Origin of the sequence: Acidovorax sp. 106 (assembly GCF_003663825.1) — a bacterium.
In the GTDB taxonomy this organism is placed as follows: domain Bacteria; phylum Pseudomonadota; class Gammaproteobacteria; order Burkholderiales; family Burkholderiaceae_C; genus Acidovorax.
In genome coordinates this window covers 1,751,311-1,808,141 of sequence record NZ_RCCC01000001.1, presented here as the reverse complement: position 1 = coordinate 1,808,141, position 56,831 = coordinate 1,751,311, and the positions used below count along the sequence as shown (strand labels likewise).

General features: G+C 64.2%; 51 protein-coding genes and 1 riboswitch (2 of these 52 only partly in view). Of the genes, 19 read left to right on the top strand and 32 right to left on the bottom strand.

Going from position 1 to position 56,831, the window contains the following annotated elements; genetic code table 11:
* From mmuM to C8C98_RS07995, 4 genes are all read left to right on the top strand, one after another.
* On the top strand, positions 1-101 hold the final stretch of the coding sequence (mmuM, locus tag C8C98_RS08010; protein ID WP_121456130.1) for a homocysteine S-methyltransferase. The gene continues 916 nt to the left of window position 1, outside the view; the window shows 101 of its 1,017 coding nt (coding positions 917-1,017); its start codon lies off the left edge, out of view; the stop codon is at positions 99-101.
* Positions 102-163: 62 nt separating this feature from the next.
* A complete protein-coding gene (locus C8C98_RS08005; protein ID WP_121453828.1) occupies positions 164-610 on the top strand; it encodes a DoxX family protein in 447 nt (148 codons plus the stop codon).
* A gap of 282 nt (positions 611-892) precedes the next feature.
* Positions 893-1,918, top strand: a complete 1,026-nt coding sequence (locus tag C8C98_RS08000) for an IS110 family transposase (protein WP_121453827.1) — start codon at positions 893-895, stop codon at positions 1,916-1,918.
* A gap of 363 nt (positions 1,919-2,281) precedes the next feature.
* A complete protein-coding gene (locus C8C98_RS07995; protein ID WP_121453826.1) occupies positions 2,282-3,031 on the top strand; it encodes an ABC transporter substrate-binding protein in 750 nt (249 codons plus the stop codon).
* A 229-nt stretch (positions 3,032-3,260) separates the two neighbouring features.
* Here the strand turns inward: C8C98_RS07995 and C8C98_RS07990 are convergent, their stop codons facing one another.
* The 25 genes from C8C98_RS07990 to mnmG form a co-directional block, all read right to left on the bottom strand.
* Positions 3,261-3,647 carry a ferredoxin gene (locus C8C98_RS07990; protein WP_121453825.1) on the bottom strand — a complete coding sequence of 129 codons (387 nt, stop codon included), beginning with the start codon at positions 3,645-3,647 and terminating at the stop codon, positions 3,261-3,263.
* Positions 3,644-4,651 (bottom strand): precorrin-3B C(17)-methyltransferase, encoded by a 1,008-nt coding sequence (cobJ, locus tag C8C98_RS07985; protein ID WP_121453824.1) that lies wholly within the window; start codon positions 4,649-4,651, stop codon positions 3,644-3,646. The genes C8C98_RS07990 and cobJ overlap by 4 nt, the downstream gene beginning before the upstream one ends.
* Before the next feature lie 19 nt (positions 4,652-4,670).
* A complete protein-coding gene (locus C8C98_RS07980; RefSeq protein WP_121453823.1) occupies positions 4,671-5,336 on the bottom strand; it encodes an energy-coupling factor ABC transporter permease in 666 nt (221 codons plus the stop codon).
* A 13-nt stretch (positions 5,337-5,349) separates the two neighbouring features.
* Complete coding sequence (locus tag C8C98_RS07975; protein WP_121453822.1) at positions 5,350-5,862, bottom strand: cobalamin biosynthesis protein; 513 nt, start codon at positions 5,860-5,862, stop codon at positions 5,350-5,352.
* Between the two features lie 12 nt (positions 5,863-5,874).
* The gene (locus C8C98_RS07970; protein WP_121453821.1) at positions 5,875-6,684 is read right to left on the bottom strand and encodes a cobalamin biosynthesis central domain-containing protein; all 810 of its coding nucleotides are present in this window, start codon (positions 6,682-6,684) and stop codon (positions 5,875-5,877) included.
* The gene (gene cobI, locus C8C98_RS07965) at positions 6,681-7,535 is read right to left on the bottom strand and encodes a precorrin-2 C(20)-methyltransferase (RefSeq protein ID WP_121453820.1); all 855 of its coding nucleotides are present in this window, start codon (positions 7,533-7,535) and stop codon (positions 6,681-6,683) included. Before cobI ends, C8C98_RS07970 begins: the two co-directional genes overlap by 4 nt.
* Entirely contained in the window at positions 7,532-8,854 is a 1,323-nt protein-coding gene (gene cbiE, locus C8C98_RS07960; RefSeq protein WP_121453819.1) for a precorrin-6y C5,15-methyltransferase (decarboxylating) subunit CbiE, read from the bottom strand. Before cbiE ends, cobI begins: the two co-directional genes overlap by 4 nt.
* Positions 8,851-9,987 carry a cobalt-precorrin-5B (C(1))-methyltransferase gene (locus tag C8C98_RS07955; protein ID WP_121453818.1) on the bottom strand — a complete coding sequence of 379 codons (1,137 nt, stop codon included), beginning with the start codon at positions 9,985-9,987 and terminating at the stop codon, positions 8,851-8,853. Before C8C98_RS07955 ends, cbiE begins: the two co-directional genes overlap by 4 nt.
* Before the next feature lie 7 nt (positions 9,988-9,994).
* Positions 9,995-10,681, bottom strand: a complete 687-nt coding sequence (locus C8C98_RS07950; RefSeq protein ID WP_121453817.1) for a precorrin-8X methylmutase — start codon at positions 10,679-10,681, stop codon at positions 9,995-9,997.
* Positions 10,678-11,742, bottom strand: coding sequence for a sirohydrochlorin chelatase (locus C8C98_RS07945; RefSeq protein WP_121453816.1), 1,065 nt, complete (start codon positions 11,740-11,742; stop codon positions 10,678-10,680). The genes C8C98_RS07950 and C8C98_RS07945 overlap by 4 nt, the downstream gene beginning before the upstream one ends.
* Positions 11,742-12,548: a precorrin-4 C(11)-methyltransferase gene (gene cobM / locus C8C98_RS07940; protein ID WP_121456129.1), complete on the bottom strand. Its 807-nt coding sequence runs from the start codon at positions 12,546-12,548 to the stop codon at positions 11,742-11,744. Before cobM ends, C8C98_RS07945 begins: the two co-directional genes overlap by 1 nt.
* 155 nt (positions 12,549-12,703) lie before the next feature.
* Positions 12,704-12,939, bottom strand: a riboswitch (cobalamin riboswitch).
* 34 nt (positions 12,940-12,973) lie between these two features.
* The gene (locus tag C8C98_RS07935) at positions 12,974-13,993 is read right to left on the bottom strand and encodes an alpha/beta hydrolase (RefSeq protein WP_121453815.1); all 1,020 of its coding nucleotides are present in this window, start codon (positions 13,991-13,993) and stop codon (positions 12,974-12,976) included.
* Positions 13,994-14,012: 19 nt separating this feature from the next.
* Positions 14,013-14,978, bottom strand: a complete 966-nt coding sequence (locus C8C98_RS07930) for a hypothetical protein (protein WP_121453814.1) — start codon at positions 14,976-14,978, stop codon at positions 14,013-14,015.
* A 198-nt stretch (positions 14,979-15,176) separates the two neighbouring features.
* Entirely contained in the window at positions 15,177-15,788 is a 612-nt protein-coding gene (lpoB, locus tag C8C98_RS07925; RefSeq protein ID WP_199726569.1) for a penicillin-binding protein activator LpoB, read from the bottom strand.
* A 49-nt stretch (positions 15,789-15,837) separates the two neighbouring features.
* A complete protein-coding gene (locus C8C98_RS07920; protein ID WP_121453813.1) occupies positions 15,838-16,233 on the bottom strand; it encodes a YcfL family protein in 396 nt (131 codons plus the stop codon).
* A gap of 57 nt (positions 16,234-16,290) precedes the next feature.
* On the bottom strand, positions 16,291-17,811 hold the full coding sequence (locus C8C98_RS07915) for a COG3014 family protein (RefSeq protein WP_121453812.1): 1,521 nt from the start codon (positions 17,809-17,811) through the stop codon (positions 16,291-16,293).
* A gap of 340 nt (positions 17,812-18,151) precedes the next feature.
* The gene (locus C8C98_RS07905) at positions 18,152-18,895 is read right to left on the bottom strand and encodes a class I SAM-dependent methyltransferase (protein ID WP_121456128.1); all 744 of its coding nucleotides are present in this window, start codon (positions 18,893-18,895) and stop codon (positions 18,152-18,154) included.
* A gap of 346 nt (positions 18,896-19,241) precedes the next feature.
* Positions 19,242-20,159 carry a ParB/RepB/Spo0J family partition protein gene (locus C8C98_RS07900; protein WP_121453810.1) on the bottom strand — a complete coding sequence of 306 codons (918 nt, stop codon included), beginning with the start codon at positions 20,157-20,159 and terminating at the stop codon, positions 19,242-19,244.
* A 57-nt stretch (positions 20,160-20,216) separates the two neighbouring features.
* Positions 20,217-20,513, bottom strand: a complete 297-nt coding sequence (locus C8C98_RS07895) for a cupin domain-containing protein (RefSeq protein WP_121453809.1) — start codon at positions 20,511-20,513, stop codon at positions 20,217-20,219.
* Positions 20,514-20,531: 18 nt separating this feature from the next.
* The gene (locus C8C98_RS07890; RefSeq protein ID WP_121453808.1) at positions 20,532-20,807 is read right to left on the bottom strand and encodes a hypothetical protein; all 276 of its coding nucleotides are present in this window, start codon (positions 20,805-20,807) and stop codon (positions 20,532-20,534) included.
* Positions 20,804-21,346, bottom strand: a complete 543-nt coding sequence (locus C8C98_RS07885; RefSeq protein WP_121456127.1) for an alpha/beta hydrolase — start codon at positions 21,344-21,346, stop codon at positions 20,804-20,806. Before C8C98_RS07885 ends, C8C98_RS07890 begins: the two co-directional genes overlap by 4 nt.
* A 28-nt stretch (positions 21,347-21,374) precedes the next feature.
* Complete coding sequence (locus C8C98_RS07880; RefSeq protein WP_121453807.1) at positions 21,375-22,181, bottom strand: ParA family protein; 807 nt, start codon at positions 22,179-22,181, stop codon at positions 21,375-21,377.
* A 15-nt stretch (positions 22,182-22,196) separates the two neighbouring features.
* Positions 22,197-22,811, bottom strand: coding sequence for a LysE family transporter (locus tag C8C98_RS07875; RefSeq protein WP_121453806.1), 615 nt, complete (start codon positions 22,809-22,811; stop codon positions 22,197-22,199).
* Positions 22,812-22,955: 144 nt separating this feature from the next.
* The gene (gene rsmG / locus C8C98_RS07870) at positions 22,956-23,627 is read right to left on the bottom strand and encodes a 16S rRNA (guanine(527)-N(7))-methyltransferase RsmG (protein ID WP_121453805.1); all 672 of its coding nucleotides are present in this window, start codon (positions 23,625-23,627) and stop codon (positions 22,956-22,958) included.
* The gene (mnmG, locus tag C8C98_RS07865; RefSeq protein ID WP_121453804.1) at positions 23,624-25,612 is read right to left on the bottom strand and encodes a tRNA uridine-5-carboxymethylaminomethyl(34) synthesis enzyme MnmG; all 1,989 of its coding nucleotides are present in this window, start codon (positions 25,610-25,612) and stop codon (positions 23,624-23,626) included. Before mnmG ends, rsmG begins: the two co-directional genes overlap by 4 nt.
* A gap of 254 nt (positions 25,613-25,866) precedes the next feature.
* Between mnmG and C8C98_RS07860 the strand changes: the two genes are divergently transcribed.
* Both C8C98_RS07860 and C8C98_RS07855 read left to right on the top strand, forming a co-directional pair.
* Positions 25,867-26,472: an NADPH-dependent FMN reductase gene (locus C8C98_RS07860; protein WP_121456126.1), complete on the top strand. Its 606-nt coding sequence runs from the start codon at positions 25,867-25,869 to the stop codon at positions 26,470-26,472.
* Positions 26,473-26,545: 73 nt separating this feature from the next.
* Complete coding sequence (locus tag C8C98_RS07855) at positions 26,546-26,818, top strand: YkgJ family cysteine cluster protein (protein ID WP_121453803.1); 273 nt, start codon at positions 26,546-26,548, stop codon at positions 26,816-26,818.
* A 136-nt stretch (positions 26,819-26,954) separates the two neighbouring features.
* On the opposite strand, the gene C8C98_RS07850 is transcribed toward C8C98_RS07855, so the two are convergent.
* Complete coding sequence (locus tag C8C98_RS07850) at positions 26,955-28,751, bottom strand: methyl-accepting chemotaxis protein (RefSeq protein ID WP_121453802.1); 1,797 nt, start codon at positions 28,749-28,751, stop codon at positions 26,955-26,957.
* Positions 28,752-29,254: 503 nt separating this feature from the next.
* On the opposite strand from C8C98_RS07850, the gene C8C98_RS07845 reads away from it, so the two are divergent.
* The 4 genes from C8C98_RS07845 to gstA all read left to right on the top strand — a co-directional run bounded on the left by C8C98_RS07845 (position 29,255) and on the right by gstA (position 32,408).
* Complete coding sequence (locus C8C98_RS07845; protein ID WP_121453801.1) at positions 29,255-30,157, top strand: RNA polymerase sigma-70 factor; 903 nt, start codon at positions 29,255-29,257, stop codon at positions 30,155-30,157.
* A gap of 141 nt (positions 30,158-30,298) precedes the next feature.
* Entirely contained in the window at positions 30,299-30,769 is a 471-nt protein-coding gene (locus tag C8C98_RS07840; protein WP_121453800.1) for a carboxymuconolactone decarboxylase family protein, read from the top strand.
* A 163-nt stretch (positions 30,770-30,932) separates the two neighbouring features.
* Entirely contained in the window at positions 30,933-31,703 is a 771-nt protein-coding gene (locus tag C8C98_RS07835) for a class II aldolase/adducin family protein (protein WP_121453799.1), read from the top strand.
* A 99-nt stretch (positions 31,704-31,802) separates the two neighbouring features.
* Complete coding sequence (gene gstA, locus C8C98_RS07830) at positions 31,803-32,408, top strand: glutathione transferase GstA (protein ID WP_121453798.1); 606 nt, start codon at positions 31,803-31,805, stop codon at positions 32,406-32,408.
* A gap of 27 nt (positions 32,409-32,435) precedes the next feature.
* Here the strand turns inward: gstA and C8C98_RS21515 are convergent, their stop codons facing one another.
* Complete coding sequence (locus C8C98_RS21515; protein WP_147436341.1) at positions 32,436-32,666, bottom strand: hypothetical protein; 231 nt, start codon at positions 32,664-32,666, stop codon at positions 32,436-32,438.
* Positions 32,667-32,680: 14 nt separating this feature from the next.
* Between C8C98_RS21515 and C8C98_RS07825 the strand changes: the two genes are divergently transcribed.
* Positions 32,681-33,787: an alkene reductase gene (locus tag C8C98_RS07825; RefSeq protein ID WP_121453797.1), complete on the top strand. Its 1,107-nt coding sequence runs from the start codon at positions 32,681-32,683 to the stop codon at positions 33,785-33,787.
* Positions 33,788-34,000: 213 nt separating this feature from the next.
* Here the strand turns inward: C8C98_RS07825 and C8C98_RS07820 are convergent, their stop codons facing one another.
* The 3 genes from C8C98_RS07820 to C8C98_RS07810 all read right to left on the bottom strand — a co-directional run bounded on the left by C8C98_RS07820 (position 34,001) and on the right by C8C98_RS07810 (position 38,972).
* Positions 34,001-34,579: a hemerythrin domain-containing protein gene (locus C8C98_RS07820; protein WP_121453796.1), complete on the bottom strand. Its 579-nt coding sequence runs from the start codon at positions 34,577-34,579 to the stop codon at positions 34,001-34,003.
* 209 nt (positions 34,580-34,788) lie between these two features.
* Positions 34,789-36,438 (bottom strand): methyl-accepting chemotaxis protein, encoded by a 1,650-nt coding sequence (locus C8C98_RS07815; RefSeq protein WP_121453795.1) that lies wholly within the window; start codon positions 36,436-36,438, stop codon positions 34,789-34,791.
* Positions 36,439-36,557: 119 nt separating this feature from the next.
* The gene (locus C8C98_RS07810) at positions 36,558-38,972 is read right to left on the bottom strand and encodes a cation-translocating P-type ATPase (protein ID WP_121453794.1); all 2,415 of its coding nucleotides are present in this window, start codon (positions 38,970-38,972) and stop codon (positions 36,558-36,560) included.
* A 197-nt stretch (positions 38,973-39,169) separates the two neighbouring features.
* Between C8C98_RS07810 and C8C98_RS07805 the strand changes: the two genes are divergently transcribed.
* The 7 genes from C8C98_RS07805 (at position 39,170) to C8C98_RS07775 (ending at position 49,228) form a co-directional block, all read left to right on the top strand.
* Positions 39,170-39,373: a heavy-metal-associated domain-containing protein gene (locus C8C98_RS07805; protein WP_121456125.1), complete on the top strand. Its 204-nt coding sequence runs from the start codon at positions 39,170-39,172 to the stop codon at positions 39,371-39,373.
* Positions 39,370-39,864, top strand: coding sequence for a Cu(I)-responsive transcriptional regulator (cueR, locus tag C8C98_RS07800; RefSeq protein ID WP_121453793.1), 495 nt, complete (start codon positions 39,370-39,372; stop codon positions 39,862-39,864). Before C8C98_RS07805 ends, cueR begins: the two co-directional genes overlap by 4 nt.
* Before the next feature lie 155 nt (positions 39,865-40,019).
* On the top strand, positions 40,020-41,582 hold the full coding sequence (locus C8C98_RS07795) for a class I SAM-dependent DNA methyltransferase (RefSeq protein ID WP_121453792.1): 1,563 nt from the start codon (positions 40,020-40,022) through the stop codon (positions 41,580-41,582).
* Positions 41,583-41,590: 8 nt separating this feature from the next.
* Positions 41,591-42,724 (top strand): restriction endonuclease subunit S, encoded by a 1,134-nt coding sequence (locus C8C98_RS07790; protein WP_121453791.1) that lies wholly within the window; start codon positions 41,591-41,593, stop codon positions 42,722-42,724.
* 20 nt (positions 42,725-42,744) lie between these two features.
* Positions 42,745-44,382 (top strand): ATP-binding protein, encoded by a 1,638-nt coding sequence (locus C8C98_RS07785; protein WP_121453790.1) that lies wholly within the window; start codon positions 42,745-42,747, stop codon positions 44,380-44,382.
* Positions 44,383-44,535: 153 nt separating this feature from the next.
* Positions 44,536-48,015 (top strand): DEAD/DEAH box helicase family protein, encoded by a 3,480-nt coding sequence (locus C8C98_RS07780; RefSeq protein WP_121453789.1) that lies wholly within the window; start codon positions 44,536-44,538, stop codon positions 48,013-48,015.
* Between the two features lie 94 nt (positions 48,016-48,109).
* Positions 48,110-49,228, top strand: a complete 1,119-nt coding sequence (locus C8C98_RS07775) for a glycerophosphodiester phosphodiesterase (protein WP_121456124.1) — start codon at positions 48,110-48,112, stop codon at positions 49,226-49,228.
* Positions 49,229-49,301: 73 nt separating this feature from the next.
* Here the strand turns inward: C8C98_RS07775 and C8C98_RS07770 are convergent, their stop codons facing one another.
* Positions 49,302-50,378, bottom strand: a complete 1,077-nt coding sequence (locus C8C98_RS07770; RefSeq protein ID WP_121453788.1) for a recombination-associated protein RdgC — start codon at positions 50,376-50,378, stop codon at positions 49,302-49,304.
* Positions 50,379-50,745: 367 nt separating this feature from the next.
* Here C8C98_RS07770 and C8C98_RS07765 point away from each other — a divergent pair, with 367 nt between their 5' ends.
* A complete protein-coding gene (locus tag C8C98_RS07765; RefSeq protein WP_233574487.1) occupies positions 50,746-51,339 on the top strand; it encodes a Spy/CpxP family protein refolding chaperone in 594 nt (197 codons plus the stop codon).
* A 1,690-nt stretch (positions 51,340-53,029) separates the two neighbouring features.
* Here the strand turns inward: C8C98_RS07765 and C8C98_RS07760 are convergent.
* Positions 53,030-56,831, bottom strand: partial view of an EAL domain-containing protein gene (locus C8C98_RS07760; protein ID WP_121453787.1) — the 3' portion only. It continues 707 nt past the right edge of the window; only the last 3,802 of its 4,509 coding nucleotides appear in the window; the start codon falls outside the window, past its right edge; its stop codon occupies positions 53,030-53,032.

Genomic DNA, 56,831 nt, shown 5'->3' with positions numbered 1-56,831 from the left:
GGCTGATTGGCGGATGCTGCCGTACCGGCCCGCAAGACATCGCGGCCCTCAAGCAACTGGCGGTTGCCCAAGGCGTGTTACGCAACGGTACAGCACCTTGATTTGCATCAACTGCCGAAGGACGGCAGCTACCTAACATGAAACTTACTAAGGAGTGAATTTCATGCAACTGCTGACCCTCGACGACTTCCGGATCAAGGCATCCAACTTCAACATCACCCGCGCGGAAAACCTGCTTCGCATCATCTGCGGAGCTTTCATGTTTCCACACGCCATGAGCAAGTTCGCCTCTTTTGGCGTGCTGTCGGCAGGCACCATCGGCTTCTTTGGCAAGGCGGGCTTCCAGCCGCCAGAGCTGTGGGTATGGCTGGCCTTCTTCACCGAAGCGGCTTGTGGCATTGCCCTGGTGCTGGGCCTGTGCACCCGCTACGCCGCCTTGGGTGCTGCAGGCGCACTGGCCATTGCGGTGTATGCGCTGCACACCGTCAAGGGCTTTGGCTGGCTGTGGAACACCGGCGGGTACGAGTACCCCATCTTCTGGGGCCTGGCCTGCGTGACCGTAGCCCTGTGGGAATTCCGCCGGGTGTATGGCCCATCGGCACAGCGGTAAACCACGGCCTGCGCTATCAGCCCTTGCGCAAAGCCATGGCGGGTGGTGCGAAGGCAGCAGTGGCGGCGTTTGGGCAACGCCACACTGAGAGCGGCTCACACAACCCAGCGAAGCGGCCTTGGCTGGGCGTTCCGTCGTAGGCAGTACAAGCTGTACGCCGCGACGGAACAACGACGCCAGGGGGTTGTGTGAGATGGTATGGACACCGCCCTCTTGACCCGCTTGCACTGATATCTCGCCAGGATCAAAGTACCAAGCATCTCAGCAACCAAGGAGATCATCATGGACCGCACTGTCATTGCCATCGATATCGCGAAGAAGGTGTTCCAACTGCACTGGGTTGATCTGGAGACGGGCTGTATTGAACGTCAGCAACTTAAACGCAGCGGCCTGCTGCAATGGTTCGCCAATCGTCCGTGTGCACTGGTCGTGATGGAGGCCTGTGGCGGCGCACACGAGTGGGCGCGCTCATTGCAACGATTCGGGCATGAGGTGCGACTCATTTCCCCGCGCAAAGTCCGCCCCTTTGTGCAACGTAACAAAACAGACGCGGCTGACGCGCAAGCCATTTGGACTGCATGCCAACAACCAGGGATGCGTTTCGTGCCCGTGAAGACCGAGGCACAACAGGTCATTTTGTCGCTGCATCGCATCCGAGTTCAACTCATGAAGTCGCGCATCATGCAGACCAACGAACTGAGGGGAATCCTGTACGAGTTCGGCCTTGTCCTGCCTGAGGGGCACCGGCAATTGCTGCTGGCCCTGCCAAATACCTTGAACGAAGCAAGGCAGCGTTTGCCGGCCATGCTGATAGACAGCTTGGACGAGCAGGTGCGACGCATCAAACAAATTGCAGAGGACATTGATCGAATTGAGCGCAGGTTGGCCCTGCAACTGCGCGAATCTCCTTCGTGCCAAGCCATCGCACAGATTCCAGGCGTGGGCCTGCTCACAGCAACGGCGGTTGTGGCCAGCATGGGTGATCCACAAACGTTCAAAGATGCCAGAGAGTTCTCGGCCTGGATTGGCCTTGTGCCTCGGCAAACAGGCACTGGAGGTCGCATCAGGCAGTTGGGAATCAGCAAGCGAGGCGATGCTTACCTAAGAACACTGCTGATGCATGCCGCTCGATCTGTGGCACTCAAATGCAAAGAAGGCAGCACATGGCCGTGGTTGACGGAGCTGATCAAGCGCCGGCCGCACAACGTTGTGGTTGCCGCAGTCGCCAACAAACTGGCGCGCACCATTTGGGCCGTGCTCATCAAGGGCCAGCCCTGGAACCCCAAGGCATGGCATGGCACCGTATGAAGGGGCCTTGAGCGGAAATTAGAAACCCACTGTTTGAAGGAGAGCAAGCGACGTCACGTGTGTGATGGAGCAGACAGGTCGGACCGTGATGAGGACACTCCGATTAGAGCCAAGAGCACAAAGCTCGAGTGTTAGATGGGAACCTCGTCAGCGAATGCCATCAGGGCCAGCAGGCACCGCCTGCACAACAGGCCGGATATAAGACTGCAGCCCTGCCTCCCGTTCCCTCACGCATCCCAGTCACTTGTAATCCGGGCGGTGTCCATATAAGCCGCTCTAAGATGGATGGCAAACGCACCAACGGCCACCGCACTGGCCACGGCACCGCGCCCGCTAGCGCGCCACCTTTCATCCATCACTGCCATGACTGTGCCTGCTGAAACCCTCCGCGCCCTGGCCCCCCAAGGCGTGTTGCGCGCCTCCATCAACCTGGGCAACCCCATCTTGGCGGGCGTGGACGCGCAAGGTGCGCCCAAGGGCGTGTCCGTCGACTTGGCCCACGCCTTCGCCCAACGCCTGGGCGTGGGGTTGGAGCTGGTGGTGTTTGACACCGCAAGCAAGTCGGTAGAGGCCGTTCGCGCCGAACAGGCAGACATCGGCTTCTTCGCCATCGACCCACTGCGCGGCGAAGGCATTGCGTTCACCGCGCCCTATGTACTCATCGAAGGCAGCTACCTGGTGCGCGCCGATTCGCCCCTGCAAGCCAATGAAGCCGTGGACCAACCCGGCCGCACCGTGACCGTGGGCCAAGGCAGCGCCTACGACCTGTTTCTGAGCCGCGAACTGAAGCACGCCACCATCGAGCGGGCGCCCACATCCCCCGCCGTGGTCGATACCTTCATCACCCACGGCCACGATGTGGCAGCGGGCGTGAAGCAGCAGCTGGAAGCCGACGCCCAGCGCCTGGGCGGCCTGCGCCTGCTGCCAGGCCGCTTCATGGTGATCCAGCAGGCCATGGGTACACCCAAAGGCCGGGGGCACGGCGCACAGGCCGCCCTGGCCCAGTTTGTGGAAGACATGAAGGCCAGCGGCTTTGTGTCCGAGGCCTTGGCGCGCCATGGCATCCAGGGCGCCTCGGTGGCGCCAGCGCAGGCCTTGTCGAACGGACGCTAGCGCAGCGAGGGAGTGCCTGTGTGGCCGCCGCGCCAAGCGCGCTGGCCCTGCGCATGGCGATGGACAGCATCACCCCCGTTCGCGATCGCCCCAGCTTGGCCGACGATCGAAAACCGGTTCCAAGCTCCGGGCCAACGGAGGTGACAAAGGCCAGCACCTCTTCAAAGAAAATCAGCCTCTAGGGCTTGCACTGCTAGCGCAGGCAGCTATTAAATACATAGCAAAACTTTTACCCAGCCGTCGGCCCCTGGTGAAACACCAGCTCCTGCACCGCCTGCCCGCCCACCAGGTGTTCTTCGATGATGCGGTCCATGTTCGCAGGCGTGACGTTGTAGTACCAGGTGCCGTCGGGCTGCACGCACATCACCGGGCCGCCTTTGCAGGCGGCAAAGCAGCTGACGCGGCTGCGTTTGACGCGCAGCTCGCCATCGTTCAAACCGGCGGCCTTGAACTTGGCGCCCAGGCTGTCGAACAGGTCTTGCGCTTGGCCATCTTGCGTGCAGCGCGGGCCGGTGCAGATCAGCAGGTGGCGGCGGTAGTCGCCGATCTTGGGGCGCACGACCTCGGGGGGCGTTGCATCGGCGGTCACCCCGGGGTTCGTGGTGTCGGCGCTCATGCTTCGGCCTCTTCGGGGGCGTCCTGCGCTGCGGCTTCCAGCGGGTTCTCCAAGGTGTCGCGGATGTAGTCCACCGGCAGGCGGTGGCGCTGGGCCAGGGCTTCGATGCTGTCGCCCGCAGCGTGGTCGGCAAACAAATTCTCCAGCCAGCCATTGAGCCCGGTGGAGAGCGACCGGCCGGGTCGCTCGCCCGCCAGCGTGGTGCCACCGGCCTGCACGTCGTACTTGTTGGCGTAGCCACGGGGCGTGACCATGAGGCCGTTTTGCACCACGGTGTTGCTGTTGCCGATGAGCACGGTGCTGAGCATGCCGATGTCGGCATCGCTCATGTGCGCCAGCGTGGTGAACTCGATGCGCTCGCGGCGGCGGTAGGCGCTCTTGACGATGGCCACGGGCGTATCGGGGCTGCGGTGGCGCAGGAACAGGCGCTGCGCTTCCACAATTTGCCGCGTGCGACGGCCGCTCTTGGGGTTGTAGAGGGCCACCACAAAGTCGGAGTACGCCACGGCATCGAGCCTGCGCGCAATGGTGGGCCAGGGCGTGAGCAAATCCGACAGCGAGATGGCGCAAAAGTCGTGCGTGAGCGGCGCGCCCACGCGGGCTGCGCAGCTGTTGAGGGCCGAGGCGCCGGGCACCACTTCGACCACGATGCCGCCTGCTTCTGGCTCACCGTTTTCGTCGATGGCGGGGGGCGTCCAGCCGGCCTGAAACAGCACCTCGAACGTGGGGCCGGCCATGCCGTACACCCCCGCGTCGCCCGAAGAGATGAGTGCCACCTTTTTGCCCTCGCGGGCGCGGGCCAGCGCTTCGATGGCGCGGTCCAGCTCCTCGGTCATGGACTTGCGGATGATTTCCTTGCCCTCAATCAGGTCGGCCACCAGCTTGATGTAAGTGACGTAGCCAATGATGGTGTCGGCCTCGGCAATGGCGGCGCGGGCGCGCGCCGTCATGTGCTCGGTGCTGCCGGGGCCGATGCCCACGAGCATGATTTTTCCTGCGGTCATGGACTCAGCCCTTTGCAGATCAAGCCGACGCTGCAGCGGAGACTGCGGGTGCTGCGCGACGCAGCAGGCCTTCGTCGATGCAAGCTGTCAGCCAACGGTTGCCTTGCATGCGGCCTGCCAGGGCCACGAGGCCGATGGTCAGCAGCGGCTCGATGGCGACCAGGCTGGCGTACGAGGCGGCAAACAGTGCCCAGTCGGCAACGGGGGCGGCATCGTTGCTGATGGACAGCCAGAAGCCCACCATCAGCGTCACGCCTGCGTAGTACACGGCGTCGAGCTTGAGCACGTTGGCCACGGTGATGCCCTTGATCTTTTGGCCCAGGGTGTGGTGCACGGTGACCAGTGGCACGGCCAGGCTCAGGAAGTTGACGGCCAGGTGGGCCATGTCTTGCGGCTCGAACACCACGGCTTGCACCAGCAGGCCCAGGCCAAAGCCGAACAGCGTGGGAATGAAGCCAAACAGCAGGTAGATGGGCATAGCGCCCACCAAGTGCAGCTCTGACGGGCCCACGGGCAAATGCCAGGCCTGCATCAGCACACTGAAGAAGAACGCGGCCAGCGCAGTGCGCAGCCAGGCGGTGGGGCTTTTGAGCAGGCCCATGGTGTGGGCACCTAAAAGGGCCGTGGCCGCCACGCCAGCGTAGGCCAGCTTTTCGGGGGAGATGATGCCGATTTCGATGTGCATGGGAGGTTTCCTTTCAAGAAACGGACGGGGGTGAAAAAGGGGTGGAGGGCGCAGCGGCCATGCGGGCGATGGACACGGTGGCGTTCTTGCCATCGGGCCCACGCAGCTTGTGCTTTTCAACCACCAGCGCGCGCAGATCGGCCCGCGCGGCCAGCAAGGCGGCGGCTTCGCTGACCGAGGGCGTTCCCATGTAGCGCTGCACGGTGGCTGAGGGGTTGGGCACTGGCACGGCGGCGAGCTGGGCAGCGGTGAACCACTGCAGCGGCCAGCCGTGCTGCTGCGCCAGTTGCAAAAAGGCGGCTTCGTCGGCCTTGGCCTCGATGCTGGCGAGCACCGCCACATCGGCCAGCGTGCCCCCCGCCAGCGCCAGCGCTTGCTGCAGGCACTGCTGCACCGTCGCCAGCGGCGTGCCCCGGTCGCAGCCCAGACCCACGGCCAGAGGCTGTGCGGCAGCGGGCGGCGCCGATCCGCGTGCATGTGCTGACGCGAGTGCATCTGCAAGTGGGCTGGACGGTGTGCGAGTCATGGCAGGCAGGGTTCAGGCGGCGGTGGCGTCTGCGGCCTGACCGGCAGGCGGGCGGTACACCACCAGGCGTTCGGCCCAGTCGGCCCACAGGGTGTCGGGCACCTCCGCATCGGTCACCCACAGCACGGCCTTGTGGTGGTCGGGCCGCACTTGCGCAAAGGCGGTGAGGCATTCCACATTGGCGGGCAACGGCGTGGGCCGGGTCCACCAGCGGGTGCTACCGGCCTCTTGCACCACGGCAATGGGCTCGCCATTGACCACGTGGGCCGAGACGCGGGTGATGTTGATCTTAGAGGCCTGCACGCGCCAGCCCAGGTGGCGGCCCAAGATGTCTACGGGAATGGTCTTGCCCACATCGGATGCGGTGGTGAGCACGGGCGTGGCGCCCAGCAGGTCGGCAATGCGCTCGCTCATGGCGTTGGCGCCGCCCACATGGCCCGAGAGCACGGGGATGACGAACTGACCCGCATCGTCCACCACCGTCACGCCGGGGTCTTCGTCCTTGGACTTCAGCACCGGTGCAATCAAGCGCACCACGGCACCCAGCGAGACAAAGAACACGAGCTGGTCGTAGCCCGCAAACAGCGGCGCCATCTCGTCGCGCAGGGCACCTTCGTAGGCGCGCACGGTGTTGGGCAGGCCGTCAAACGCCTGCGCAAACTTGGCGGCAGTGCAGATGTGGGCGTCGGGCAAGTCACGCGCCAGCTGGGCGGCCTGCGCCGCGCCGTGCCGGGTGATGGCGACGATGCAGACGCGCGCCTCTTGCTCAGGGTTCACGGGGGCAGAGAGCACCACGGCGGGTGATACAGAAGATGCTGTCATTCAGTAGTTTCCAATTCGGCAAAGAGGCCGCTGCCATCCAATGCAGGCAACGGCGCGGGCGAGGTCTTTTTGAGGCAACCCTTGATGCGCTCGCCGCGAATGCGGTGGGGGTTCTTCACCACCATGAGCGAGAGGTAGCTGACCTTGGTGCCACGCAGGGCGGGCAGGTCCACGCCCGCCACACTGCGCTCGTCGGGCGCGCCCACGCGCTCGATGAACTGGGTGTGGGGCAGCAAGCCGCGCTGGGTGAGCCAGTCGATGAGGTCGTCCATCAGCGGCTTGACCTTCATGAGCACCAGGGTGTCGAAGTCGGTGAGCAAACGGTCCACCGCGCTCACGCCATAAGCGGCGGGCACGATGGCAATGGTGTCGTCCTGCTCGGCCAGCGGCATGCCACGGGCGGCACAGGCCGCCGCGAAGGCGTTGACGCCAGCAATCACCGGCACGTCAATGCGCGCATCCAGCGCCTGCACCGTGCGCGCCAGGTGGCCAAAGGTGGCGTAGGTGCTGGCGTCGCCCTCTACCAAAAACAGCACGTCTTGCCCCGCCAGCAGCCAGGGCAGCACCGTCTCTGCGGCGCGCATCCAGGCGCGGGCGAGCTTGTCGCCGTCGTGCGTCATAGGAAACAGCAGCGTCCGGTGCTGTGCGGGCGGTGTGAGCCCGGCGCGCTGCACGATGTCAAACGCGTAGCTGGGCGTTTTGGTGCTGCGGGCGGGGTAGGTCCACACCGCATCGGTGCGCTGCAGTTGGGCCCACGCGGCGCGGGTGATGAGGCCGGGGTCGCCGGGGCCGAGGGAGACGCCAATGAGGCGGCCCAGCGTGGGAGCGACTTGAATGTCCGTTTCGCTCATGCGCCCTCCCCTTGCTCGGCTGCTACCGTTGCGCCCTCACCCGGCTGCGCGCAAACGATCCACACCGGGTTCTCTGCCGCCATGCGGTGCATGTGCAAGATGGGCTTGCTGCGGGCGGCCTGCAGTTGCAGCACATCCCACACCGCGCCTTGGGCTTGCAGGGCTTGCGTGGCGCTGGCCAGGTTTTCGAGCGTGACAAAGTTCATGACCAGCCAGCCGCCCGTGCGCAAGCGGCGCAGGCACAGGGCAATCAGCTCTTGCAGCTCACCACCGGAGCCGCCGATGAACACGGCGTCCGGGTCCGGCCACGCATCCAGCCCCTCGGGGGCCTTGCCATGCACCAGCGTGTGGTTGCTCAGGCCAAAGGCGCGGGCGTTTTGGCCCGCGATGGCGAAGTCAGCCTCGTTCTTCTCGATGGCCCAGACATGGCCTTGCGGGCACAGGCGGGCGGCTTCGAGCCCCACCGAGCCGCTGCCCGCGCCAATGTCCCACACGCGGCTGTCGGCACGCAGTTGCATGCGGGCCAGCGACACGGCGCGCACCTCTTGCTTGGTGATGAGGCCTTTGTCGGGCTGGCGCTGGTGGTAGGCGCTGTCGGCCAGGCCCATGCGCACGGGCTGCGGGCGCACCTGGCTGCGCACCAGCACCACTACGTTGGGGTCGGCAAAGGTCTGCTGCGCAGCGTCGTGCGGTGACAGCTCGGCCACCACGCGCTCGTCGGGCGTGCACAGGCGCTCGGCCACGGCCATCTGAAAGTCGTCGCCCAGGCCTTCTGCCACCATCAGCCGCGCAATGCGATCGGGCGAGTTGTCGGGGCTGGTGAGCACCAGCAGGCGGTCGTGCTGGCGCAGGCTTTGCGCCAGGGCATACAGGCCGTGCCCGGGCGCAGCACCCACATGCCACTCGCCCGCATCTTTGCTGTGCACGGACACAATGCGCGCGTCCTGCCAGGCCAGGCCCAGGCGGGCACTGGCGAGCTGCACGGTCGATAGATTGGGCAGCACCTCCACCGCCTCGATGCACAGACGCGATGCGAGATAGCTGGCAATGCCGTGGCACAGCGGGTCGCCCGTGGCCAGCACCACGCTGGTCTGGCCTGCCTCGCGTGCCGCAGCAATCCAGCCGGGCACGGCGCTGAGCTGGCCCGTCAGATCACGGCGCTGGGCTTGGGGGGCGATGTCGTCTTCGAGCAGCGCCAGCGTGCGGGTGCCGCCAATGACCCAGTCGGCCCGGCGCAGCAGCGCCAAGGCAGTGGGGCTGAGGCTGGCAGCCCCGTCGTCGAGCACGCCGATCACTCGGCAAGGTTGGGGATCGGTCATGTCGTCTTTGGAATAGAAGAAGCGGCTTCGGCCATCTTCAGGCCGTCAAAGTCGCACACCAGCACCTGCAGGCGGAACTTACCGCCGTAGCGGTCGGGCGCCATGAGCGTGCGCACCACGGCCTGGGCCAGTGCTTCATGGAAAGGCGTGGCCAGGCCCAGGGCCTGCATGCGCTCGGCGGCAAAGCGGGCGGTTTCGGCGGCGGCAATCTCGGCGCACACCTCGGGCGGCGCGCTAATGCCTGCGGCCAGTTGGGCCAGCAGCTCGGTGTCTACCTCGGCGCGGTTGGCGTGGGTGATGGTTTCGCCCTGGGCTATTTTTGTCAGCTTGCCCACCATGCCGCCAATGACGACTTCGGTGAGGCCCTGGGCCACGGCTTCGTCGAGGGCATAGCGCAAAAAGTCGCCCATCTGCACAAAGCAGGCGGGGGGCAGCGCGGCGTGCTCTTTCATCGCAAACTGCTCGGTGCGCCCGCCGGTGGTGAGCACCACCACGCCGTGGCCCAGCGTGGCCGCCACCTGCACGCCCTGCACCACGCTGGCACGGTAGGCCGAGGTGGAATACGGCTTGACGATGCCAGTGGTGCCGAGGATGGAGATGCCGCCCAAAATGCCCAGACGGGCGTTGAGCGTCTTCTTGGCCATCTCCACGCCCTGCGGCACGGAGATGGTGACCTCCAGCCCGGCATGGGCCAGCAGCGGGCCGCCAGCGGCGCGCACGTTGTCTTCAATGTTGCGGCGGGGCACGGGGTTGATGGCCGGGCCGCCCACTTCCAGACCCAGCCCGGCCATGGTGACGGTGCCTACACCAAAGCCGCCACACAGGCGCACCACACCGGCCTCGCCGGGCAGCACGCGCACATCGGCGGTGAGGTGGGCCTTGTCGGTGCAGTCGGGGTCGTCGCCTGCGTCCTTGATGACCATGGCATGGGCGGTGGCATCAGGGGTGCTCACATCGCAGCGCCCGTCGTTCACCACAAAACGCACCGTGTCGCCGTTGGGCAGCAGGCAGTCCACCGCATCGGGCACCGCGCCGTGCACCAGGCCCTGCACGGCAGCGGCAGCGGCGGCGGCAGAGCAAGCCCCGGTGGTGAACCCGGTGCGGGTGCCCCGGTGAACGGTTTTTTCCATCATGGCGTTGTCAGCCCTGGGCGGTCGTCAGCTTTTGCTGCGCCTCGGCCAACGACAGCAAAGCGTGCACAGCGGCCACCACCAGCGTGGAGCCCCCTTTGCGCCCGCGAATCACCAGCCAAGGCACCTCGTGCTGGCTGGCGATCAGGTCTTTGGACTCGGCCGCCGACACAAAGCCCACGGGCATGCCCACCACCAGCGCGGGGCGCACGCCCTCCTCTGCAATCAGCCGGGCCAGCTCGATCAGCGCTGTGGGCGCATTGCCAATGCCCACAATGGCGCCTTGCAGCAAGCCCAGGCGGTGGGCCTTGCGCATGGCCTGTACGGCGCGGGTGGTGTCCTCTTGCTGGGCCTGTGCAATCACATCGGCATCTGAAATGAACTGGTGCGTGCGCATGCCAAAGTGCGCCAGGCGGGGCTGCGACAGGCCCGAGCAAATCATCTCCACATCGGCCACCACGGGCGTGCCCCCGCGCAGCATGGCGGCCACGCCCGCCTGCACGGCCTGCGGGTGAAAGTCGGTCAGGCCGTTGAACTCAAAATCCGCATTCGCATGGATCATGCGGCGCACGATGGGCCATTGCTCGGCGGTGTAGCTGTGGCTTTGCACCTCGGCATCGATGATGGCAAAGCTGTCGTGCTCAATGGCCTGCCCGGCGCGGGTGAGCTGCTCGGTGACGGTGTTGACGGTGCTCATGCGGGCTGGGCCTCGTGGGTGTGCCCGTGGGAATGCGCATGAGGGTGTGGATGGACGTGATCGCCATGACCGTGGTCGTGACGGTGTTCGTGGCTGTGGTCATGCCCGTGTTCATGCGCAGGGTCATGTACCCCGTGCGGGGCATGCAGGTGCACTACGGCCTCAGCGGCCGGGGCATGGGTGTGCTCATGGCTGTGGCCGTGGCCCATGTCGTGCGCCAGTTCGCGGTATTTGCAGCCGTCGCACGGCAGCTTGCTGTCGGGCACGCCCGCGCGCAGGTCGGCCACACGCTGCTCCAGCAGGGCAAAGATTTCTTTCTCAAACCCAAAGTACGAGGCTTGTGCAAACCGCACCTGCGGGTACTGCTGGCGCAGGTGCTCCACCTGGCGGGCAATGCGCTGCATGAGCGTGCCGGTGAACAGGTAATACGGCAGCACCACCACCTGCTTCATGCCCACCAGCACCTGGCGCTGCACCGCGCGCTCCAGGCGCGGCCAGGTGATGCCGGTGAAGGCCAGGTCCACCAGCTCGTGGTCGGTCTCTTCCATCAACCAGCGGGCCATCTTGGCCACGTCGCCATTGGCTTGGCGGTCGGACGAACCCCGCCCCAGCAGCACCACGCCGGTGGTGGTGGGGTCGGGCATGTCCAGCGCGTTCATGCACTTGCGCAGGTTGCGGCGCAGCACATCGAGGATGGGATCGCACGCGGTGAGGTGCGGGCCATACAGAAATTCAGTGCCGGGGCAGTGCTCGCGGGCGTGTTCGATGGCTTCTGGAATCTCCATCTTCACGTGGCCTGCCGCGTTCAAGATGAGCGGCAGCACCAGCACGCGGCGGGCGTTGCGCCCGGCTTGCTGCAGGCCGTCATGCAGGCTAGGGGCGGCAAATTCGATGAAGCACACCTCGATGTTCCAGCCGGGCTGGCGCTCGCGCCACTGGGCTACGAAGCGGTGAATTTCGTCATTGCCCTCGGCCTCGCGTGAGCCGTGGCCGATGAGCAAAATGGTGTCGTCGTGGCGTGCGCCGTGGTGTGTACCGAGGGGCGTGGCTGTGGGTTGCATCAGGAAGTCTCCGTGGACGTTGCAGGCGCACTGGCCTTGCGAAAGCGGTGGGTAAAGCTGGCGTCGTACAACTTGGACTTGGCCAGCGTGGGCCAGTGGCGTGCGCCCAGATTGGGGCTGGCAATCACCATGGCCTGGCTGACCACCTTGGCGTCGCGGCAGCGCTGGCGAATGTCGGCCAACGTACCGCGAATGATGAGTTCCTCGCCCGGCCAGCTGGCCTTGTGCACCACCAACATGGGGGCGTCATCGGCCCAGCCAGCGGCGCGCAGTTGCTCCTGCACTTTGTGCAGCAGGGTGATCGACAAGAAGATGCACAGCGTGCAGTGGTGGCGCGCCAGCTCGGCCAGCGATTCGCCTTCGGGCATGGGGGTGCGGCCTTCCACGCGGGTGAAGATCACGGTCTGCGTGACCTCGGGCAGCGTGAAGCTTTCCACCGCTGCAGCGGCAGACGCCATGGCCGAAGACACTCCCGGCACCACGCGCACGGGCACTCCGGCGGCGTCGAGCGGCTGCACCACTTCAATCAGCGCGCCATACAAGGCCGGGTCGCCCGTTTGCAGGCGAATCACCACCGCGTGCTGCTGCGCCTGCGCAATCAACCACGCAGCCATCTGCTCCAGCGTCATGTCTTTGCTGTCGGCAATGGCGCAGCCGGGCGGCGCCCAGCGGGTCACGGCCTCGTTGACCAGCGAGCCTGCAAAAAGAATGGCGCCTGCGCGCTCTATGAGCGCGCGGCCTTTGACGGTGATGAGCTCCGGATCCCCCGGGCCCGCGCCCACAAACCAAACGGTACCGACCGTCATGGCTGGCGCCAGCCCAGGCAGCACATGGGGGTGCCATGGCTCACCAAATGCTGCGCCACTGGCCATGGGGCCAGTAAAAATAAAGTCTGCATGAAAACCACCCGGACGGACCCAGACCCCTGCCTCCCCGCAGGTTCTGTGAGATAGGCGAGCACGTGGCTCACCCGCTTGTCGGCCGGTCTCCGGGCTGGCGAAATGTTCCTGTGAATCCTTCCCAGGCCGAGGGGCCCAGTGGACATGTGACGCAGGATGAACGCGCGTGCGTTCTTTCGCTTACCGTTGCGGGGGCAGCTCAGGTTGATTGCGACTCGTGGTGGGCCGCGCTCTCCTGATTCCCGTTTAACTGTACCATCGCAATGACAGCACGAGCACCAACGGGGGCGAGTATAGGGCAGCGGGTATCACGCATGGCACAACGCATGGGATCAGTGCAGCGCAAGCGATGCACACAGACCTGCGCCAGGGGATCGTCCCCATTGCTGCACCCACTGCAACACCTGCTGTACGCCATCTGCGCCCGGCGCTTGCAGGCCGTGGTCTGCCCCGGGCAGGCTGCGCGCGCAGTAGGGCGCTGCGCGCCGCTGGGCCGCCTGGGCAAATTGCCCGTAGGCCGCGGCGGGCACCAGTTCGTCACGCTCCCCCCACACTTGCAGCAGAGGCCAGGGGCCGTCGATGAGGGGCTGCTGCACGGGCCACCGCCACAGGTCTCGCCAGTAACGCAGGCTGCGGCCTTGGTGCACACTGGAGTCTGAGGCTGTGCTGGCCTGCATGCGGCCCAAGGCGTCCCAATCGGCACCGTGGCCCGTGCGCAGTGCCTGAAGCCGCCCGGCTTCGCGCGGGTCCAGACCGCTGCTGGAAATCATCACCACGCCGGCCAGATCTGGCCCAGCCACTGCGGCCAGCGCGGGAAGAAGTTCTGCCCCTTCAGAAATACCGACCAGCAACAGCGGTGGTGGCGCTGCACCCACACTGGCGGGCGGCTGTATGGCGACGATCTGGTCCAGCGCAACGCGCGCGTGGGCGGCCCAGTGGGAGAGGCTGTCGCTCTGCACAAAATGGGACGGGCAGTCAGCGGGCGCGGAAGTGTCCTGGGGGTGCACGCCGGGCTTGTGCAGCACCGTGACCTGGGCGTGCAGCAGGCCGCGAAAGTAGCGGTCTGCCAGCGGCCCCATGCCCGCGCAGCCCGAGCCCGGAATCACCACCACGCGGTAGCGCAAGGGCAGCGCCAGCGGGCCGCGCTGCAGCGCCCACAGCGCTTGCGTTGGGTCCTCACCCACACTCAGCCGCAGGGGCGTAAATCGCACGGCGCCCTGCCCTTCAACGGTCTCTGCAGGCGACTGCGGGGCTGCGCAACCGTGCAACCCCGTGACAGCGCACGCAAAAAAGGCCAGCACAAGGCTGGCCTTCACGGTGCGCTGGCGCAGCGAGAGCGCCATAGCGTTCATCGCCACGCGATAACCCACATCACTTCAGGATGATGACCTGCTCAGGCTGCTGCTGCGGCACAGGCATGGGCTGGGGTTGGCCGTCTGCGGGGTAAGCCATCGGTTGTGGAGGTCGCACGCCACGGGACAGGTGTGCATCGGTGTAGCCCAACTGGGTAGCGAGCTGCACGTACACGTCTTGCGCGAGGCTTTGCGAGGTCTCGCGGATCACCTTGGCACGGTTGGGCGGGGCGATGTCGCCGCGCGTGGACAAAATCTTGGTGTCGTTGCCCTGGCCCTGGGCCGAGAACGCCGCCTTGATTTCATAGGTGCGGGTGTTGATGAGCGAGAAGTCGGCCAGCAACTGCAGGCCGTACTGGCGCGTGGCACTGCTGCTGCCCTGCAGGGGAGACAGCGCGTCGGTGAAGTCGATGCTGGAGACCACGCCAAACAGCACGTAGTCGGCGCCGTTGAATTCACCCTTCTTGATGCGGGCGATCACGTCGGTGACCTGGGGCTGCGCCTTGGGCGTGGCCATCTTGCCGCCCTGCACCTGGTTGAGCACCTGCTCGGCCTTGGAGGCCTGGGGCGCACCGGCGTCAAAGCCCTTGCCCTGCACCAGGCGGAAGTAGGTGCCCTGCAGCAAAGCGCCCTTGATGTCGTTGGTGTAGCCGCCCAGCTCGCGCTGCTCGATGTAGCTGTAGCTGCCCGCCACATAGGTGCCACTGGCCTGCTCAGAAGCTTGCACCGACTGGCTGCCGGAGTACGAGCCACCACCGCCGTATGCCCCATGGCTGTGGCTGCCGCCCTGGCTGCTGCGCGCACTCATCTGGGCGCTGCGCTGGTAAGCACCGGCCACGAAATATTCGGACACGCGCTGGGCATAGGCCAAGTCGGTCACGGCAATCTTGGGGGCCGCATTTTGCGCCTGGGCGCTGCTGCCCCAGGCCAGCGTGGTGGCGGCGATCACGGCCAGTGCCGTGTGCAAAGTGGTTCTGCGTTGCATGGTGTGCTCCTTGTGAGCTGACGGGAATTCAGGGATGAATCAGACGCGGCGCAATCCAACACGCACATCGTCCGATACTGGCGCGGTCGATACCAGTGGCCGCCGCGCAAGGGCCGCCCCGCCGCGCTGGCGGCGTCCCCCTTCCCGCGCCAAGCGCGAGAGAAAGGGGGAAGCGGCAAAGCCGCTCAGGGGGTTCCTTTACTTCTTGCTCGTTTTGCGAATCTCTTTTTCGTCCTGCCATTCGATCGTGCCTTCCTGCACATCGAACATCTTCAGCGTGAACTTGTAGAACACGTCCTTGGTGTTGTTGTTCTGCTTGACGATGCTGGTCAGCTCGCCTTCGAGCTGGTACTTGGCCGCTGTCATCTGGCCGACCTTGGCCGTGGTGTTCTGCTTGTACAGGCCGCTCTGGTTTTGGCGCTGCAGCTCGTCCACGCCCTGCTGCATTTCATTGATGGAGCGCGTGAAGCGCACCTTGCCCGACTTGACCAACGCGGTCTGGATCGAGTTCATCACGTTGGTGGTGTCGATGTACTCGCTGGTCTTGTTCTTGACGGTGGAAATGGTCACCGTGGGACGACCCTGGAAGATGCCGGTTTCGAGCAGACTGCCGGTCATCTTCTCGGCAATCATCTGCAGGTCGGACGAGCCGAATTCGTTGGTCACCAGTTCCACGCCCTTGGCGTCGCCGTAGTTGACCTGGCGGTCAAAACGCACGGTGGGGGAGGACAGGTTTTGGCAGGCCGACAGGGCCAGCGTGCTGGCCGCAAAGGCCACGATGAGCGCCGTGCGCTGGAAGTTGCGTTGCATGGTGTTTATCTCTCTGAACAAAACAGAAGGTGCTTGAAGTGGGGGTGGCTCAGCGCGGCTCCACATTCATTTCCAGGCGCAGGTCCACGGCTGCGCCGGTGGGGGCTACGCTTTTGATGGTTTGCTGGCCCAGGCCCAGCACGGTGAGCTGCTTCCACGACTCACCATCACCGACTTGGTTGCCCACGTTGTCGAGCCACTTGAAGCGGTAGAACAGTGTGCGGTCGCTGCGCACAGAGCTGGACAGGTCGGCCTGCACCGCCAGGATGTCGTTCTTGCGCACCAGGCGCATCTCGCGCACAGCGATGCCGTTGGCTTCACCGCGCAGGGCCACTTTGGAAGCCACAGCAAGGGGGGTGGCAGGATCGTGTTGTTGGGCGCTGGCAGCGCCAGCCAAACCCACGCAGGCGGCGCAAATGGCGCTCAGGATGATGCGGTTGGTCATTCAAAAGACTCCTTCAGGCAAATCATGAAATGGGCCAATGGACTGGGCGGATTTCGCTCAGTTTTTGGCGGTAGGTGTCGGTGCAGCCGCAGGGGACTTGGCTGCGGGCTTGGTGGTTGCAGTGCGTGTGGCGGTGCGCGCGGCAGGCTTGGCGGCAGGGGCGGCGGCTTCCACAGGCACAGAGCCGGCAGGAGCGAGCTTGCCCAGGCTGGCAATGTCACCCATCAGCACCGTGTTTTCGTACAAGCGCAGGGGCACTAGTGCGTACTGACCGTCGATCTTGACCGGGTCAGGCAAGGCGCGGCCATTGACGCTGACCACGTGCTCACCTGGGGGCAGGTAGCCACGGGCAATGTAGACGCGGCCGGGCAGCATGCGCCACAGGCGGTCATCGGCCACTTCGGTGGCTGCCGAGGCTACGGCACCAATCAGGCCGCCCACCAGGCCACCGCGCTTTTGCAGCTCGTTTTGCACCACGCCCTTGGCCACAGCGCGGGTCACGCCACGAAACACCATGCCGGGCATTTCGTCCTTGAGGGCGCGGCGGGCCATCACGTTCACGTCCACCACTTTTTCCAGCTTCAGGTTGGTGCCAGCGGCCGACAGCGTGGTGAGCAGCGGATCCGTGGAGGGCTCAATGATGGGGTAAGAGATGCTGGCAGTGACCAAGCCACGGCCCGTGGGCACGGGGATGGTGAAGGCCTTGGGCTTGCGCGCAGGCGCGTCGCCAGCTTCGACCACAAACAATACGTCCGTCATGCGCTGGCGGCGCTTCCAGGTGAAGCTGGTGCGGTTGTCCAGGCCGCGCAGGCCCTCTTCCAGCACCCCAGTTTCAGGCTTGAGTTCAATGGCTTTGCGGTAGCCAGGGGCGGCCAGGCCAGACTCGCCCAGCACTTCGTACATGAAGCCCGCCAGGTAGTGGCTCAGGGCGTTCTGGTAGCCGTTCTTCAGTGCCAGCACTTCGGGGTCGTTGAGGGTTTCAACGGGGTAGCCGTTGAGCTCCTTGCCGCCTGCGGTGGCGCCCTTGGACTTGGCTTCTTCTTCCGCCGCCAGGGTTTCCTTGGAGCGGAACTCGGCAATGATGGCCTCGCGCTCGTGCGTGCGCTTAATGTCAACGCGGGCGTTTTCAAAATCGCCCACGGCCACGCGGTTCAGGGCCAGGCGGGTGGTAAGCCACACCTTTTCGTAATCCTGGCCTTCGTAGTTCTTGAGGCGTTCACTGATCAGCGCCGCGCCCACGGTGCCCATCAATTTGGTGGGGTTGGTCTTGGCGGTTTCTTCCCATTCCTTGACCTTGATGTCTGCCAGCAAGAAAGCGTTGGTGCTGTCCTGGTAGCGGCGGTCCATGCGCAGCAATTCGCCGCGTTCCAGGTTGTAGAGCAGCGCGGTCTTGTCGTCCTCGCTCTTGGCAGATGCCTCCAGTTGCTGCAAAGCGGCCGGAATGCCGCCGGTGCGGCCTGCCGACTGCACGTCGGTGGCCAGCTTGTCATGGCTTTGCATGCTGGCGCAGCCGGTCAGGGCCGCGCTCAGCGTCAGCACCCACAGCAGACGGGGACGAAAGTGCGCAAGAGTTTTCATTTTTTTCCTAGGAGAACGGTAAACGGGATCTCAGAAAGCCCTGCAGGACCCATCGCCTCCAGCCCGGTAGGCCAACGCGCGCAAAGGCTGTACCGCCGCAACGGCGGGCGAAGTGCGCATTGAAACCAGGCAATCAATGGGATGGATCGGGTGTCACGGTGCGCCCCCTCCCGGCGCGCAAACGTGTCAGGCAGCTCCCTCAAGCTGTGAGTTTTCTGGAAATTCTGTTGGCAGATGTAGCCAGCCGGGAATGTAGCAAAACGTTGTATCTTTTCTGTAACCAAGCGGGCCTGCAGCGGCACCAGCAGGTGGGAGTGGACAAGCGGCTCGGCCATGGCGATCACCGGCGCTGGTCCTGCAATGGCACGCGGTAAATCCACACCACCCGCCCACCCGGGGCTCGCAGCTGGGCGCGGGGCAGCACGCCAGGCACCGCAAACTCCAGGCTCACCAGCCAGGCGCCGGGGGCCATCTCGGCCTGGGCCTTGGCCGCAGCGCGGGCCATGCTTTCGGGCCGCTGAAACAGGTACACCATCTGGTAGCCGCTCCAGTCGGCCTTCCACATGTCGGCCCGGCGCACCCGGGCCCAGGGACAGCGCAGCGCGCAGGCCACCCGCAGCAGCCAACTCCACTCAATACCGTGCAGCACCGCATCGGGGTAGGCGTGGCGCAGGGCCAGCAGGCCATCGCCCAGGCCGCAGCCTGCGTCCAGCACCTTCGCGTTTGCGGGCAAGGGGGCCTGCACAGCCAGGGCCTGCAGGGCATGGCGGGGGGTAGGGAACAAGGGGGCATCGCGCCAGGCGTTGAGCGGGTACACCAGCAGCAGCAGTGCCAAGGGCACCAACCAGGCCCAGGCGGGCAAGGTGACCATGCCTGTCAATGCCAGGGACAAGGGAAAGCCCGCCGCAATCAGCCCGCGCCGCCACCAGCTTTCACCCAGCAAGCTGGCCACTGTGCCCAGCAGGCAGGGCAGCAGCATGGCCCACAGCATGGGCACCACGGGCCGGAGCGTGATGAACAGCAGCCAAGCAGCCGCCCAGGCCAGCAAGGCAGGCAAGGGCCAGGGCAGGCGCAGGGACACCATCATCATGCGCACCCATCCGCCCCAGGCAGCGCACGGCAGCGCACCGCAGCGCCACAGCGTGGCTGCGGGCAAGGCAAGGCAATGCAATCAAGACAAGGGTGGTTCATGGCGAGGGCAGGCGGAAGCACGGCGCGCTCCAGGCGCCGGTCTGCAGCGGGCAGTGTAGGCCGGTTGGGTGTGTTTTCTGGGGCCCTCAGGCCCTCGCCAATGCCAGGGTTGTGCCAAAGTTCACATTCGCGCCCGCCGGGCTGTCAACGCGCCCCGGCCAAAGACCATTGCAGCCAGGGCTCTCTGGGGCGCCCCATGGCGCAATCGGCACCCGCCACGGGGCTGCGCTGTGAACTACTCAGCCGCGCAGTCGCTCGATGAGGCCGTTGAGTTCTTCGATGGAGCCGAACTGGATGGCCAACTCGCCCATGTCCTCCAGGCGCCCTGCCCGCTTCACGCGCTTTTTGACGCGCACTTCCACAGCGGCCATCAGCAGGTCCGACAACTCTTCCTCCACGCGTTTCATGTCGCGGGACTTTTCTTTCTTGGGCTTTTGCGGCACCAGGCTGAACTCGGCCCCAATCTTCTTGACCAGGCTCTCGGCCTCGCGCACCGACAGTTTCTTGGCCGCAATCTGGTTGCCCGCAGTGATCTGAGCGGCGCGATCGAGCGAGAGCAACGCCCGCGCGTGGCCCATGTCGATATCGCCCGCCATCAGCATCGTCTGCACGGGCTCGGCCAGGTTCAGCAGCCGCAGCAGGTTGCTGGCGGCGCTGCGCGAGCGGCCCACGGCTTGGGCGGCCAGCTCGTGCGTCAGGCCAAATTCTTTGACCAGGCGCTGCAAGCCCTGGGCTTCTTCCAGGGGGTTCAGGTCTTCGCGCTGGATGTTTTCAATCAGCGCCATGGCGGCGGCCGACTCGTCGGGCACATCGCGCACCAGCACCGGCACCTCGGCCAGGCCCGCCAGGCGCGAGGCGCGAAAGCGCCGCTCGCCCGCAATGATTTCGTACTTGCCTGCGTTGTCGCCGCCCGTCAGGCGCCGCACCAGAATCGGTTGCATGATGCCCTGCGCCTTGATGGACTCGGCCAGCTCGTACAGCGCGCCCTCGTCCATGCGCGTGCGCGGCTGGTACACACCGGGCACCAGCTCAGTCAGCGGCAACGTGCTGGGCAGGCCCGCTTCGGCCGCCTGGGCCTGCTCTACTTTTTCTTCGACCTTGGGGCCCAGCAGGGCTTCCAGGCCGCGTCCCAGGCCCTTGGGTTTCTTGGTAACCATGTGATGGCTTTCTATGATTCGGAATCAGTAACAGCGAAAAGGTCTGGCCGCCAGGGCTTATCGATCAATGATCACCAGCGTGCCGTGGCTGCCGGGCGCCACCGCGTGGGGGACGCCCGCAGGGACAATGAACACCTCGCCCGCCCCCACTTCGGTGACCTGCCCTTGCAGGTCCAGGCGCATGCAGCCTTCAAGCACCAGCAGCGCTTCATCAAAGTCGTGCGACTCGTTGGGGTAGGCGGCATCGTCCATGCGCAGCACCTTCACCTTGGCGCCAGCGGCTTGGCCCACGATGCTGGAGCTCCAGGCGCGGGGTAATTGGTCTGCCGTCGAAATCAGATGGGTTTTGGACATAAATCGGAGATTCAGGTTTCAATGCGTGGCCTGTTGCGCGGCACGGCGCTTTTTGCGGCTGCGCCACAAGCGCAGCCACACGCCCCAGGCCACGGCCAGCAGCACCAGGGCCAGCGCAAATTGACCCAACGCAGCCACCACCACAGCGCCACTGGGCAGTAACCAGGCCAGCACCACTTGCAGCGCATCCAGCGGCACATACAGCTGCACAGGGCGGCGCGGGCGCGGGGCTACCGAGGGCTGTGCGCCGTCAGCCGCTGGCGGGCGCTTGCGCCACAGGGCCCAGCGGCTCATGCCGCCTGGGCCAACTGGGTCAACCAGCCGTGCCCCTCTTCCCAGTCGCCCAGCCCGGATTCCGCATTGATATGGCCACGCTCGCCGTAGTCCACAAACCGCGCACCCCAGGCCTCGCCCAGGCCCTGCACGCGCTCGTAGCTGCAGTACGGGTCGCTCTGGCTGCCCACCAGCAGGGCCGGGAACGGCAGAGGCTGGCGCGCAATGGGCGCCCAGCCGTGGATCATGGCCGCGACGTCAGGCCGCTCCACATCGCCCGGGGCGACCAGCAGCGCGCCGCGCACCTTGGCGGCGTGGCGGGTGTGGCTGGCCCACCAGGCGGTGAGCACGCAGCCCAGGCTGTGCGCCACCAGCAGCACGGGGCCATCGGCATCGGCCACGGTCTCTTCCAGGCGGGCCGACCAATCGCCACGCAGCGGGCGCATCCAGTCGTGCTGCTCCACGCGCTGGTAGCCGTGCAGACGCACCCAGCGACTTTGCCAGTGGTCGGGGCCCGAGTTTTGCCAGCCGGGCAACAGGAGCACATTGGAGGGCTTAATTGCTATCATTTTTATAGCTTGTAGCGCTTTATGGTTGCGCCTTGGAGGTCTTTTTATCTCCAATCCCCATGCGCTTAACGCGATCGACCATCTCCTTGGCAAAGTCCACAAACGCGTGGCTGCCCTTGGCCGAGGGGTCAAACACCACGCCCGGCACGCCGTAGCTGGGGGCCTCGGCCAAGCGCACGTTGCGGGGGATGACGGTGTTGAACACCTTGTCGCCAAAGTGGTCCTTGAGCTGCTCACTCACCTGCTGCTGCAGCGTGATGCGCGGGTCAAACATCACGCGCAGCAGGCCAATCACCTGCAAATCGGCATTGAGATTGGCGTGCACCTGCTTGATGGTGTTGACCAGATCGGTCAGGCCCTCGAGCGCAAAGTATTCGCACTGCATGGGCACGATGACGCCGTGGGCGCTGCACAGGCCGTTGAGGGTGAGCATGCTCAAGGACGGAGGGCAGTCGATGAGCACGAAGTCATAGTCTGCATCGGCCTCGGCCAGCGCGGCCTTCAGGCGCTTTTCGCGGTGCTCCAGGGCCACCAGTTCGACCTCGGCACCGGCCAGTTCGCGGTTGGCGCCCAGCACCCAGTAACCGCATTTGTCCGACAGCACCGCCGCCTCTTGGACCGAGGCGGATTCCAGCAGCACGTCGTACACCGACAGCTCCAGCTGGCGCTTGTCTACGCCCGAGCCCATGGTGGCATTGCCTTGGGGATCCAGGTCCACCATCAGCACACGTTGGCCAATTTTGGCCAGACCTGCGGCCAGGTTGACGGTGGTGGTGGTTTTGCCCACGCCGCCCTTTTGGTTGGCAATACAGAAAATTTTGGCCATGTGGAGGTGTTCGAGTTACTTGGAGATGGCCAGCTTGATGCCGAAACCGATGAGGAAGACGCCGGCCAGCTTTTCCAGCACGCGGCCAATGCGGGGGTTGGCGCGCATGCGCTCAGCCAGGTGGTGGGTCAGCAATACGGCCCCCAGGCCGTACACAAAGGTCAAGGCGGCCACGGTGGCCGCCATCACCCCAAAGGTGAGCAGGCCCTGGTGGTGGGCTGGGTCCACAAACAGCGGGAAGAACGCCATGTAAAACACAATCGCCTTGGGGTTGAGCAGCGTGATCAACCCAGCCTGCTTGAAGTAGTGGCGCGGCTCGATGTTCAGCACCGGCTTGGCACCGGGCTTGGCCGTGAGCATCTTGAACCCCAGCCACCCCAGGTAGGCAGCGCCCAGCCACTGCACCGCCACAAACGCTGTGGGGTAGGTGGCCAGCAATGCGGCCACGCCCGCCACCGCCGCCCACATCAGCACTTGGTCGCCCGCAATCACCCCCATCGTGGCCGCCAGGCCGCCGCGAATGCCACCCTTGCTGGTCGAGGTGATGAGCGCCAAATTGCCGGGGCCTGGAATGGCCAGGAACAACACAATGGCGGCGACAAAAGCGCCGTAGTCAGCAATGCCAAACATGATTTCTCCCGGTGCCGTGACGATGGGGAATGCAGCGAAAACTGCGCAATAACAAGGCCGAGTTTAAGCGACGCTTTTTCGGAAGCAGCGCCTCCAACGCAGCACGGCCCAAGCACCAGCCCCGAAGAGCGCGCCCCGACCAGCTTATGCGGGCTTCATCCAGACAATACAGCGCTCTGCATCCAGCCCGGGCACCGTGAGTTGTTCCACGTGAAACACCGCGACGTCAGCAGGCAATGCAGCGATTTCATCCTCAGGGTGCTTGCCCTTCATGGCCAGCCACACGCCATGCGGCGCGGCCAGGGCCGAGCGCGACCAAGTCACAAAATCAGGCAGCGAGGCAAACGCCCGGCAGCTGACGATGTCAAACGGCGTGGTCAGCGTCTCCACCCGTGCGTGCACGCCATGCAGGTTGGGCAGCTTGAGTGCTACCGCCGCTTGCTGGATGAAGGCGGCCTTTTTGCCCACCGTGTCCACGCAACTCACATCCACATCCGGGCAGCAGATGGCAAACACCACACCGGGCAGGCCACCGCCCGAACCCACATCCAGCAGTCTCACGCCCGCCCCGCCCCGCCCCAAGGTCGTTACATGGCGGCGCAGTGGCGCCACGGCAGCCAGGCTGTCGAGCAGGTGGTGCGTCAGCATCTCTTGCGGGTCGCGCACCGCCGTCAGGTTGTAGACCTTGTTCCACTTTTGCAGCAGGGACAGGAACTCCATCAACTGCGCAAGCTGCGCATCGGTCAGGGCCAAACCCAGGGCCTGGGCACCCTCTTGCAGGCGCGCTTGCAAAGCGTCGTGGGTCACGGCGCTCATGCAGCCACCTCGCCCTCGGCCTTGGCCGTCACCTTGTCCGTAGGCAAGGCAAAGTCCTTGAAGCCGCCTTTTTTCAAATGCACCATCAGCAGCGAAATCGCGGCGGGGGTGATGCCCGTGATGCGCGAGGCCTGGCCCAGGGTTTCAGGGCGGTGGCGCGTCAGTGCCTGGCGGGCCTCAATGCTGAGTGCCGTCACCTGCATGTAGTCCAGCTCGGCGGGCAGGCGCAATTTTTCGTAATGGGCAGCACGCTCCACCTCACCCTTCTGGCGGTCAATGTAGCCCGCGTACTTGGCCGCAATCTCCACTTGTTCAATGACCGACTCACTCAGGTCACCCAGCGTTTCACGTGAAACACCGGGGCTGGTGTATTTGCCGCCATCCATACTGGCCAGCGCCTGGTACGACACATCTGGGCGGCGCAGCAGTTCAAACAGGTTGTACTCGTGCTCAATGCTCTTGCCCAGCACGCGCTCAGACTCGGCTGCGGGAAGGTTGCGCGGGTTCACCCAGGTGGCTTTGAGGCGCTCTGTTTCACGTGAAACAGCGTCGCGCTTGCGGCTGAAGGCGTCCCAGCGCGCATCGTCCACCAGGCCCATCTTGCGGCCAGCCTCGGTCAGGCGCATGTCGGCGTTGTCCTCGCGCAGCTGCAGGCGAAACTCGGCGCGGCTGGTGAACATGCGGTAGGGCTCGGTCACGCCCTTGGTGATGAGGTCGTCCACCAATACACCCAGGTAGGCCTCATCCCGGCCGGGCAGCCAGGCGGCCTCGCCACGGCATTGCAGCGCGGCATTGATGCCCGCAAACAAGCCTTGCGCTGCCGCCTCTTCATAGCCCGTGGTGCCGTTGATCTGCCCGGCAAAGAACAGACCCTGGATCTGGCGCGTCTCAAAGCTGCTCTTGAGCGAGCGCGGGTCAAAGTAGTCGTACTCAATGGCGTAGCCGGGGCGCAGGATGTGCGCGTTTTCCAGTCCCTTCATGCTGCGCACCAGGTCGTACTGGATGTCGAACGGCAAACTGGTGCTGATGCCGTTGGGGTAGTACTCGTGCGTAGTCAGGCCTTCGGGCTCCAGGAAAATCTGGTGGCTGTCCTTGTCGGCAAAGCGGTTGATCTTGTCTTCGACACTCGGGCAATAGCGCGGGCCCACGCCTTCGATCTTGCCGGTGAACATGGGGCTGCGGTCAAAGCCACTGCGGATGATCTCGTGCGTGCGCTCGTTGGTGTGGGTGATCCAGCACGGCATTTGCTGCGGGTGCATCTGCGCATTGCCCATAAAGCTGAACACAGGCACGGTGCCTTCGTTCACCCCACCGGGCATGCCATCGCCGGGCTGCTCCTCGCACTGGCTGAAGTCGATGCTGCGGCCGTCAATGCGCGGAGGCGTACCCGTTTTGAGGCGCCCTTGCGGTAGCTTCAGCTCCTTGAGGCGTGCCGACAGCGACACGGCGGGTGGGTCCCCTGCCCGGCCTGCGGCGTAGTTATTCAGGCCTACGTGGATCTTGCCGTCGAGGAAGGTTCCTGCCGTCAGCACTACCGTGCGCGAGCGGAACCGAATGCCCACCTGCGTCACCGCTCCCACCACGCGGTCGCCCTCCACCATCAGGTCGTCCACCGCCTGCTGGAACAGCCACAGATTGGGCTGGTTCTCCAGCATGCGGCGGATGGCGGCCTTGTACAAAATGCGGTCGGCCTGCGCCCGTGTGGCACGCACCGCAGGGCCTTTGGAGCTGTTGAGAATGCGAAACTGGATGCCGCCCTCGTCCGTCGCCAGCGCCATCGCGCCGCCCAAGGCATCCACCTCTTTGACCAAGTGGCCCTTGCCAATGCCGCCAATGCTGGGGTTGCAACTCATCTGCCCCAGGGTCTCGATGTTGTGGGACAGCAGCAAGGTTTTGCTGCCCATGCGGGCAGCGGCCAGCGCGGCCTCGGTGCCAGCATGGCCACCGCCGACGACGATCACATCAAATTCCTGGGGGTACAACATGGGAGCGCTCCGGGGCCCTGGCGGGCCCGATAAAAAAACACCAGCAGCAAGATCGCGCTGCCGGGCCGGGCACAGGGTGCTGTCGGCGCAGGCCAGGGCGATTGCGGGTAACCCCTGATTTTCCCACTTTGCGCGCTTTGTGTCTGCGCATGGCCCTTGGAGCAGGTGGTAACGCGCCCCGGCAAGCCCCCTTGTTTCACGTGAAACACCCCTGCGCAGGAATCCTGTCCACCCGGTGTGATTCAATGGCACCCATGCCTAACGCCCAACTCCTCATCTTCGCAGGCAGCACCCGCCAGCAGTCGTTCAACCGCAAATTGGCCCACGCCACCGCTGCCATCGCGCGCGATGCGGGTGCCAGCGTTACGCTGCTGGAGCTGTCTGACTTTGACATTCCGCTCTACAACGCAGACCTCGAAGCCCAAGGCACCCCGGCCGATGTGGCGCGGCTCAAACAGGTGCTGCTCGACCACCCTGCCTGGATCATCTGCTCGCCCGAATACAACGGCAGCTACACCGCCCTGCTCAAGAACACCCTCGACTGGGCCTCCAGCCCCATCAAGGGCGACCCGGTCTGGCAAGACGGCACGCGCTCCTTCCGGGGCAAGGTGGTGGGCATGCTCAGCGCATCGCCTGGGGCTCTGGGCGGCCTGCGTTCGCAAAGCCATTTGGGCCCCTTGCTCACCAACCTCGAATGCTGGCTGGCCCCTAAGGCGTTTGCCCTGGGCTCGGCAGGCAGTGCATTCGATGACAGCGGCGCCCTGCTCCAGCCCGCCCACCGCGACCGCGTGCGTGCCGTGGTGGACCAGGTGCTATGGGCCGCAGGCCGCCTGCACGGCGACGCTGCAGGCCAATCCTAAACATATTTGAGTCAAAACAAGCCCTAGCGCTTATTTAGCAAGCGCTAGCAGCTATATAAACCATAGCAAACCCATGGATTGCCGCCCTGGCTGCGGCGCCTGCTGCACCGCCCCTTCCATCAGCTCTCCCATCCCCGGCATGCCGCACGGCAAGCCCGCGGGGGTGCGCTGCGTGCAGCTGGATGAGTACGCACGGTGCCGCATCTTTGGCCAACCCGATCGGCCAGCGGTGTGTGGCGGGTTGATGCCCTCCGCTGAGATGTGCGGTGCCAGCAACGCACAGGCCATGGCGTATCTGACGCAACTGGAACAACTGACCCAGCCAGCCCACCCAACGCAGCGTTGACCTGCTGCGGCTTGGGGCGGGCACAGGCATAAAAAAGCACGCCCTTGGGCGTGCTTTGCTAGCGGCTGGCGTAATGGCAGCAGAAAGGCAATGCCCTCCCCCAGGCCCTTTCACGTCCAACTCCGGTCAGCTCAACTCAGAAGCTCTCCCACTCATCGTCATTGCCCCCTGCCTTCGCTGCCTTGGGTGCTGGCGTTGCCTTGGGTGCAGGCGCCGTCGCTTGAGGCGCTGCCAAGCTCGCTGCTGGCTTGCTTTGGGCTGGCGCTTTTGCCGTTGTCGCCTTGGGCTTGCTCAGCGCAGGCCGGGCGCTGGGGCTTTTGCCCAAGGTGCTGGCGCTGCTGGCGCGGGGGCTGTAGCTGGCGCCAGGGGCACTGGGGGCGCTGTAGCTGGCATCGTGCGCCAGCTTGAACACCGCCACGGCGTTCACCAATTCGCCCGCTTGGCTGTTCAAGCTGCTGGCCGCTGCCGCCATTTCTTCCACCAAGGCCGCGTTTTGCTGTGTGGCCTGGTCCATTTGCGTGACGGCTTCGCCCACTTGGCCTACGCCTGCGCTTTGCTCGCTGCTGGCCGCGCTGATTTCTCCCATGATGTCGGTCACGCGCCGGATGGCGGTGACGACTTCGGTCATGGTGCTACCTGCTTTGTCTACCAGCAGGGTGCCTTGCTCTACCCGCTCTACGCTGGCCATGATCAGGCTTTTGATTTCTTTGGCCGCTTCTGCGCTGCGCCCTGCCAGGTTGCGTACTTCAGAGGCCACCACGGCAAAGCCTCGGCCTTGTTCGCCTGCTCGCGCGGCTTCCACCGCGGCGTTCAGCGCCAGGATGTTGGTCTGGAACGCAATGCCGTCGATCACGCTGATGATGTCTGCAATCTTGTTGCTGCTGGCGTTGATGCCTTTCATGGTCTCCACCACTTCGGCCACGACTTCTCCGCCTTGCGTAGCCACCGTGGAGGCGCTCATGGCCAGTTGGTTGGCCGTGCGGGCGTTGTCTGCGTTTTGGCGCACGGTAGAGCCGAGCTCTTCCATGGACGCTGCGGTTTCTTCCAAGGCCGAGGCTTGCTGTTCGGTGCGCGCGCTCAGGTCGTTGTTGCCCGAGGCGATCTCGGCGCTGGCCGAGGCCACGCTTTCTGAGTTCTGGCGCACGACGGAGACGGTGCGCACCAGGCTTTGCTGCATGCGTTGCAGGGCACCGAGCAGCTGGCCGGTTTCGTCGGTGGAGGTGACTTCGATGCGGGCGCTGAGGTCGCCTGCGGCCACTTGGTCGGCCACTTCTACGGCGCGTGACAGGGGGGCGGTGATGGAGCGGATGATGGCCATCGCCAGGAAGAGGGCCAAGCCCAAAATCACGGCGCAGGCAATCAAAACATCCCGTTGCAGGGCTGAGGCCTCGTCCTCAGCCCTCACTCCAGCGGCCTGGGTGATCTTGTTCTGAAAGTCGAGCTGGGTCTCGATCAAATCCTGGTATTCCAGTTGGACTGGGCGCAATTGCTTCTCCAGCATCTGCAGCGCTTCATCTCTTCGCCCTTCCTTGATCAGGGCAAGGTACTGGTCACTCACCTTCAGAAAATTGGCACGCCCCGCCTGCATCTTGGCCAGTTTGTCTTTGCCCTCAGGCGAAGTCACCAAGCTGTCCAATTGCTTGTACTGCGCGGCCACGGCTTCGCGGGCCGATGCAATCTGGGTGAATGCCCGCTGGCGAATCTCCTCGGTATCCCAGATGGCCACATTCCGAAACTGGATCGCCTGCACACTCACCCCGTCATCCAATACTGCGAGTGCTTTGGTGATGGGAATCCGCACACTGACCACGTCATTCAAAGCAGCCCGCTGGTGGCCAGAACGCACCCAGCTGATACCGCCCAACACCATCATCAGCAGCACCATGGCCGCAAAGGCTCCTGCAAGGCGGGTCGAAATTTTCCAGTTCTTCATAGATTTCCCCATTCGTTTGGTTTCCAGGCCACGGCACACCAGCGAACACGTGGCCGCCTGATTCAACGCTCACCCTCTCACCAGCCCTGGCCCGGCCAAGTCCGGCAAAACCATGTGCTCAACGTGCTGCTTCTTGCACGCCTGTTGCAGCTTCGGTCTTTAAAGACCATGGAAAATCTTTGATCTGCATCAAAAAATACTATCACCAAATGTCAAAAATTAACAAATATGTATTTCTGCAGTGACCTTCGCAACCATTGCTGAACCTCAGTTTTTGCAAGATTTCAGGTCAGCTTTCTGGGAGCTTGCTTGTTTGGGCAGACAACAACGCAGGCAGCGCGCGGTGAATCATTTCGATGAAAAGGTCACATCGCTTGTGCTATGGGCGCTTACAGCTATCAAATTAAGAGCACCCACGATCCACTGTCACAAACCAATGGGCGCGCACGTCTGACAAGGCCAAGTAGCCAAGCCAGGCTTTAACCCCGTCCATTGCCCACACCATGACAACCCCAATAGCGCCCACAGCAGACCCCTTCACCACCCTGCGCCCTCGCCTGTTCGGGCTGGCCTACCGCATGCTGGGGGTGCGGGCCGATGCCGAGGATGCGCTGCAGGACGCCTGGCTGCGCTGGAGCCGCCAGGACACCGCCGCGCTGCAGTCGGCCGAGGCGTGGCTGGTAACGGTGGTGACGCGCCTGTCGATTGACCGGCTGCGCGCATTGAAGGCCGAGCGCGAGGCCTATGTGGGCTGGTGGCTGCCCGAGCCGCTGGTTGAACAGCAGGCAGGCGCGCAGCACCACCACACACCAGAGTCGGCGGCCGAGCTGGCGGGGGAGCTGTCGGTGGCGTTCTTGTACGTGCTGGAGCGGCTGGGGCCTGAGGAGCGCGCGGCATTTTTGTTGCGCCAGGTGTTTGACTACGACTACGCCGACATTGCCACGCAGCTAGGCAAAACCGAGGCCGCCTGCCGCCAACTGGTGCACCGCGCCAGCGAGCGGGTGCAGCAGGCGCGCACGCGCTTTGAGGTGCCGCGCACGGTGCACCAACAGCTGCTGCAGCGCTTCATGCAGGCCGCCCACAGTGGCGACCGCAACGCCATCGAGGCCTTGATCAGCGAGGATGCGCAGCTCATTGGCGACGGCGGCGGCAAGGTGCCGTCCTTCCCCAAGCCACTGGTGGGGCCGTTTCGCATTGCCAACCTGTACTGGGCGCTGTTCCTCCGCCTGGGACCGCAGGTGGCGTACCGCATGGCGCTCATCAACGGCGAGCCGGGGCTGCTGCGCTACGTGGAGGGCCGCATCGAATCCGCCCAGGCGTTTGTGACGGACGGCGAGCGCATCGTGGCCATCTACGCCGTGCGCAACCCCGACAAGCTCACCGGCATTGCCACCACGCTGGACTGATGCTCCAGGGAATGGGGCGTTGGGGCCCTGCGCTGTCACAAACACCGCACGGGCTGCGTCTTATGGACATGAACAGGCCACCTGGCCGCATTCATGCCCCTTTGCACTTGCACCCCAACGCTTCCAACCTAAGGACCTGACATGACCTCCAGCACCCCCCACACCGCCCGCCTGCCCTACCACCAGCTGTCGTCCAAGGCCTTCATGGGCTTGGTGAACCTGTCAGACACCGTCAAGAAAGGCCCACTGGGCCTGCGCCTGACCGAGCTGGTGTTCCTGCGCGTGTCGCAAATCAACGGCTGCGCCTATTGCATGGACATGCACTGGCATGTGCTCGTCAAAGACGGCATGGAGCCCCGTCACCTGAACGCCGTGGCCGCCTGGCGCGAGGCCCCGTTCTTCAGCGACCGCGAGCGCGCCGCCCTGCGCTGGGCCGAGGTCATCACCGCCACGCCCCACAGCGATGCGAGCGACGAAGAGTTTGCCCAGCTGCAGGCCGTGTTCAGCGATGCGGAAATCTCCGACCTGGGCTTTGCCATTGCCATCATCAACGCCTGGAACCTGATCAACGCAGGCATGCGTGCGCCGATCCCGCAAACGCCCGTGGCGTGATTTCAAGCCAAATAGGCTGCCAGCGCTTATCCAACCAGCGCTGGCAGCTATTATTTTTGAATAATCAAGCGGGCCAACACGCCCACCGCCTGTGTAGCGTGCCTGACAGCCACGCTGGCGCGGGCGGCCTACAGTGTCTTCACCCACATCTGGAGACACTCCCATGCATTCCATCCCCTCGCTGAAAGACAGCGTCCACGCCGAAGAATGGCAACTGCGCTGCGACCTGGCCGCCTGCTACCGCCTAGTGGCCCTGTACGGCTGGAGCGATCTGGTCTTCACCCACATCAGCGCCAAGCTGCCTGAATCGGTGTCGGGGCCTGAGCACCAGTTCCTCATCAACCCCTATGGGCTGATGTTTGACGAGATCACGGCATCGAGCCTTATCAAGGTGGACATGCAGTGCAACAAGCTGCACGACTCGCCCTTCCCGGTGAACCCGGCGGGCTTTGTGATCCACAGCGCGGTGCACGAGGCCCGGCCGGAGGCAGGCTGCGTGCTGCACACCCATACGCGCGCCGGTGTGGCCGTGAGCGCACAAAAAGGCGGCGTGCTGCCCATCAGCCAGCAAAGCACCTTTGTGCTGGGCTCGCTGGCCTACCATGCGTACGAGGGCGTGGCCTTTCGTGACGAAGAAAAGCCGCGCCTGCAGGCCGACCTGGGCCAGGCTAACTTCCTCATGCTGCGCAACCACGGGCTGCTCACGGTAGGCAAAACCATTGCCGATGCGTTCTTGTCGATGTACACCTTTGAGAACACCTGCCGCATCCAGATCGACGCGCAGGCCGGTGGCGAGCTGATTGCCGTGGACCCGCGCATCGTCAGTGGCGTAGCCCAGGCCATGCGCGTGCAGACGGGCGGGCTCGGTGGTGCCTTTGCCTGGCCTGCGCTGCTGCGCAAGGTGCAGCGGGAAGCACCGGGCTTTGACGAGTAAGACCCAGCACACCACAGCGCCGCAATGCCCTGTAGGCGGCACAAAGCACTGCGCCGCCTTACGATGGCGGCCTTCCTTCACAACACATAGGAGTCATGGATGAAGTTGTATTACTCCCCCGGCGCCTGCTCGCTGTCGCCCCACATCGCACTGCACGAAGCGGGCCTGGCGTTTGATGCCGTGCTGGCCAGCACCAAGACGCACAAGCTGCAAGACGGCACCGACTTCTACACCATCAACGAACTGGGCTACGTGCCCGTGCTGGAGCTGGACAACGGCGAGCGCCTGCGCGAAGGCCCCGCCATCGTGCAGTATGTGGCCGACCAGGTGCCCAGCAAGGGCTTGGCCCCTGCCAACGGCACCATGGAGCGCTACCGCCTGCAAGAGTGGCTGACCTTCATCGGCACCGAGCTGCACAAGGGCCACAGCCCGCTGTTTGCCCCGGGCACGCCAGAAGAGTACAAGCCCATCGTGCGCGAGCGCCTGCAAAGCCGCTTTGCGTGGGTCGATAAGCAACTGGCGGGCAAGGACTACCTGCTGGGCAGCTTCAGCGTGGCCGACGGCTACCTGTACACCGTCTCGCGCTGGGGCCAGTTTGTGGGCGTGGACACCTCGGGCCTGGCAAACCTGCAAGCCTTTAAGCAACGCATGGAGGCGCGAGCCGGCGTGCAGGCGGCTTTGAAGGCGGAAGGTCTGCTCAAGTAAGCGGCAACGCCCTGCACCCAGCCCCCATCAGCGCAGACCTTCGCAAGGAGGCTGCGCTTTTTTCATGGGCCGGACCATCAGCGGCATGGCAAGGCAAGGCAAGGCAAGGCAAGGTTCCACGTGAAACGCCGCTGTGCTGCCCTCCCTCAAAGTCCCTTGAGTCACCACAAAAAGAGAATCCTTATTGACGCATTCGGGCGGCACGTTTTGGCCAGCAGCAGTACGCTTGGGGGGTGATCCATCGTATGCAATCTTCATTGCGGAAAGTGTCCATGACTTCCCTGTTCGAACCCACCCAAGCCGGTGACATCGCCCTGGCCAACCGCATTGCGATGGCCCCCCTCACCCGCAACCGCTCGCCCGAGGCCATTCCCACCGATCTGGTCGCCACCTACTATGCGCAGCGTGCCAGCGCGGGCTTGATCATCTCCGAGGCCACCGCCATCAGCCCCCAGGGCCAGGGCTATGCCGATGTGCCAGGTCTGTACGGCACAGAGCAGCTGGACGGCTGGAAAAAGGTGACCCGCGCCGTGCACCAGGCGGGCGGCAAGATTGTGGTGCAGCTGTGGCATGTGGGCCGCATCTCGCACACCTCGCTGCAGCCCGGCAACGCCCAGCCCGTGGCCCCTTCGGCCATCCGCGCCCATGCCAAGACGGTGCTCATCAAAGACGGCGTGCCTACCTTCACGGAAACGTCCGAGCCCCGCGCGCTGGACGCTGAAGAGTTGCCCGGCATCGTGCAGGACTACCGCCACGCCGCGCGCAACGCCATTGCCGCCGGGTTTGATGGCGTGGAAATCCACGCCGCCAACGGCTACCTGATCGACCAATTCCTCAAGACCGGCGCCAACCAGCGCACCGACGACTACGGCGGCAGCATCAAAAACCGCGCGCGCCTGTTGCTGGAGGTGACCCGCGCCATCGTGGACGAAATCGGCGGCGGGCGCACCGGTATCCGCCTCTCGCCCGTCACCCCCGCCAACGACATCGTGGACGCCAACCCGCAGCTGCTGTTTGACTACGTGGCGTGCGAACTGGCCAAGCTGGGCCTGGCCTTCATCCATGTGATCGAAGGCGCTACCGGCGGCCCCCGCGAGCTGGCAGACCGCCCCTTCAGCTACGACGAAATGCGCACCGCCTACCGCACCGCGGGCGGCAAGGGCGCCTGGATGGTGAACAACGCCTACGACCGGGCACTGGCCGAATCGGCACTGGCCCACGGGGCCGACATCGTGGCCTTTGGCCGCCCCTTCATCGCCAACCCCGACCTCGTGCAACGCCTCAAGCAAAACGCGCCGCTCAACGAACTCAACCGTGCCACGCTGTACGGTGGCGGGGCCGAGGGGTATACGGACTACCCGACACTCACGGCGGGCTGAACCACAGCACAGCGCCCCACATCGGCGGCAAAGCCGCCCCGGGGCTTGCTAGGAGTCTGCGCGGCAGAAGGCATCGAAGCGAAACGCGCGAAAACCGAGGATCGCGTGGTGCTACCGACAAGCCCAGGGTGGCCCCCTGGGCGCAGGAGGTAGTACCGCGCGAGACCGGTTTATCGCACGTTGCAGCCGATGCTCCTTCTGCCGCGCAGACTCCTAGCCCAGTCCTATCGGGCTGGGGGCCCGCATTGCGATGCGGGTGAACAGACGGTCATACGCCGGGTCGCGCGGGCGGCCGTGCGTGAGGGGGTTGGTGTTGGTGGCAAACGCCGCATCCACGGCCGCCCAGTCTTCCGGGCCCAGGTACGCCTGCGCTGCAGGCAGCACCTGGGTTTCTTCCAGGCGCATGTGATTCAAATAGAAGTCGATGTAGCGCCCCAGGGCCTGCACAAACGCCTCGCGCCGCCCTTCGCCCATCAACTCCCAGCCGAGCAGCAGGTGCTGCAGCTCCCGCACCGCTGCCTCGCCACTCTCGTGCTCCTTGTCCAGCCGGGCAATCACCTCGGCCACATGGGGCGCGCACAACGCGACCCGGGGGAAGAGACACTCGGATTCTTTGGGGTGGTGCTGGCGTTCAGGAAACTCGTCGATGTAAAACAACATGGCGCGCGTCACATCAAAAAACGTGGCGGGGTTGTCTCCAGGGCCCTGGTCCATCAGCAGCCTCAGCGATTGCAACACCGCTGCAAGCGATGCATGTTCTTCACGGATGATCTGCAAACTGACGGGAGGCATAGGGCAATCGCTGGGCGGGTGAACGAAGCGGCGAGCGTGCCACGGCTGCGCCAGCCCATGCCTGACGCAGGTCAACAAATGCCAGGGCGTCGGACACTGGACGGCACAAAACGAGGGCTCCAAAAAGCAAAACCCCCAACCAGTGGGGGTTTGCAAAATAGGCAGCAAGCCCAACTCGCTGGGCATCCGCCAGTCAACACATCAACACATCAGCCCAGCAAGGCGCGCGGGCCAGAGCGAGGGGCAGACAAACCTTGCGGGGCAGGCGCAGCGGCGTGCTGGTGATGGTCCATGGCTGCCGACAAACGGAACTGCTGCACCACCTGCGACAGGCGTGCGGCCTGCTCGCGCAAGGATTCGGCGGCGGCGGCAGACTCTTCCACCAGCGCTGCGTTTTGCTGGGTCATGCGGTCGATCTCGCCCACCGACTGGTTCACCTGGCCGATGCCCGCAGACTGCTCTGAAGCCGCTGCCGTGATCTCGCCAATGATGTCGCCCACGCGCTGCACGCTGCTCACGATGTCCTTCATGGCCGTGCCCGCGTCTTCCACATGGCGCACGCCGCCGTTCACGGCGGTCACGCTGCTCTGGATCAGCACCTTGATGTCGCTGGCCGCAGCGGCCGAGCGCTGGGCCAGGCTGCGCACTTCACTGGCCACCACGGCAAAGCCTCGGCCTTGCTCGCCCGCGCGGGCGGCTTCCACGGCGGCGTTCAGCGCCAGGATGTTGGTCTGGAAGGCAATCGAATCGATCAGGCCGATGATGTCGCCGATCTTGCGGCTGGAAGCCGAGATCTCGTGCATGCTGGACACCGCCTGCTCCACCACCGAGCCACCCCGCGTGGCCGTGCTCGATGCAGAGGCCGCCAGCTGGTTGGCCATTTGCGAGGAAGACGCCGTTTGCTGCACCGTGGCTGTGATTTGTGACAGCGAACTCACCGCCGCCTGGGCATTGCTGGCGGTTTGCTCGGTGCGGTGCGACAGGTCTTGGTTGCCCGTGGCAATCTCCTGGCTGGCCGTGGCGATGTTGCCGCTGGCGTCGCGCACCTGCGCCACCAGCGTGCCCAGGCCCTGTTGCATGTCGGCCAAGGCGCGCAGCAAATCGGCCACCTCATCGCGCCCTTCAGAGCGGATGGACTGCGACAAATCCCCGCCTGCAATCGCTTTGGCAACGCGCTGGGCTTCGTCCAAAGGTTTGCAGATGGAATGCATGTTCAGCAACGTGAGCGGCACCACCACCACCACGGTGATCAGCACCGCCAGCGCAAACAGCCACTTCGTCTGCTCTGAAACGGTCTGTTGCTCAGCCACTGAGTTTTTCACCTCAGCGCGCAGCACCTCATCAAGTTGCACCATCAACTTGTCGGCCTCGGCAAACTCAGCCACGGCCTTGCCGCTCATGCGGTTGGCAATAGTGGCGGTGTCGTAGCCCCCAGCCTCCAGCTGCCGCGCCACATGGGCAAAGGCCTCCTTGTAGCTGTCCAGCCGCTTGATGACCTCCCGCACCACCGGGTTGTCCACATCCTCATCGCCTTCCAAAAACTGGTTGGCAATCTTCTTGGCCTTTTCCTGGCTCTCCAGCCACTTGGCGTGCGCGGCCTTCACGGCTTCGGGCTTTTCGTAGCCAATGATCATGTCCTTTTCATGCTGGCGAATGGCCCCCATCGCTGCGTGCAACTGGGCCATGTGGGACACCTCCTGGAAGGAGTGGTGCATGAAGTCCTCGCTCATGGAATAGATGCGAAACATGCCCAACATGCCCGCACCACCCAACAAACCCAGCAAGCCCAACACCACACCAATAGCGCCCAGCATGCGAAAACGGATGGTGAACAGCCGCATGAGCGAAAAGAGATTCATGATTTGCCTTCCTCAAGAGAGATACGCCAACAGAGCCGACGCTGCCAATTTTTAGTTTACTTTTCTGAAACTATTTGTTGCAGTTTGCCAGACATCACGGGCTCCGGCCATGTGGTTTATCACATGCGCCAGCGTTTGAGTAGCAGGGCATTTGCCATCACGCTCACCGAACTGAGGGCCATGGCCGCCCCCGCCACCACAGGGCTGAGGTAGCCCAACGCCGCCAGCGGAATGCCCGCCACGTTGTACGCAAAGGCCCAAAACAGGTTTTGGCGGATCTTGCGCACCGTGCGCCGCGAGATATCGAGCGCTGCAGCCACCAGCATCGGGTCCCCCCGCATCAGCGTGATGCCCGCCGCATGCATGGCCACATCGGTGCCATTGCCCATGGCCATGCCCACGTCCGCAGCGGCCAATGCGGGGGCATCGTTAACGCCGTCTCCTACCATCGCCACAATGTGGCGCCGTGGGGCGCTGGCCCCGGCGGTTTTTACATCTATGACGTTGCCCTGCTGCAACAGCCGTATCTGCTGCGCCTTGTCGCCCGGCAGCACCTCGGCCATCACTTCACCGGCCGCAGGGTCCAGCCCCAGGCGGCGGGCCATGGCCTCGGCCGCGCCCCGGTTATCGCCCGAAATCATCACCGTGCGAATGCCCCGCGCCTTCAGCGCCGCCAGCGCCTCGCGTGCGCCAGGCTTGGGCTCGTCGCCAAACGCCAACAGCGCCAGCACCTGCAAGCCCTGCGGTGTGTCCTTGGCATCTGTAGCCACGGCCGACACGGTGTAGCCCTCGGCCTGCAAAGCTTGCGCACGTGCCGCCAGCGGGTGCGGCGCGGCCCCTGCGGGTTGTGCCTGTGCCCCGTGCGCTGTGCGCTGCTCCGCATTCAGCTCTGCGCCCTGCTTTGCTTCCAGCCCCACACCCAGCTCCTGCATCCAGCGCAAGCTGCCGATGTGCCAGGTCTGCCCAGCCACTACGCCCTCAGTGCCACGCCCAGGCACTGCACGCACGGCTTGCACAGCGTCGGCATGCACGGCATTGGCGGCCTGCACACCGCGCTGCTGGGCAGCAGCCACCACGGCGCGGGCCAGGGGGTGTTCACTGCCGCCTTGCACCCCGGCCACGGCGGCCAGCACGGTGGTTTCATCCGCGCCCGGGACCAATTCCAGCGCCACCAGGCGGGGCTGGCCCACCGTCAGCGTGCCGGTCTTGTCAAAGGCCACAGTGTCCACCTGGTGCGCCACCTCCAGCGCCTGCACGTCCTTGATCAAAATGCCGTGCTGCGCGGCCACGCCCGTGCCCGCCATGATGGCCGCCGGGGTCGCCAGCCCCAGCGCACAGGGGCAGGCAATCACCAGCACGGCCACGGCGTGGATCAGGGCCACCTCGGCCCCCGCGCCCGCAGCCAGCCAGCCCAGCAAGGTGATCAGCGCCAGCCCCAGCACCACCGGCACAAACACGGCCGACACCTTGTCCACCAGCCGCTGCAGCGGCGCCTTGGCGGCCTGGGCGTCTTCCACCAAACGGATGATTTGCGCCAGCACCGTCTCGGCCCCCACCGCCTGCACCTGCATCACCACGCGGCCCTCGCCGTTGATGGAACCGCCCGTCAGCCGCCCACCCACCTCGCGCGCCACAGGCAAGGGCTCGCCGGTCAGCATCGATTCATCCACCTGCGTCTGCCCCTCGGCCACCACGCCATCGGCGGCAATGCGCTCGCCAGGGCGCACCACCAGCCGGTCGCCCACCAGCACCTCAGCCACGGGCACATCCACCTCGCCGGTTTTAGACAGCAAATGCACCACATCCGGCCGCAGCGCATGCAACGCGCGGATGGCAGCGGTGGTCTGCCGCTTGGCCCGCGCCTCCAGCCATTTGCCCAGCAGCACCAGCGTGACCACCACGGCCGAGGCCTCGAAGTACAAATGGGGCACATGCCCGGGGTGATCGGTCGGCGCCGTCAGCCACAGCCACATCGACAAGCCCCAGCCCGCGCTGGTGCCCACCGCCACCAGCAAATCCATGTTGCCGCTCAGCGCCTTGGCCGCCGCCCAGCCTGCTTTGTAAAACCGCGCACCCAGGATGAACTGCACCGGCGTGGCCAGCGCAAACTGCACCCAGGCGGGCAACATCCAGTGCTGCCCAAACAGGTCGCCCAACATGGGTAGCACCAGCGGTGCCGACAACGCCAGCCCCACCGCCACAGGCAAAAACCCGGCCCAGGGCGAAGCGTCCTCAGGCCCATCACCCGCATCGGCAGCGCGCGGCTCGTAGCCCGCATTGCGCACGGCGCGGCGCAGCTGGGCCTCCATGGCCGCTGCCTCAACGGCGGCAAAAGAGACACGGGCCGACTCGGTGGCCAGATTCACCGTGGCATCTTGCACGCCGGGCACCTTGCGCAAGGCCCGCTCCACACGGCCCACGCAGCTCGCGCAGGTCATGCCGCCAATGCCCAGGTCCAGCGACAGGGCGGCTTCGGTCGCAGTGGAAGAAACGGGGGGTGGGGTGGAGGATGGGGTGGGATTGGAGGTCGTCATAGGCCCCACAGTAACCCTTGACGCCATGTGAAGGTCAAGGCTTGCGCCCTATCAACCCTCTTTTTCAACTCTTTTTTGCCCCAGGCAAAACAACCGCTTGACCCTGCCACCATGTGAAGGTTCATGATGGCGCACAGATCGGCTCACAACCGCCTCACACCCCATTCATCCCTACCACCCTCATCCAGGAGCACACCATGCCCACCACCCAAACCTTCCAAGTCCAAGGCATGACCTGCGGCCACTGCGAACGCGCCGTGACCCAGGCCATCCAGCAGGTCGACCCAGCTGCCACTGTGCAGATCGACCGCGCCAGCGGGCAAGTGCAGGTGCAAACCACCGCCGCACGCGAGCCCCTGGCCGCAGCCATTGCCGAAGAAGGCTACCAAGTCACTGCATGACCACCCCCACCGCCCGCAGGCTCCCTGCCGCGCCACTCGCAGCGCCCGCTGTGTGGCCCGTGCCCATCAGCGAAGCCGCGCGGCTGGCCGGCGTATCCGCCCGCATGGTGCGCCACTACGAATCGCTGGGCATGCTGCAAGGCGTGGCCCGCACCGAAAGCGGCTACCGCCAATACACCGAGGCCGATGTGCACACCCTGCACTTCATCCGCCGCGCGCGCGACCTGGGCTTCTCCATCGAAGAAATCACCACCCTGCTCGCCCTGTGGCAAGACCGCAGCCGTAGCAGCGCCCAGGTCAAGCGCATTGCACAAACCCACATAGCCCAGCTCACCGACCGCATCGCCGCCATGCAAGCCATGCAGCGCACCCTGCAAACCCTGGTGGGCTGCTGCCACGGCGACGACCGGCCCGACTGCCCCATCCTGGACGACCTGGCGGGTGCGGGGCTGGGGGCCACAAGCCCACCGGTTGGGATGCAGCAGCGCTGATTTGCGTTGAATTGCTATTAAATTCGTAGCTGCTAGCGCTTTCTGAATAAGCGCTAGAGGCCAAAAACACCTAGAAAAATCCGCTTCACCGGCAGCGCCCATCCGCTGCATGGCAGACTCGCAGGCTTTCCCACAGCCCCCTACAGACTGCCCCCATGCTCACCGGTGACCTGCGCAACAAAGTCGATCAAGTCTGGAACGCCTTCTGGTCCGGCGGCATCGCCAACCCCATTGAAGTCATCGAGCAGATCACCTACCTGCTCTTTCTGCGCGCCCTCGACAGCGACCAAACCCGCGAAGACAACAAAGCCCTGCGCCTCAAAACCCAGCCCGTGCGCCTCATCCCCGCAGGCGTGGACGCACAAGAGCGCCCGCACGACAACATGCGCTGGTCCCGCTTCAAGAACATGGCCCCGGCCGAGATGTTTGATGTGCTCAGCAACCAGGTCTTCCCCTTCCTGCGCGGCCTGCAAACCTCGGGCGGCCCGGCGGCAGAAACCGCCTTTGCCCGCCACATGCAAGGCGCCCGCTTCACCATCCCCACGCCGGGCCTGCTGGCCAAAGTGGTCGACTTGCTCGACACCATTCCGCTCGACGACCGCGACACCAAGGGCGACCTATACGAGTACATGCTCGGCAAAATCGCCTCTGCCGGGCAAAACGGCCAGTTCCGCACCCCGCGCCACATCATCGACTTGATGGTGGCCCTGACGGCCCCCACACCGCAAGACACCATCTGCGACCCAGCCTCGGGCACTTGTGGATTCTTGGTGGCCGCAGGCGAATACCTGCGCCGCACCTACCCCGACATGCTGCGCGTGCCCGCACAAAACAAGCACTTCCACAGCGGCATGTTCCACGGCTACGACTTTGACAACACCATGCTGCGCATTGGCAGCATGAACATGGTGCTGCACGGCGTGGAACACCCCGCCATCGAATACCGCGACTCGCTGGCCGAAGGCGCGGCGGCCGATGCCGAGGCCTACAGCCTCATCCTGGCCAACCCGCCCTTTGCGGGCAGCCTGGACTACGAAAACACCGCCAAGGACCTGCAGCAAACCGTCAAAACCAAAAAGACCGAGCTGCTCTTTCTGGCCCTGTTCCTGCGCCTGCTCAAAACCGGCGGGCGCGCCGCCGTAATCGTGCCCGACGGCGTGCTCTTTGGCAGCAGCAAGGCACACAAAGAACTGCGCCGCAAGCTGGTGGAAGAGCAAAAACTCGATGCCGTCATCAGCCTGCCCGGCGGCGTGTTCAAGCCCTACGCGGGCGTCAGCACCGCCATCCTGCTCTTCACCAAAACCATGAGCGGCGGCACCGATAACGTCTGGTTCTACGACATGCAGGCCGACGGCTGGAGCCTGGACGACAAACGCCAGCCCCTGTTGGATGCCAGCCTTTTGGGCCTCCAGCGCTTTACTGGCGGGCGCAGCCAGCTATCAGAATCAGAGCACGCCAAAAACAACCTGCCCGATGTGCTGGAGCGTTGGGGCCAACGCAGCGGCACCGAACGCGACCGCCCCCGCACCGCCCAGAGCTTTTGTGTGCCCAAGGCCGACATTGAGGCCAATGGGTATGACCTGAGCATTAACCGCTACAAGGAAGTGGTGCATGAACAGGTGCAGCACCGGGCACCGGGGGACATCTTGGCGGAGCTGCGGGCGCTGGAGGAGGAGATTGCGCGGGGGATGGGGGTGTTGGAGGGGATGTTGAAGTGACTCGCAACATGACCTCTCTTGGTGAAGTTGCCCAGTTCATCAACGGCGCTGCATTCAAGCCGGAAGACTGGGGCGACAGCGGCTTTCCAATCATTCGCATTCAGAACCTCACGGATGAGTCGAAGCCGTTTAACCGGACCACACGGACGGTTGCTGAAAAGCTGCAGGTACACCCAGGCGATTTGCTCGTTTCGTGGTCCGCAACCTTGGGCGTTTTCACTTGGAACAGACCGGAAATCGGCTTGCTGAATCAGCACATTTTTCGCGTAATTCCTGACGAATCGAAAGTTGACAAAGCGTATTTGCGACTGGCGTTAAGCGGTGCCTTGTCTGCAATGCAAAAGCATCTGCATGGCGCCACCATGCAACACGTCAACCGTGGCGAATTCTTAGGTACGCCGCTGTATCTTCCTACGCTGGAAGAACAACGCCGCATCGCCGCCATCCTCGACCAAGCCGAAACCCTCCGAACCCAACGCCGCACCGCCCTGACCCTGCTCGACAGCCTCACCCAGTCCCTCTTTCTCGATATGTTTGGGGATCCGGTAGCGAATCCAAAGGGGTGGAAAAAAACACCGTTTGGAAATGTGTGCCCGACACGGTTAGGAAAGATGCTTGATGCAAAACAGCAGACCGGTCAAAACACTCGACGCTATTTGCGGAATGCGAACGTCCAGTGGTTCCACATTGACGTTACCGACCTACTTGAAATGGACTTCGATGCAGATGCACGAGAAACATTTCGACTCCAGGCTGGAGATTTGCTAATTTGCGAAGGCGGGGAGCCAGGCCGAGCGGCAATATGGAACGGTGAGCTTGAAGACGTTTACTACCAAAAAGCACTACACAGGGGTCGTCCAAATCCAGCACTGGCTAAGGCTGAGTTTTTGGTTTGGCTACTGTGGTTCTTAGCAAAAAGAGGTGGACTTGGAGATCACGTCACTGCAGCAACGATCGCCCATCTGACAGGAGAAAAGTTGAAGGCTATGGAGATACCACTCCCCCCTCTCCCCCTCCAACAAACCTTCGCCACCCGCATCGCCTCCATCGAAGCCCTCAAAGCCACCCACCGCCGCGCCCTGGCCGCGCTGGATGCGCTGTTTGCCTCGCTGCAGCAGCGGGCGTTTGCGGGGCAGCTTTAAACCTGCACACGGTTATCACCATGCCAACGTCACGTCTCCAGCTCGAACAATGGCTGCTTGAACCCGAAGGCCATCGCCTGGAATTCAAGGAGGCCAAGCAGAACTACCACTTTGACACGCTGGTCAAGTACTGCGTGGCCCTGGCCAACGAGGGCGGCGGCACCATGGTGTTGGGCGTGACGGACAAACGGCCCCGGCGTGTTGTGGGCACGCTGGCTTTCGACGAGCCGGGCCGCACCGAAGCGGGCCTGCACCAGCGGCTGGGGCACCGTATTCCGGTGGAAGAGCTGCGCTTGCCCGAGGGGCGCGTTCTGGTGGTGCACGTGCCATCGCGCCTGCCGGGTACAGCGTGGAATGTGGACGGCAGCTACTTCAAGCGTGCAGGCGACGACTTGGCCCCGCTGGCTGACCACGAACTGCGCGCCATGTTTGCCGAAGGTGGCCCCGATTTCTCGGCCCAGCCTTGCCCCGGTGCCACTCTGGCCGACCTGGAGCCGGAGTCCATCGCCCTGTTCCGCGAACGCTGGGCACGCAAGAGCGGTGACCCACGCAGGCGCGAGTTGAGCGACCTGCAAACGCTGCGCGATGCCGAACTGCTGGTGGAGGGCGACCAGGTGAGCTATGCGGCGCTCATCCTGTTTGGCACGCGCGCGGGCCTGACGCAGTGGCTGGCGCAGGCCGAGTTGGTGTTTGAGTACCGCTCGTCCGAAGCAGCAGGCCCGGCGGCCGACCGCGAGGAATACCGCGCGGGCTTCTTCGCCTGGCAAGACGCGCTGTGGAAAAAGATCAACCTGCGCAACGACCGGCAAAGCTACCAGGACGATTTCTTTCGCATGGATCTGCCCACGTTTGACGAGGTGCCCGTGCGCGAGGCCCTACTGAACGCGGTGGCACACCGCGACTACAGGCTGGGCGGCTCGATCTTTGTGCGGCAGTTTGCCAAGCGGCTGGAGGTGGTGAGCCCCGGCGGCCTGCCGCCCGGCATCACGCCCGAGAACATCATTGACCAGCAATACCCGCGCAACCGCCGCCTGGCCGAAGCGCTGGGGCGCTGCGGGCTGATCGAGCGGTCTGGCCAGGGGCTGAACCTGATGATGGAAAGCGCCGTGCGCCAGGGCAAGCCCCTGCCCAGCTTTGCAGGCACCGCCGCGCACGAGGTGCGCCTGACGCTGGAGGGCGGCGTGCGCAACCCAGCGTTTGTGCGGTTCATGGAGAGGCTGGGGGACGAGACGTTGCGCAGCTTTTCGACGCTGGACTATCTGGCGCTGGAATGCCTGGAGCAGGGCAAAACGCTCAGCCCTGCATTGAAAGAGCGGTTGCCCGGCCTGATGGCAGTGGGTGCCGTTGAGTCGATGGGCAGGGGCCGAGGGACCCGCTACATGCTCTCAGAAGCCTTGTATGCATCCTTGGGCGCCAAAGGAACCTACACCCGTCAACGCGGTCTGGACCGCGACACAAACAAGGCGCTGCTGCTTAAACATGTGATGAAACAAGGTGAGCAAGGCGCCCCCGTGTCAGAACTGCAGCAGGTGCTCCCCACACACTCAGCCAGCGCATTGCGGAGCCTTCTGCTGGAGTTGCGGGCGGAAAACAAATTGGCGCTAAAAGGCGAGCGGCGTTGGGCACGCTGGTATGCAATAACGCATAAAAGTCTTTAGCAGTGCTTTAGAGAACAAAAATATTGTTCAAAAACAATGACTTATATAAGCTGCTTAAAGCAATATGCTCTATATAGAGCGTTAGATAGCGGGTCAAACCCACTGCCCCAATGGGCTGGGTATCGGTGACCGGATGACAAAGAGGGAGTCCCCGTGAGCAGTGCCCTATCGAACTTCGCCTTCCTGCAGCCCGACTGGCCCGACCTGCTGGCCGAAGCCCGCCGCGCCGAGGCCGCGGCCCATCGGGACCCGCGCGCCGCCTGCTTTTACGCCCGCCGCACGCTGGAGCTGGCCGTGGCCTGGCTGTACCAGGCGGAAGGCGGCAGGGGTGGCAGCCTGCGCATGCCGTACAAGGCCGATCTGTCGGCGTTTTTGTTCGAGCCCAGCTTTCAGCAACTGGTGGGCAATGCGGTGCACGCCAAGATGGACGTGATTCGCCGCTTGGGAAACCAGGCGGTGCACCACGCCCGCCCGGTGCCGCAGCAAGATGCACTCAACGCGCTGCGCGAGCTGTTCCATGTGGCCTTTTGGCTGGCGCAGCACTATGCGCGCCGCGTGGGCGACCGGCCTGCTGCGGGGCTGCAGTTTCGCGCCGATCTGCTGCCACGCCCAGCCGCTATCGACTCTGCCCAAGAACAAGCGGCCAGCCGTGCCGCCCAGGCCGCCGCGCAAGAGGCGCTAGCCAAACAAGCCCAGGCCCTGGCCGAGCGCGATGCCGCCCTGCGCGAAGCAGCAGCCCGCAATGCAGAACTGGATGCGGAACTGGCCCGCTACCGCGCCGAGATTGCCGCTGCCAAAGCCGCCAACGCGGCGCAGCCCGCCACAGCCCACGACTACAACGAGGCCGCCACGCGCGACCTGTTCATTGACCTGCTGCTCAAAGAAGCCGGCTGGGCGCTGGACCAGCCGCGTGACCGCGAGTTTGAAGTGCAGGGCATGCCCAACCAGGCTGGGGGCGAAGGCAAGGGCTTTGTGGACTATGTGCTGTGGAGCGGCGAAATCCCCCTGGCCATTGTGGAAGCCAAGCGCACCCGCCGCAGCGCCCAAGAGGGCCAGCAGCAAGCACGCCTGTATGCCGACTGCCTGCAAAAAAGCACCGGCCACCGCCCCGTGATCTATGGCACCAATGGCTATGAGCACTGGATGTGGGATGACACCACCAGCCCACCGCGCGCGGTGCAGGGCTTTCATACGCAGGACGAATTGGAGTTGATGCACCAGCGCCGCACCACGCGCAAGCCTCTGGCCAGTATCAGCATTGCGGCGCGCATTGTGGAGCGCCATTACCAGCAGCGCGCCATCCGCCGCATTGCCGAAACCTTTGAGCGCGACCAGCACCGCAAGGCGCTGGTGGTGATGGCCACGGGCGCAGGCAAAACGCGCACGGTGATTGCGCTGGTGGATTTGCTCATGCGCGCGGGCTGGGCCAAGCGCGTGCTGCTTCTGGCCGACCGGGTGGCGCTGGTAAACCAAGCCGTCAACGCCTTCAAGGCCCACCTGCCCGATGCTGCGCCGGTGAACCTCGTCACAGACCGCGCCACAGAGGGGCGGGTGTACGTGTCCACCTACCCCACGATGATGGGGCTCATCAATGAAGGTGCGGGCGGTGGCCAGCGCCGCTTTGGCGTGGGGCACTTTGACCTCATCGTGGTGGACGAAGCACACCGCTCCATCTACCAAAAGTACCGCGCCATCTTTAGCTACTTTGATGCCCTGCTGGTAGGCCTGACGGCCACGCCCAAGGACGAAATCGACCGCAACACCTACGGCCTGTTTGGTCTGGAAAGCGGTGTGCCTACCGATGCGTATGGCCTGGATGACGCGATTGCCGAGGGCTTCTTGGCCCCGCCCAAGGCGATTTCGGTGCCGCTGAAGTTCCAGCGCCAGGGCATTCGCTACGACGAGCTGAGTGACGACGAAAAAGACCAGTGGGATGCGCTGGAGTGGGATGAGGATGGCGGTGAAGCACCCGACGAGGTGAGCGCCGAGGCAGTCAACCAGTGGCTGTTCAACACCGATACGGTGGACAAGATGCTGGCCCTGCTGATGGAGCGCGGCCACAAGGTGGCGGGCGGCGACCGGCTGGGCAAGACCATCATCTTTGCCAAAAACCAGAAGCACGCCGAGTTCATCCAGGCGCGCTTTGATGCGAACTACCCCGACCGCAAGGGCGTGTTCGCACGGGTCATCACCTTCAAGACCGAGTACGTGCAGTCGCTCATTGATGACTTCTCCCAAAAGAACGATGCCCCACACATCGCCATTTCGGTGGACATGCTGGACACGGGCATTGACGTGCCCGAAGTGGTGAATCTGGTGTTCTTCAAGATCGTGCGCTCCAAGGCCAAGTTCTGGCAGATGGTGGGGCGCGGCACCCGGCTGTGCCCAGAGCTGTACGGGCCGGGGCAGGACAAGAAGGACTTCTTCATCTTCGACTTTTGCCAGAACCTGGAGTTTTTCAGCCAGGAGCTGGAGGGCAGCGAAGGCGCGCTGGCCCAGCCGCTGTCGCAGCGGCTTTTCAATGCGCGGCTGGAGCTGATCGAAGTGCTGGACAAACGTTTGGCCAGCAACGGCGTAGCCGATGAGGCACAGCAATCGCCCGTGCTGACCGAGGCCGCCATCCGGCGCGACACCGCGGGTCTGCTGCACAGCATGGTGGCAGGCATGTCGCTCGACAACTTTGTGGTGCGCCCGCAGCGCCGCTGGGTAGAGGCCTGGGCGCAGCCCGATGCGTGGAAGCGCCCCACGCCAGAACAACTGACTGAGGTGGCAGCCCACTTGTCGGGCCTGCCCACCGCAGTGCGCGACGATGACGAAGACGCCAAACGCTTTGACGCCCTGCTGCTGCACACCCAGCTGGCCCTGCTGCGCAGCGAACCGGCCCTGGCGCGGCTGCAAACCAAGGTGCAGCAGGTGGCCAATGGCTTGCTGGAGAAAGCCAACATCCCGGTGGTGCGCGAGCACCTGCTGCTGATCGAAGCTGTGGCGGGCGATGAGTGGTGGCAGGACGTGACCCTGACCATGCTGGAGCAGGCGCGCCGCAAGCTGCGTGGCCTCATCAAGCTCATCGAGAAAGGCGGGCGCACCGTGGTCTACACCGACTTTGAAGATGCCATCGGCGAGACCACCGAAGTGGATTTGCCCCTGGTGGCGAGCGCGGTGGACTTTGACCGCTTTCGCGCCAAAGCCAAGGTGTTCTTGCGCGCCCACGAAGACCGGCTGGCACTGCACAAGCTGCGCCGCAACCAGCCCCTGACTGCCGCCGACCTGCAAGAGCTGGAAGCCCTGCTGCACGAGGCGGGCGGTACCGATGGCGACATCGAACGCGCGCGTGCGCTGCACACCAGCCTGCCGGTGTTTGTGCGCTCTTTGGTGGGACTGGACCGTGAGGCTGCCATGGCTGCCTTCTCAGATCTCATTGGTATGGGCCAAGCCAGCGCCAGCCAGCTGCAGTTCATCGAAGAAATCGTGCAGCACCTGACCGAGCACGGCGCCATGCCCGCCGCACGGCTGTATGAGTCACCGTTCACAGATATCCATGCACAAGGGCCGGATGGCGTGTTTGAAACGTCCAAGGTGGAAGTACTGTTCCAGGCATTGAACCAGCTGGAGCAGTTGTCCGTTGCGGCATAGCCCGGCAACGATCACCAAGCCCCATCACAGCAGTCACGCACCTTTCACACAACCGCTGCAGCATGGCCTGTTTCACAAAAACGAGGAGAAGCGCATGCAAGTTCACAAAACCCTGCTGGCCCTGGCGGCCACGCTGGTCATGACCACGGCCTGCGGCGGCAGCGACACCCCGGCCTGGCCGCCCGTGCCCACGGTGATTGCGCACCGGGGGGCTTCGGCGCTGCGGCCCGAGCACACGCTGGCGGCCTACCAAAAGGCGATTGACGATGGCGCCAACCTGATTGAGCCCGATCTGGTCATCACCAAAGACGGGGTGCTGGTGGCGCGGCACGAGAACGCCATTGCCATCCTCAACACCGATGGCAGCGTGCGCGAGGCCACCACCGATGTGGTGGACCGGCCCGAGTTTGCCGCCCGCAAAGCCACCAAGACCATCGATGGCACCGCCATCACCGGCTGGTTTGTGGAGGACTTCAGCCTGGCCGAGCTCAAAACGCTGCGCGCGCGCGAGCGCATTCCGGCGATCCGCCCGGCCAACGTGGCCTACAACGGGCAGTTCGAGGTGCCTACGCTGCAGGAAGTGATCGACTTGGCCAAGGCGCAATCGGCAGCCAAGGGGCGCACCATTGGTGTCATCCCCGAGACCAAGCACCCCAGCTTCTTCCAGTCCATCGGCAAACCGTTGGAACCCGCCCTGCTGGCGGTGCTGGCGAAGAACGGCTGGAACAGCAAGGACGCTCCGGTGTACGTGCAGTCGTTTGAAGTGGCCAACCTCAAGGCGCTGCGCAAGCAAAGCTCGGTGCGCCTGGTGCAGCTGCTGTCCAACAGCGGCCGCCCCTACGACTTTGCGGCGGCAGGCAACACCCAGACCTATGCCGACATGGCCACGGCGGCGGGCCTCAAGGAAATTGCCACCTACGCCGATGTGGTGGGCGCGCACAAGGACCTGGTCATCCCCGTGAAAGACGGCGCCCTGGGCACACCCACCGCGCTGGTGAAGGACGCGCACGCACTGAACCTGGCCGTGCACATCTGGACGCTGCGGCCCGAAAACGCCTTCTTGCCCGCCGCCTACAAAAAGGCGCCCACCACCGACAGCACGGTACGCGGCGACAGCGTGGGCGAGATCCAGGTGTTCCTCAAGGCCGGGGTGGATGGCTTCTTCACCGACGACTCGGGCGTGGGACGGCTGGCGGTGGACAGCCTGAAGTAAACGCAGGCCTGTAAAGAAAAAATGCCGAGGTCAGCCTCGGCATTTTTTTTGGACCGCTGCCAACCTTCAGCGCTCAGAACGGCGCAGATTCCGGGTCGGTATCCACTGGCGCCGTGGCCGGGCCGGTGACCACGCCGCCGCCCGACTTGCGGGCCGGGGCCGAGGGCTGAGAGCGCAGGACTGCAGGCGCTGCGACGGGGGCTGCAACCCCGGCACTGCCAGCCCCGCCCGCCGCAATGGCTTCGGCCGCGCTGGCCACGCCGCTTTCGGCCTCGCCGCCCAGGGCTTCGATCAAGTCGGGAATCAGCTTGACCAACTCGCCTGTAGCAATCGCCACGTCGGTGTCAAAACCACCATCGTCGGCCTTGGTGCCTTCAAACACCGTGTCCAAAAACGACAGCTTGCGCACCTGCAGCCCCTCGGTGAGCATGAAGGAGACGCGGTCGTCCCAGGTCAAGGCCAGCTTGGTGGGCAGTTTGCCTTGCTGGATGTGTTGCTGCACTTCGTCAATGTCAAGCGGGTGGCGCGCATAGCGCACCACGGCCTTGGCCTCGTCGGCGCTTTTGAGCTCGCACTCGCGGTCGATGCTGAAGCCCACGGGCGGCTCTTGGGCCGACAGCCAGTGCGCCATAGCGGCCTGCGGGCTGGTTTGCGTGTTGAGCAGCGACACCGACAGGCCGGGCAGCGACTCGACCAGCAGGCTCACCACCTCATCGGCACGGCCTTGGCTGCCTGTGTCCAACACCAGCAGGCGCGACTCGGTGTCGATCCACACCCACATGCTGCCCTGCTTGGTAAAGGCCATAGGCAGCAAATCCAGCTTGGCCTCGTCCTTGAGTTCCTTGCTTTCCTTTTTGCCGGGCTTGCGGCCGGTTTCTTGCTCGATGCGGGCAGCCTTTTCCTTCACGCGGCGGTTGAGCACCGAGCCGGGCAGCACCTTGGACTCGACCATGAAGCGCAAGATCCACTGCCCACCCACCGACTCGGCCATCGCGCCGTGCTGATCGCCCCGTGGGGGCACCCAGCCCAGCGACTGTTCCTGGGTGGCGCCGCACTCCATAAAAGGCGACTTGGCCAACGCCTCTTCCACCTGCGTCAAATCCGCCTGCCAGCCGGGTGCAATGCGGTACACGATCAAGTTCTTGAACACGGAAATCCTTCGCTTCGTTGGTCTGACGGGGTGATTGTCCGCGCTGCCAGCCCCGGGCCAGAGCAAGCCGCACCGGCGGGTTGCAACACAGCGCAACGCAGGCAGCAGTGCCCCTGCAGCGTTTGCTATTTATTTAATAGCTGCTGGCGCTTATAGATATTGCGCTAGCAGCCATTTTTATTGAAATTGAGGTGAGAACAAGCTGTGAATAACCCACGGCCACCGTCGGCGAACCATTGGTTGTCACAACTTTACACAGCCTTCAAGCGCCCTCACGGGCGCGATACACGGGCGGCGCACACTGACCCCAACCGCTGCAACGGTCGTTGCGGTGGACCAATTCACATCCCGTGAAAGGACTGACTCCATGACCTCCGCATTTTCGACCCGCCGCCTGATGGCCGCCGCCGCAACCAGCACCGCCACTGCCGCCTTCCTGGCCGCCCTGGCCCTGCCCGCCCTGGCGCAAACCCCCCCGCCTGCACCCGCTGCAGCCACCAAGGCAGCAGAGGCGCCAGCCCGCAAGCCCGGCGGCCCTGACATGCAAAAACGCCACGAAGAACACCTGGCACACATGGCCAAGCGCCAGGCCGCACTCAAGGAAAAGCTGAAACTGACCGCCGGCCAGGAAAGCGCCTGGACGACTTTCACCACCGCCATGCAGCCCGGCGAGCGCCCCGCACGCCCCGACCCCAAGGAGCTGGACAAGCTCACCACCCCCGAGCGCATCGACCGCATGCGCGAGCTGCGTGCCCAGCACACCGCACAGGCCGAGCGCCGCGACGAGGCGGTCAAAAAGTTCTACACCGCCCTGACGCCAGAGCAGCAAAAAACCTTTGACACCGAAGCCCGCCACGCCGGCCCCGGCATGCGCCATGGCGGACCAGGCCACGACAAGCGTGGCGGCCCCGATGGACACCACGGCCGCCCAGGCCCACGCGGAGAAGGCTCCGCCCGCTGATCCGCCGCCCCCTGCGGGGCGATCGCCACCAGACTTGAAGACCCGCCCTCCGCAAGGGGAGCGGGTTTTTTTACGCCCGGCCCCCAAGGTGGACCCGACCAGCCTGAGCGCCTGTGGACAACGCTGTGGCTTTTTCAGGAGCAACTGGGGGGTTATCCACACAAAAAGCCGCTTCGCCAAAGTTGTTGTCTGTCAGGCATGCAAACCATACAGACCGCAGCACAGGGTTGTCTGCGCTGCAAGTGGCTGTTTTTATTCAAGAAAAAGCAGTTGTCCACAAAAAATGGCTTGCTCTACTACTACTGCTATTTATCTATAAGACTTTAAAAGAACAACCCAAGAACATCCTTGGAGCCCAAATCCGGTGCGGTGGATGCCAAAACGGGGTGGAGATGACAAGGTGCTTGCCGCCGAAGTGGCCTTTGGAGAAACGAAGGCCATGTTCCGCCGCCAGTTCCAGCCTTCGCAGACCCTCTGCAGGCTCGGCAGGCTGTAAATCAAGCCAAGGGGCTGGGGGTGGGTGGGGCAAACGGCGCTCCTGGCCCCCTCGCCCGCCAAAACACTGGCACGGGCGCCATGTCGGGCCTCAAAGCCTGTGTAAGGGGCGCTGCAAGGCCTGGGCAGCCCATCCCGGCAAGTTTCTTTGTGTGACCCCCTTTGAAGACCTTGAACAGGCTTTAAGCACGCATTGCGTGTGCTGGCGGCCAAGCATCCGCGCCGGGTACACATCCCCCTCCACGCCGGGTTGTGTGGGGTTTGCTATTGAAAAATGAGCTGTTAGCGCTTATCCAGCATGCGTTAGAGGCATTTTTTATACAAAACGCCTTCCAAACCGGGAGCGTTGCATAAGACTGGGGATAGCTTTGGCACAAGTGCCTGCTTATCCACAGCAAATGGCGATGCGCTCAGTTTGTCCCCGTTGGCGTGACAGCACAAACACCGGGTGGCGCACAGGGTTTGCCGTGCGGCAAGTGCTTGTCAGCGAACGGAAAAAAGCAGTTGTCCACATAAAACACCGGGCTCTACTACTACGACTATGTATTTATAAAGAAATTAAGAAGAAGACAGAAGAACAACTCCGGGCCCCGGCAAGCCCCTTTCGGTTTCAGCAATGACGAGGGCGAAAGCCAAATCTGGAGTGAATGCATCACGCTGATGAAAAGGGGTGTGGAACTTGCGATGCGGGCTTGCAAGGCGAAAGGGGCAGACGTTCTAAGCACGGCGAACACGGCCAAGCCGCACGACAAGACGGGATAACGACGCCAAAGGGGGTTGTGTTCGCCGTTCCAAAGGCCCTCAGGAGCGCTTGCAGCGCCTGAGGGGGTGCCGGGCATGAGGGGGGTAGCCTTGGTGCGTTGCCGGGCCTGTAGCGCCTGCTGTGGGGGCGCTGGCAGATTCGGCGCGTGGCAGGACCGAATCTGCTCCGCAAAGACCGCTGCGCGGCCCCTGACAGAGGGCAAACAGGCTTTTATTCCATTTCTAAATCACCCCCGACGTTGTTGCTTCGCCTTGCCGTGCTTCACTTCAGCACTGTCTGCGGCTTCGCGCCTAGTCAGGAATGATTTGGAAATGGAATTAGAGCGGCTAACAAAACTCTTCTGGCGTTGTTGCCGCGTCTTGTCGTACTGCTCGTACTGCCTGCGACGCAGCGCCTAGCCAGAACCGCTTCGCTTGGTTTTGTTAGCCACTCTTAGCCCTGTGGATGGCTTTGTGGGCTGGCGCTCAAGAAGGCGTCCAGTTCAGACTCAGGCAGTGCTTTGCTGAACAAATAGCCCTGGTACAGCTCGCACCCTGCCCGTGCCAGCAGGGCGCGCTGCTCGGCGGTTTCCACGCCTTCGGCGATCACTTCCAACCCCAAGCTGCGCGACAGCCCGATGATGGTGTCCACGATGGCGGCGTCGTTGGGGTCGGTCAGCAGGTCGCGCACAAAGCTCTGGTCGATCTTGAGCTGATCGAGCGGCATGCGCTTGAGGTAGCTCAGCGACGAGTAGCCGGTGCCAAAGTCGTCCAGCGAAAAGCCCACGCCATAGGCGCGCAGTGCGGCCATGGTGGCGATGGTGGTTTCCATGTCTTCCACCAGCAGGCTTTCGGTCAGCTCCAGTTTGAGCTGGCCCGAAGGTGCTCCGGTGATGGCCAGCACCCGCGCCACGTCGTCCACAAAACTGGCGTTGCGGAACTGGCTGGAGCTGACGTTTACGGCCATGGTCAGGTCGCGGCGCAGCGGGTCGTCCTGCCAGCTGGCCAGCAGTTTGCACGCGTGGTGCAGCACCCAGCGGCCCAGGGGCAGGATGAGGCCGGTTTCCTCGGCCAGGGCGATGAAGTCCGACGGCGGCACCATGCCGCGCTGTGCATGCTTCCAGCGCAGCAGCGCCTCCACCCCGGCGATTTCACCGGTCTGGCGCACTTGGGGCTGGTAGTGCAGCAAAAATTCGTCTTGCGCCAGGGCCACGCGCAGGTCGGCCTCCAGGGCCGCACGCGCCGTCACCACGGCCTGCATCTGCGGGTCAAAAAACCGCAAGGTGTTGCGTCCGGCGGTTTTGGCTTGGTACATGGCCAGGTCGGCCTGCTTGAGCAGTTCGCCCACAGTGGTGGACGCCACCCCGGTGAACGGTGCGATGCCAATGCTGGGCGTGCTGCGGTATTGGTAGCCCTGCAATGGGTAGGGCATGGACAGCATGGCCAGGATTTTTTCGCCCACGCCGCGTGCCTGCAGCACCAGCTCGTCACCAGAGGGGTTCAGCTCTTCCAGCATCACCACAAACTCGTCACCCCCCAGCCGCGCCACGGTGTCCACACTGCGCACGCAGTGGCTCAGCCGCTTGGCCACTTGCTGCAGCAGCAGGTCGCCCTGGTCGTGGCCCAGGGTGTCGTTGAGTTGTTTGAAGTTGTCCAGGTCGATGAACAACAGTGCCCCGCCCTGCTGGTGGCGCCGGGCCGCTACCAGGGCTTGGTGCATGCGGTCCATCAGCAGCATGCGGTTGGGCAGGTTGGTGAGCGGGTCGTAGAAGGCCAGGCGCTGGATCTCGCGCTCGGTGGCCTTGCGCAGAGTGATGTCGGTGTTGATGGCCAGAATGGACTGGGGCCTTCCGTCTTCGCCGCGCACCAGCGTCCAGCGGCCTTCCACGTCGATGGTGCGGCCATCGCGGTGTTGTTGCACCAGCTCGCCCGTCCATTCGCCATGCTCTATCGTGGCCTCGGTGGCCCGCAGAAACGGCGTGGGGTCTTCGTACAGCAGCGTTTGCACCGGTTGCCCGAGCACCTGCAGCTGGGTCCAGCCATACATGCGCTCGGCGCTTTTGTTCCAGTAAATGATGCGGTGGTCCAGGTCGCGCACCAGGATGGCGTCTTGTGCCTTATCGAGCAGCGAGGCCTGGTGGCGGATGCGGGCGTCGGCCGTCTGGCGCTCGATCTCGGCCGAAGCACGTCCCGCAAAAATCTGCAGGGTGGAGGTGACGAAGTCCGGATCTGCCAGTGGCTGCCTGAACAGTACAAAGATAGCGCCGATCACCTCCCCGTCTGCACTGCAAAGCTGCTGGCCTGCATAGGCGCGGGCGTTGATCTTGCTGCCCAGGGGCGAGCGCGGGTACTGCTGCAGCACTTGGTCGGCCACCACGTACTGGCGCTGGGTGAGCAGGTGCATGCTGGGGGTGTCGTCCAGTGGCAAGTCAAACGGCGGTTGTACCTGCCCGTCGATCACGGTGGCCATGTTGATGGCCCGTGGGGGGTTGCCAGTCGATGAGGCGGACATGCGGATCAGGCATCCCACCTGAGCGCCCAGGGCCTCTGCCATGTTACGTGCCAGCTGCACAAAAAATTCAGTGCCGGTGCTTGCAGACACTGCTGCCGCCACCTTGATGACCGAGTCCAGCATGCGCTGCTGTGCCTGGTGTGCGCGCAGGCTGTTGATGCCAAAGGCCAGGTCGTTGGCCAGTTCTTGCAGCAACGCAACTTCTTGGGCGCTGATGTGCAGGATGTCAGGCGCGTACAGGTACAGCAAGCCAAAGACGCGGCTTGGCCCGCGCAGCGGCAGGCAAACGATGCCGTGAAAGCCGTTGTCCAGCATGCGCTGGGTCCATTCGCCGAAATCATTGCTGTTGCGGATGTCGTGCACGATGACAGGCTCACCTGTGCGCACGGCCCGCCCTGCAGGGCCTTGTCCGTGGGGGCTTTGCGCGTCCCAGCTCAGGTGCAGCTTTTTCAGATAGCCCTGGCTGTGGCCTGCATACGCCACTTGGGCAATGGTCTTGTGCTCGTCGTCCTGCGCCAAACCCACCCAGCCCATGCGGTAGCCGCCAATGTCCACCGCAATCTGGCAAATGGCCTGCAGCAGGGCCGATTCGGAGGTGGCTCGCACCAGGGTTTCGTTGCAGGCGCTCAGCAGCTTTTGCGCGCGGGCCATGCGGGCAATCTCGCGCTCGGATTGCAGCCGCTCGGTGATGTCGATGGCCAGCACCTGCCGTGCGGCCACGCCATTGAAGCTAATGCTGCCTGCCGTTATTTCTACATCAAACAGGCTGCCATCCTTGCGCACCTGCGGGCAAATGGCGGGCACATGCCGACGCTCGGGGCTGATCGATTGCACTGCGGCGCGCACGGTTTCATGCTTGCTGGGGGGCCACAGGTCCAGCAGGTGCATCTGCAGCATTTCCACCTCGGTATAGCCGTACTGCAAGAGCATGGCCTGGTTCACCGCCAGCAGGCGCAGGCTGGCGCGCTCATACACCCACATGGGGTGCGGGTGTTCGTTGAACATGAGGCGGTACTGTTGGGCCGAGGCCTGCAACTGGCTCGCCACATGCCGCAGCTGTACGGTGGTGCCCAGCGCTTCCGTCAATATTTCCAGCCGGTCCACATCGCTGCGAGAAAAGGCCTCGGGCAGGTCTGAGGTGACTTTCAAGGAACCCACGATGCTGTTGCCCGCCCGCAAAGGCGCTGCCATCACCGAGCGCACGCCAAAGCGGTGGGGCATGGAGGCCATGTCCCATCCTGCGGCCAGGGTGTCGTTGCACCACACGGTGCGGCCCTTGTGAAGCGCGGGCCACAAGATGCTGTCGTGCACCGACAGCAGGTTGCCTTCGGGCCGCACCATATCGCCCACCGAGGCCTTGGCTACCAGCTGCTCTGCCTCCAGCAGCTCGATCATGGCGCCGCGCGCGCCGGTTTGCTGCTGCACCGTATAGGCCACCAGCTTCAGGGCATCGGGCAGTGCCATGTCCAGCGACGAGATCTGCTGCTGTACCTGCAGCAAATCGGCATGGTGGCGGGCGTTGCGCTGGGCTTGCATCTCGGCCTGGTGTTGTACAGACACATCCTGAAAAGCCCCCTGGATGCGAAGGATCTGCCCCTGGGCGTTGCGCACCGCATGCCCTGCCGTGCGCACCCACAGCAGTTGGCCCTGGGGGCTCACCATCTCAGCGACCTCGTTGATGGACGTGCCCGCATGCATGCACGCATGCCATGCCGCCAACATGCGTTCGCGGTAAGGGGGCGTG

Bases quoted from the DNA above. Each gene is read 5' to 3' on its own strand.
- C8C98_RS08005 (WP_121453828.1), top strand. From the start codon at position 164: ATGCAACTGCTGACCCTCGACGACTTCCGGATCAAGGCATCCAACTTC.
- C8C98_RS08000 (WP_121453827.1), top strand. From the start codon at position 893: ATGGACCGCACTGTCATTGCCATCGATATCGCGAAGAAGGTGTTCCAA.
- C8C98_RS07995 (WP_121453826.1), top strand. From the start codon at position 2,282: ATGACTGTGCCTGCTGAAACCCTCCGCGCCCTGGCCCCCCAAGGCGTG.
- C8C98_RS07990 (WP_121453825.1), bottom strand. From the start codon at position 3,647: ATGAGCGCCGACACCACGAACCCCGGGGTGACCGCCGATGCAACGCCC.
- cobJ (WP_121453824.1), bottom strand. From the start codon at position 4,651: ATGACCGCAGGAAAAATCATGCTCGTGGGCATCGGCCCCGGCAGCACC.
- C8C98_RS07980 (WP_121453823.1), bottom strand. From the start codon at position 5,336: ATGCACATCGAAATCGGCATCATCTCCCCCGAAAAGCTGGCCTACGCT.
- C8C98_RS07975 (WP_121453822.1), bottom strand. From the start codon at position 5,862: ATGACTCGCACACCGTCCAGCCCACTTGCAGATGCACTCGCGTCAGCA.
- C8C98_RS07970 (WP_121453821.1), bottom strand. From the start codon at position 6,684: ATGACAGCATCTTCTGTATCACCCGCCGTGGTGCTCTCTGCCCCCGTG.
- cobI (WP_121453820.1), bottom strand. From the start codon at position 7,535: ATGAGCGAAACGGACATTCAAGTCGCTCCCACGCTGGGCCGCCTCATT.
- cbiE (WP_121453819.1), bottom strand. From the start codon at position 8,854: ATGACCGATCCCCAACCTTGCCGAGTGATCGGCGTGCTCGACGACGGG.
- C8C98_RS07955 (WP_121453818.1), bottom strand. From the start codon at position 9,987: ATGATGGAAAAAACCGTTCACCGGGGCACCCGCACCGGGTTCACCACC.
- C8C98_RS07950 (WP_121453817.1), bottom strand. From the start codon at position 10,681: ATGAGCACCGTCAACACCGTCACCGAGCAGCTCACCCGCGCCGGGCAG.
- C8C98_RS07945 (WP_121453816.1), bottom strand. From the start codon at position 11,742: ATGCAACCCACAGCCACGCCCCTCGGTACACACCACGGCGCACGCCAC.
- cobM (WP_121456129.1), bottom strand. From the start codon at position 12,548: ATGACGGTCGGTACCGTTTGGTTTGTGGGCGCGGGCCCGGGGGATCCG.
- C8C98_RS07935 (WP_121453815.1), bottom strand. From the start codon at position 13,993: ATGAACGCTATGGCGCTCTCGCTGCGCCAGCGCACCGTGAAGGCCAGC.
- C8C98_RS07930 (WP_121453814.1), bottom strand. From the start codon at position 14,978: ATGCAACGCAGAACCACTTTGCACACGGCACTGGCCGTGATCGCCGCC.
- lpoB (WP_199726569.1), bottom strand. From the start codon at position 15,788: ATGCAACGCAACTTCCAGCGCACGGCGCTCATCGTGGCCTTTGCGGCC.
- C8C98_RS07920 (WP_121453813.1), bottom strand. From the start codon at position 16,233: ATGACCAACCGCATCATCCTGAGCGCCATTTGCGCCGCCTGCGTGGGT.
- C8C98_RS07915 (WP_121453812.1), bottom strand. From the start codon at position 17,811: ATGAAAACTCTTGCGCACTTTCGTCCCCGTCTGCTGTGGGTGCTGACG.
- C8C98_RS07905 (WP_121456128.1), bottom strand. From the start codon at position 18,895: ATGGTGTCCCTGCGCCTGCCCTGGCCCTTGCCTGCCTTGCTGGCCTGG.
- C8C98_RS07900 (WP_121453810.1), bottom strand. From the start codon at position 20,159: ATGGTTACCAAGAAACCCAAGGGCCTGGGACGCGGCCTGGAAGCCCTG.
- C8C98_RS07895 (WP_121453809.1), bottom strand. From the start codon at position 20,513: ATGTCCAAAACCCATCTGATTTCGACGGCAGACCAATTACCCCGCGCC.
- C8C98_RS07890 (WP_121453808.1), bottom strand. From the start codon at position 20,807: ATGAGCCGCTGGGCCCTGTGGCGCAAGCGCCCGCCAGCGGCTGACGGC.
- C8C98_RS07880 (WP_121453807.1), bottom strand. From the start codon at position 22,181: ATGGCCAAAATTTTCTGTATTGCCAACCAAAAGGGCGGCGTGGGCAAA.
- C8C98_RS07875 (WP_121453806.1), bottom strand. From the start codon at position 22,811: ATGTTTGGCATTGCTGACTACGGCGCTTTTGTCGCCGCCATTGTGTTG.
- rsmG (WP_121453805.1), bottom strand. From the start codon at position 23,627: ATGAGCGCCGTGACCCACGACGCTTTGCAAGCGCGCCTGCAAGAGGGT.
- mnmG (WP_121453804.1), bottom strand. From the start codon at position 25,612: ATGTTGTACCCCCAGGAATTTGATGTGATCGTCGTCGGCGGTGGCCAT.
- C8C98_RS07860 (WP_121456126.1), top strand. From the start codon at position 25,867: ATGCCTAACGCCCAACTCCTCATCTTCGCAGGCAGCACCCGCCAGCAG.
- C8C98_RS07855 (WP_121453803.1), top strand. From the start codon at position 26,546: ATGGATTGCCGCCCTGGCTGCGGCGCCTGCTGCACCGCCCCTTCCATC.
- C8C98_RS07850 (WP_121453802.1), bottom strand. From the start codon at position 28,751: ATGAAGAACTGGAAAATTTCGACCCGCCTTGCAGGAGCCTTTGCGGCC.
- C8C98_RS07845 (WP_121453801.1), top strand. From the start codon at position 29,255: ATGACAACCCCAATAGCGCCCACAGCAGACCCCTTCACCACCCTGCGC.
- C8C98_RS07840 (WP_121453800.1), top strand. From the start codon at position 30,299: ATGACCTCCAGCACCCCCCACACCGCCCGCCTGCCCTACCACCAGCTG.
- C8C98_RS07835 (WP_121453799.1), top strand. From the start codon at position 30,933: ATGCATTCCATCCCCTCGCTGAAAGACAGCGTCCACGCCGAAGAATGG.
- gstA (WP_121453798.1), top strand. From the start codon at position 31,803: ATGAAGTTGTATTACTCCCCCGGCGCCTGCTCGCTGTCGCCCCACATC.
- C8C98_RS21515 (WP_147436341.1), bottom strand. From the start codon at position 32,666: ATGAAGATTGCATACGATGGATCACCCCCCAAGCGTACTGCTGCTGGC.
- C8C98_RS07825 (WP_121453797.1), top strand. From the start codon at position 32,681: ATGACTTCCCTGTTCGAACCCACCCAAGCCGGTGACATCGCCCTGGCC.
- C8C98_RS07820 (WP_121453796.1), bottom strand. From the start codon at position 34,579: ATGCCTCCCGTCAGTTTGCAGATCATCCGTGAAGAACATGCATCGCTT.
- C8C98_RS07815 (WP_121453795.1), bottom strand. From the start codon at position 36,438: ATGAATCTCTTTTCGCTCATGCGGCTGTTCACCATCCGTTTTCGCATG.
- C8C98_RS07810 (WP_121453794.1), bottom strand. From the start codon at position 38,972: ATGACGACCTCCAATCCCACCCCATCCTCCACCCCACCCCCCGTTTCT.
- C8C98_RS07805 (WP_121456125.1), top strand. From the start codon at position 39,170: ATGCCCACCACCCAAACCTTCCAAGTCCAAGGCATGACCTGCGGCCAC.
- cueR (WP_121453793.1), top strand. From the start codon at position 39,370: ATGACCACCCCCACCGCCCGCAGGCTCCCTGCCGCGCCACTCGCAGCG.
- C8C98_RS07795 (WP_121453792.1), top strand. From the start codon at position 40,020: ATGCTCACCGGTGACCTGCGCAACAAAGTCGATCAAGTCTGGAACGCC.
- C8C98_RS07790 (WP_121453791.1), top strand. From the start codon at position 41,591: ATGACCTCTCTTGGTGAAGTTGCCCAGTTCATCAACGGCGCTGCATTC.
- C8C98_RS07785 (WP_121453790.1), top strand. From the start codon at position 42,745: ATGCCAACGTCACGTCTCCAGCTCGAACAATGGCTGCTTGAACCCGAA.
- C8C98_RS07775 (WP_121456124.1), top strand. From the start codon at position 48,110: ATGCAAGTTCACAAAACCCTGCTGGCCCTGGCGGCCACGCTGGTCATG.
- C8C98_RS07765 (WP_233574487.1), top strand. From the start codon at position 50,746: ATGACCTCCGCATTTTCGACCCGCCGCCTGATGGCCGCCGCCGCAACC.